The organism is Microcystis aeruginosa NIES-2549, assembly GCF_000981785.2.
Taxonomy (GTDB): Bacteria; Cyanobacteriota; Cyanobacteriia; order Cyanobacteriales; family Microcystaceae; genus Microcystis; species Microcystis aeruginosa_C.
In genome coordinates, this window is sequence record NZ_CP011304.1 from 809,900 (window position 1) to 867,570 (window position 57,671).

Consider the following 57,671-nt stretch of genomic DNA (forward strand, 5'->3'; position numbering starts at 1 on the left):
TGGACTCAGTTTTCCTCGCATTGATGCGCTGAAATTCGCCGAAGGTCTTTTGAGTCTTAATGGCATTACCCCCGATCCCAATGCTGGCAGTTCAGGCAGCAATACGGGCGGCAATTCTGCCACGTCTCCCAATACTGTCAGTCTGGTTCACACAGTTAATTTGGCGGCGGGTCAGGTAGCGACAGGGATTGACTTTGGTAATGAGACTGTTAACGTCGGCCCTACTGATTTAGCCTTAAGTGCGACAACAGTAAATGAAAATGTTGCCCCCAATACAGTGATTGGAACATTTTCTAGCACAGACCCCGATACTGGCAATACCTTTACCTATAGTTTAATAGCAGGAACAGGAGATACAGATAATACTGCCTTCTCGATTGTAGGGAATCAATTACAGATTAATAATTCCCCGGATTTTGAAACCAAAAATAGTTACAGTATTCGGGTAAAAACCACAGACCAAGGGGGACTAAGTTTTGAGAAAACCTTGACAATTACTGTCAATGATGTTAATGAAAATCCTAGTAATCAAGCTCCGACGGATTTAGCATTAAGTGCCACTACAGTAGATGAAAATGTTCCTGTTAACACAGTGATTGGAACATTTTCCAGCACAGACCCCGATACTGGCAATACCTTTACCTATAGTTTAATAGCAGGAACAGGAGATACAGATAATACTGCCTTCTCGATTGTAGGGAATCAATTACAGATTAATAATTCCCCGGATTTTGAAACCAAAAATAGTTACAGTATTCGGGTAAAAACCACAGACCAAGGGGGACTAAGTTTTGAGAAAACCTTGACAATTACTGTCAATGATGTTAATGAAAATCCTAGTAATCAAGCTCCGACGGATTTAGCATTAAGTGCCACTACAGTAGATGAAAATGTTCCTGTTAACACAGTGATTGGAACATTTTCCAGCACAGACCCCGATACTGGTAATAGCTTTACCTATAGTTTGATAGCAGGAACAGGAGATACAGATAACTCAGCATTCTCGATTGTGGGGAATCAATTACAGATTAATAATTCCCCCGATTTTGAAACCAAAAATAGTTACAGTATTCGGGTAAAAACCACAGACCAAGGGGGACTAAGTTTTGAGAAAACCTTGACAATTACTGTCAATGATGTTAATGAAAATCCTAGTAATCAAGCTCCGACGGATTTAGCATTAAGTGCCACTACAGTAGATGAAAATGTTCCTGTTAACACAGTGATTGGAACATTTTCCAGTACAGACCCCGATACTGGTAATAGCTTTACCTATAGTTTGATAGCAGGAACAGGAGATACAGATAACTCAGCATTCTCGATTGTGGGGAATCAATTACAGATTAATAATTCCCCAGATTTTGAAACCAAAAATAGTTACAGTATTCGGGTAAAAACCACAGACCAAGGGGGACTCAGTTTTGAGAAAACCTTGACAATTACTGTCAATGATGTTAATGAAAATCCTAGTAATCAAGCTCCGACGGATTTAGCATTAAGTGCCACTACAGTAGATGAAAATGTTCCTGTTAACACAGTAATTGGAACATTTTCTACCACAGACCCCGATACTGGTAATAGCTTTACCTATAGTTTAATAGCAGGAACAGGAGATACAGATAATACTGCCTTCTCGATTGTAGGGAATCAATTACAGATTAATAATTCCCCCGATTTTGAAACCAAGAATAGTTACAGTATTCGGGTAAAAACCACAGACCAAGGGGGACTCAGTTTTGAGAAAACCTTGACAATTACTGTCAATGATGTTAATGAAAATCCTAGTAATCAAGCTCCGACGGATTTAGCATTAAGTGCCACTACAGTAGATGAAAATGTTCCTGTTAACACAGTGATTGGAACATTTTCTACCACAGACCCCGATACTGGTAATAGCTTTACCTATAGTTTAATAGCAGGAACAGGAGATACAGATAATACTGCCTTCTCGATTGTGGGGAATCAATTACAGATTAATAATTCCCCCGATTTTGAAACCAAAAATAGTTACAGTATTCGGGTAAAAACCACAGACCAAGGGGGACTAAGTTTTGAGAAAACCTTGACAATTACTGTCAATGATGTTAACGAAACACCAACAGATTTACTTTTAAGTGCCACTACCGTAAATGAAAATGTTGCCCCCAATACAGTGATTGGAACATTTTCCAGTACAGACCCCGATACTGGTAATAGCTTTACCTATAGTTTGATAGCAGGAACAGGAGATACAGATAACTCAGCATTCTCGATTGTGGGGAATCAATTACAGATTAATAATTCCCCCGATTTTGAAACCAAAAATAGTTACAGTATTCGGGTAAAAACCACAGACCAAGGGGGACTAAGTTTTGAGAAAACCTTGACAATTACTGTCAATGATGTTAATGAAAATCCTAGTAATCAAGCTCCGACGGATTTAGCATTAAGTGCCACTACAGTAGATGAAAATGTTCCTGTTAACACAGTGATTGGAACATTTTCCAGCACAGACCCCGATACTGGTAATAGCTTTACCTATAGTTTAATAGCAGGAACAGGAGATACAGATAATACTGCCTTCTCGATTGTGGGGAATCAATTACAGATTAATAATTCCCCCGATTTTGAAACCAAAAATAGTTACAGTATTCGGGTAAAAACCACAGACCAAGGGGGACTAAGTGTTGAGAAAACCTTGACAATTACTGTCAATGATGTTAACGAAACACCAACAGATTTACTTTTAAGTGCCACTACCGTAAATGAAAATGTTGCCCCCAATACAGTGATTGGAACATTTTCCAGTACAGACCCCGATACTGGTAATAGCTTTACCTATAGTTTGATAGCAGGAACAGGAGATACAGATAACTCAGCATTCTCGATTGTGGGGAATCAATTACAGATTAATAATTCCCCCGATTTTGAAACCAAAAATAGTTACAGTATTCGGGTAAAAACCACAGACCAAGGGGGACTAAGTTTTGAGAAAACCTTGACAATTACTGTCAATGATGTTAATGAAAATCCTAGTAATCAAGCTCCGACGGATTTAGCATTAAGTGCCACTACAGTAGATGAAAATGTTCCTGTTAACACAGTGATTGGAACATTTTCCAGCACAGACCCCGATACTGGTAATAACTTTACCTATAGTTTGATAGCAGGAACAGGAGATACAGATAACTCAGCATTCTCGATTGTGGGGAATCAATTACAGATTAATAATTCCCCCGATTTTGAAACCAAAAATAGTTACAGTATTCGGGTAAAAACCACAGACCAAGGGGGACTAAGTTTTGAGAAAACCTTGACAATTACTGTCAATGATGTTAATGAAACTCCCGGTAATCAAGCTCCAACAAATTTAGCATTAAGTGCCACTACAGTAAATGAAAATGTCCCTGTTAACACAGTAATTGGAACATTTTCTAGCACAGACCCCGATACTGGTAATAACTTTACCTATAGTTTAATAGCAGGAACAGGAGATACAGATAATACTGCCTTCTCGATTGTAGGGAATCAATTACAGATTAATAATTCCCCCGATTTTGAAACCAAGAATAGTTACAGTATTCGGGTAAAAACCACCGATCAAGGGGGACTAAGTTTTGAGAAAACCTTGACAATTACTGTCAATGATGTTAATGAAACTCCCGGTAATCAAGCTCCCACAGCCCTAATTTTCCAAAATGCTGTCACCGAGTTAGCTGAAAATGTCGATGTCACACCAGAATTTAAAGTCGCCGATCTCCTGATTGAAGATGATGGTTTAGGAACCAATAATCTCTTCCTCACGGGACGGGATAGGGAGCGCTTCTTAATTCAGAATTCGGCTCTTTTCTATGTCGGTTTTACTCCTAATTTTGAAGCTCAAAACAGTTACGAAGTCACCGTCAATGTCGATGATACAACCGTTGGTGTCACCCCCGATCTCACCCAAACCTTAACTTTAAACATCACCGATGTCAACGAAGCTCCCACAGCCCTAATTCTTGCTAATAGCACCAATACGATCGCTGAAAATACCGATACCAGTCAAGGTGTCAAAGTTGCCGATATTCAGATCAGCGATGATGCCTTGGGGACCAATAGCCTTTCTTTGTTGGGCAGTGATCAGAGCAGTTTCCAGATTCGTGGCCGGGAATTATTCTTCATCGGTAAGGCTGATTTTGAAGCCCAATCCCTCTATAATCTGACGGTGGCGGTAACGGATACCACCCTCAACCCGGCTCCCAATGCCACGCCAGACGCAACGGTTAATTTCACCCTAGAAATTACCAATCTACCCGACCAAGACGTTAATCCCCAGGCCCTTGAATTTAAAAATACGGGCAATGGACAGGTTTCTCTGGTTTTCAACTTCAGTAACTTGCCCAGTAGCATACAGGTCACAGCCATTGAGGAGGGACTCCAACAGACGGGAGCCTTCTTCAATAACGTTGTCGGTCTCTATCCAGTGGCGGATGACAACGGAGCCGTTTTTGACAGCCTCGATTTAGATGGAGATGGCAACGTGACAGAGTTAATTCAACCCGGTCAAGCGGGTTATGCGCGTAGTGCCTTAAGTCAAGCAGTGAATAACTTCATTTTGCGGGCCAGTGGAGAAGGGGCAAACCAAAGCACCACCGCCGCTGAATTTAACGAAGGGGATGTGTTGTTGGAAGGAGGGCGACGCTACGCACCCTTTGTGATTGCCAATGGCGGCAATCTGGGAGAAAGTCTGCAAGGGAGTATTCAGGCATTTTTGACCAAGAATCCCGATAATGTGGCGGCTACCCTAGAAAACTATATGAGTCATGAGGTGGCCTATTTCTCCTTTGGCTCGGCAAATCCCGATGGGGCGGAACATTTACGGTCAAGGGGGAATAATATCTTTGGCTTTGAGGATTTACCGGGGAACTTACCCAATATCAGCGATAACGATTTTAATGATGGGATTTTGGCGTTTAATTTTATTGCTTAATCATCCCTTGCTGGTTTGACAAACCATTTCCTCTGGGAGTTGGCGGCGATCGCCTTTTTCTAACTGCGAATCACCGTCATTTGTCGCGCCACAGGCCTCATTGCCGTTTCTGATTAATGATAGCACGGCTGGCTTCCAATCCAGCAATGATTTATATAGCGTTTTTCAGTCTGCTGAGGTACAAAAGTTATGGGTTTTAGGCAAAAGGCAAGATGCAAAACGCAAAAGGGAAGAAAATAGGTGTACCTCACTAGCTTGGGAAACGCTATAGTTATTTCAAATAAGAACGAGACACTAGCCTGAATTATTCACCAATTGCCGACCGTTTTTTAGCCAGAGGACTGAATGACCTTTCTAGCAAGACTTTTGAGTATTCTCCCAAATCTTCATCAATAATCGGGGCTAAGTAAATAAATTTTCACAACTCGATCGCTACAACTATCCCGCCAAGAACTACAATAACCCTAGGCATTTGTGTGAAAAAAAGACCCATCTATGCAACTTTCGCCCCAAGAAAAAGATAAATTACTCATTTTCACGGCGGCACTGCTCGCCGAAAGACGCAAAAATCGCGGTATCAAGTTAAATTATCCCGAAGCGATCGCCTATATTAGCGCCGCCATCCTCGAAGGTGCTAGGGAAGGTCGTAGCGTGGCTGAATTGATGAGTTACGGCACCACTTTATTAACTCGCGAGGAGGTAATGGAAGGCATCCCAGAAATGATCACGGAAGTGCAGATCGAAGCGACTTTTCCCGATGGTACTAAATTAGTTACCGTTCACAATCCCATTCATTAACAGGAGATTTTTAGCAGTTATGATTCCGGGAGAAATTATCACACCATCCGGGGCAATCGAGATTAATGTCGGTCGCGACACCCTGCGTATTTCTGTGGCTAATACAGGCGATCGACCGATTCAAGTGGGTTCCCACTATCATTTTTATGAAGTTAACGAGGCCCTGGAGTTCCAGCGCGAATTAACCAAAGGAACCCATCTCAATATTCCCGCCGGGACATCAGTTCGATTTGAACCGGGAGACACGAAAGAGGTGGAGTTAGTTGCCATCGCGGGAACTGAAGAAATTTATGGCTTTAATGGTTTAATTAATGGTTCCCTCAAGGGCAAAAAAAAGAAAAAGTAGGGTCTTGACAGAAAAATTATCACAGTTCGATCGCTCAATTGTGGTAACATCAAGGCAACGATAACTAATTCTTTCCAAGACTATGACGACGGTAAAAATTGGCATCATTGGCGGCAGTGGTTTGTATAAAATGGATGCCCTCAAGGATGTGCGGGAAGTATCCCTCGATACTCCTTTTGGTTCTCCTTCCGATGCTTTAATTCTCGGGACTTTAGAGGGAACAGAAGTGGCCTTTTTAGCGCGTCATGGCAGAAGTCACCATTTTTTACCGACCGAATTACCCTTTCGAGCTAATATTCACGCTCTCAAACAATTAGGGGTTGAATATATTATTTCCGCTTCGGCCGTTGGTTCCCTAAAAGCGGAAGTTAAACCCCTAGATTTAGTCATTCCCGATCAATTTATTGACAGAACTAAAGAGAGAATAGCGACTTTTTTTGGGGAAGGAATTGTTGCCCACGTCGCCTTTGGTGATCCCATTTGTCCGCAATTAGCCCAAATTTTAGGGGATGCCGTCGCTAGTTTAAACCTGCCGGAAGTTACCTTACATCGGGGCGGTACATATCTCTGTATGGAGGGACCAGCTTTTTCTACTAAAGCGGAATCAAATCTCTATAGAAGTTGGGGGGCAACCGTGATCGGTATGACCAATTTAACCGAGGCAAAATTAGCCCGAGAAGCGGAAATTGCCTACGCTACCTTAGCCCTAGTTACCGATTACGATTGTTGGCATCCCGATCACGATCATGTCACGGTAGAAATGGTGATCGAAAATCTACACCATAACGCTATTAATGCCCAAAAAGTTATCCAAGAAACGGTGCGCCGTCTGGCAGCTAATCCTCCCGTTTCCGTCGCTCATTCTGCCCTTAAATACGCTATTCTTACCCGTCTAGATTCTGTTCCCGTCGCCACTAAAGAAAAATTAGCTCTCCTGTTGAAAAAATATCTTGAAGAAGTAGAGAAATAGCCGAGAAAAGTCGCCCATGAATTTAGAAATAGGTCATTTTTCTCGCTGTGATCCAGACGATCAATTTGACCCAAATTCTAGGTTATCTGTGGCTTAACTAGCTAGATATTCTCTGATGTTAGCTCGGCGTTTTCTCAATTTGGCGATCGCTTCTCGTTCGATCTGACGGACGCGTTCACGACTGATATTGAGTCGAACGCCAATTTTCGCTAAGGTGAGGGGCTGCCCATTATCTAAACCAAAACGCAGACAAATCACTTCTTTTTGTTGAGGGGTGAGGTCTGCCATCAGTTTTTCCAAATCCACTTGCAGGGAAGAATAGGCAGTGTAATCTTCGGGGGAAAGTCCCGTATCTTCCAAGAGTTCCCCTAATTCCGTGTCTTGATTGTCCCCCACCTTTAAGTCAAGGGAAAGGGGTTGACGGGACCTTTCCAAGTAGTCTCGCACCTGTTTGGGAGTTAGCTCTAATTCCTCGGCTAATTCGGCAATGGTGGCAGCGCGACCTTTATCTTGAGCTAGTTGACGCTGGGCCTTTTTGATTTTATTCAGTTTTTCGGTGATGTGGATGGGCAGACGGATGGTGCGACTTTTTTCTGCGATCGCCCGGGTGATGGCTTGGCGAATCCACCAATAAGCATAGGTGGAGAAGCGATAGCCTTTGGTGGGATCGAATTTTTCCACACCTCTTTGCATCCCAATCGTTCCCTCTTGGATGAGGTCCAATAAATCTAGATTGCGTTTTAGGTATTTTTTAGCGACGGAAACCACTAGACGCAGGTTCGCTTCTACCATCTTGCGTTTGGCGAAATCCCCTGCCCCCAATTCTCGACGTAGTTGTTCTTCGCTAATTTCTGCCGCTTCTGACCACTGGCGATCGCTGGGGTCGCTGCCGAGTTTCGCCTTTAGGGATTCTTTGATTTTTTCCAGAAAAATTAATCTTTGTACCTGTTTCGCGTAGAGAATTTCTTCTTCATGGGTGAGAAGGGGAACTCGGCCAATTTCTCTGAGATAGGCGCGAACTGGATCGGTAAGGTTTTTCGAGGTTTTCATGAGTGCGCGTCGATTGAGGGTTGATATTCAGGAATTGATGGCGTTTTTAAGATCGCTTCCCCAGGGGCGGTTAAGGAGATGCTATCAGAGTTTTTTCTCGTTTTGTAAAGAGATTGGTAAGTGATTACTCAACTATAGAGAGAAATCTCATTGACTATTTAATTGCCTCTATAGTCCTTTTTTGGCTAGATATAGAGTTTTTGGGCATAAATGGCAAGTAGTAAGAACATTGGTTATTTAACCAATATTACAACAATTATTAAATATTGTAAAGTTTATGAGAGAAAAAAAATTATCCCTCTCAGGAAAGCAGCAATGAAGAGGAGGTTTGAGTATCTCTACTCATATATTACCCAGAGGTTTCCCATCGGGATGCAATCTAGATGACAAAATGAGCAATTTTCTCATTTAGCGATCGCAGAGTGAGCGGTGAGGGAAGTGGGGTGTGGGGTGTGGGGTGTGGGGTGTGGGGAGAATAAATAAAAATAATCTCCTGAATACTGACTCCCGGCTCCTGAATACTGAATACTGACTCCCGTCTATTGACCTTGCCTAGCGGTTCAGGGGGGATTGTGTAAAAATAAGAGAAGATCGGTTTTTTTTTACTAAACCTATGGCCACTTCTTCCATTGCCGTTAGAGAATTACCTCTCTTTCCCCTACCCGAAGTTGTTTTATTCCCGGGTCGTCCCCTGCCCCTGCACATCTTCGAGTTTCGCTATCGGATTATGATGAATACGATATTGGAAGAAGATCGCCGTTTTGGGGTCTTAATGGTAGATCCTGCCACCGGAGAAATCGCTAAAGTGGGCAGTTGTGCGGAAGTTGTCCGTTGTCAACGTCTTCCAGATGATCGCTTAAAAATTCTCACCATCGGTCAACAGCGCTTCCGTGTCCTAGAATACGTCCGGGAAAAACCCTATCGCGTCGGTTTAGTGGAGTGGATTGAAGATGTTCCCACCACCCAAGATCTGCGACCTCTGGCCAAAGAAGTAGACCAACTGCTGCGGGATGTGGTTCATCTCTCAGCCAAATTAACCGCTCAAAAAATTGAACTCCCCGACGATTTGCCCAGTCTTCCCCTCGAATTATCCTACTGGGTGGCGGGTAATCTCTACGGTGTGGCTGGGGAACAACAAGCTTTATTGGAAATGCTCGATACAGTCAGTCGTCTGCAACGAGAATCGGAAATTCTCACCTCGACTCGCAATCATCTGGCCGCTCGCACGGCTCTTAAAGATGCTTTAAATTAATGATCTTGAGGTTTTTCAGCTGCGGGAGAAGGAAATGGGGAAGTTATTTCAGTGAACAGTAATCAGTAATCAGTGAACTGATAACTCATACTAAATCCGTTGAGTATAGGCTACATATCAGGACAGGCAAAAGGCAATAGGCTTCGGCCGTGAGCTCAGCCGAACGGCAATAGGCAAAAGGAGCAATAGATAATCAGTTTTTAATAACCAGATTTAGTATCACATCTGAAAACTGATGACTTACCCACTGATAACTGATAACTGATAACTGTTAATCTGGGGATTACCTAATGTTTACCTTGATACAGTAAAGTGGGGTTAAAATTGTTGGCCCCTCACCCAGGAGAACTTCGATCATGTTGCTGACCTATAATCCCAACGTCTCACCCTTCCGAGAAGACTATAGCGAGAGTCGTCGGCTCCATTTTTATGATCGCGGGGAAAATATTCCTCTGGTGGTTGATGGAGTCTGGCAAGTTTATCGGGGTATGGCGCAACTAAGTCAAATATCTGAGAGTGGAGAGGAAATTTTACTAGGCTGGGTTCATTCATCCCACTTTTTTGGCTTAAATTTGACCCATCTGGAATCCTATCACGCCAGAGCCTTGTCGGAATTGTACCTAAAATGGTACACGATCGCCGAAGTGGAAAATTCGGTGGAATTAACTAGGATGATGTTAAATCAAATGATCCGTCGTCAACAACAAACGGAATCCCTACTGGCAATCGCAGGAATCAAACGAGTGGAGGAACGTCTTCAGCAGTTACTACAGTTATTAAAGCGGGAAATGGGAGAACCAATCGCCCAAGGCAGTCGTTTAAAGATACGTTTAACCCATCAAAATCTCGCCAATGCTATCGGTACCACGAGAGTAACGGTGACGCGTTTATTAGGCGAATTTCAGCGTCAGGGAGCGGTGAGTATCGATTGCGATCGCCATTTAATTATTCACGATTAAGTCAGACAATTTTAATCAGATCCCGCCCACTAATTGCCAAGCTAATTTAGCAGCCCCCACCATCCCAGCGCGATTACCTAACTCGGCCGTTAACACCTCTAATCCTTCTCTGGAACTAGGTAACACCCGTCTTTCGATTTCTGTGAGCAGAGAGGGAAAGAAAAACCTAGCACTGGCACTAATGCCGCCGCCGATAATTACCGCCTCTGGGGTGAGAACATAGAGTAAACTGGCGATACCAGCCCCCAGTAAACAACCGTAACCCTGCCAGAATTCTAAAGCCTCTCGATCGCCTTTTTCGGCCAATTCCGCCAATTGCTTCGGTTCTTTGCCAGTCATCCGGCGAATAGCTTGCAGGGAAGCGTACTGTTCCAAGGAACCCTGATTACCGCTATTGCACAATGGACCGTCAAAATTGAGGGTTATTAAGCCTAATTCTGCGGCTGTTCCCTTGCTGCCGACAAATAAGTGACCATCGAGGATAATTGCCCCTCCTACTCCCGTTCCCAAGGTCAACAGGATCAAGTTTTGAAACCGTTTGCCCGCTCCTAACCAAGCTTCCCCTAAACCGGCACAATTGGCATCATTGGCTAAAATTGTCGGCATTCCCGTGCTTTCTTCTAACCAATCGGCCAGGGGAATATCCCGCCATCCTGCCAAATTAATCGCTATTTTGGCAATTCTTCCCTGAGCATCCGTCGGCCCTGGCGTTCCCACACCGATGGCTTGACAACTTTTATCTAAATTTACTTGACAAATGCCTTGATGTATGGTATGGGCGACTTCTTTGGGTGTAGCGGGTTGGGGAGTGGGCAAGGTGAGAGATTCGAGACAATTGCCCTCTTGGTCAAATTTACCAATTTTAATAGCGGTTCCACCTAAATCGACACCTATTACTGTTTTCACCATCGGGCTTTCCTTGTTACTCTGGGAGTAGCTAGGTTTATTATCACTCTTTTTGGCGGTTTTTTCGCAGTTAGATCTGATTGAGAGGATAATTCGGCTAAACTGGCAAAACTAGCTGATTGATTAGCCCCAAATTTCTTCTATAGTTTAGATACCTGCAGCTTAAGTAGGTGGGTGGAATTAAATATAAAATGAACGTAGGTTGGGCTGAAGCATGAAACCCAACTCCCGCATGGGTTACGCTACCGCTAACCCATCCTACAAATAATTGTGCCTACCTACTTAACTCCTGATTTTTACCGATTTTAAAAATGATGAATATTACCATCCCCACTCTCTACGATAGCGATTATCAACTTTGGTTAGAAAACACTATCAACCAATTGCGTCAAGGCGATTTTCAAGGGGTAGATTGGCAGAATTTATTAGAGGAGTTGGCAGATTTGGGGAAAAGTGAACGAAGAGCATTAGCCAGTTTATTAACTCGACTTTTAGAACATTTACTGAAGTTAACTTACTGGCAATCCCAACGGGATTATAATCAAGCAGGATGGAAAGGGGAAATTAGAACCTTTCGGAAACAAATCAAGAAAATACTGAGAGATAGTCCCAGTCTCAAACCCTATTTATGCGAGATACTTGAGGAATGTTACAGCGATGCTCGGGAGATAATTATTGATATAACCCAATTAGATGCCAGTATTTTCCCTGGGGAAGTGTCAGCTAGTCTAGAGGAGATTCTCGATGAAAATTGGCTGCCGGATTGGGAAGCTATCAGCAAGGATTCTGAAAAGTGCAATTAAGGAGTAAAAAATCATGAATATTACCATCCCAAATCTTTACGATAGCGATTATCAACTTTGGTTAGAGTCCACTATCAACCAATTGCGTCGGGGGGATTTTCAAGCGGTAGATTGGCAGAATTTATTAGAGGAGTTGGCAGATTTGGGAAAAAATAATCGACGAGCGCTTAAGAGTCTCTTAACTCGACTTCTAGAACATTTACTGAAGTTAACCTACTGGCAATCCCAACGAGATTACAACCAAGCGGGATGGAAAAAAGAAATCAGGAATTTTCGCCTACAAATTGCTGATCTTTTAGCAGATAGTCCCAGTTTAAAGTCCTATTTAAGGGAAATTTTAGCAAAATGTTATCTCGATGCTCGCAATCTGCTTATTGACGAAACCCAATTAGATGCCAGTATTTTCCCCGGGGAAGTGTTAGCTAATCTAGAGGAGATTCTCGATGAAAATTGGTTGCCGGATTGGGAAGATATAAACAGGGATAAATCTTCCGAGGTGAACTAAAGATTAGCTTCACCTACCCGGTTTACAGACATTATAGTCCTCGTGAGAGATCACCGCCTCCGGGACGAGGAGATTGCCGTAGTCGCGACAGATGAGGCGATAATTGCGGGTAACGGGGATACTGATAATAAAGCGATCGTGTCGCAATCGTTTCCCGTGGAAATCTCGATAATTGCGGTGATCTTGCAATCCTTGCAGGATTTCCCTAGCTTTAAGTACCACATTTTTCGGTAATTCCCGCAGATCGATCGGATCTTCGGAAAAAGTGGCTTCCCAGGCATTTTTTTGACGTTTTCTTTCTTCCCAAGCGGCGTCCCGTTGAGCGCAATGATGGCAGACTTGGCCATAGCCCTTGTGACCACAGGGAAACTTCTTCTTTCTTCTGGACATAATACCATCTGTCTGTAAGGCTGTGAGAGAGCATTCAAAAGCGGTAAAGCTTGCTTCATTTTTGGCAGATGGAGAAGAAAGTCTTTACCTAGTGATTATCTATACTTACCAGCATACAGTGATCGATACCTCGTTTGGCCATTGACCAGGAAGAAAGTTGATCTTGGTTAGTGAGGGTCTGCTGTCACCAACAGGATTAAGGCTGCTTAGAATAATTCCCATTCTTGGGTTCTTAAACGTTTGAGAATGGCCAAACGGCTACTAAAATAATTAGCACAGAGACGACTATAATCAGTTAAACGCAGGTTATTTAAGCTAATTGACCAAGACCAAATATAGGCCGCTTGGGTGAGATACTGAAGACAAGATAATTCACCATCGGTTAAAGGTACTGTTTTATCGTAACCTTGAATAAAACCGTGGCGAACCTGGCGATTTAAGCCAGATTGTAGGGAAACTTGCAGAAATTTAGCGATATCAAAAACTCGCCAACCATAACCACACTGATCGAAATCAAATAGGGTCATCTGATTATCAGGGGTGATATGCACATTACCACTATGAGGATCGCCCCAACAAATGCCCCAATAGGGAGATTCTGTCGGTAATTTAGCGGTTTTTTCTTCTATTTCCCCAATGGTTTCTAAAACAAAGTCTAGGTCCCTCGGTCGTTGGTGCAGAAAAGGTGCGATAATTTGCAGGGAATCCTCGAGAAGATATTTGAGGTTGAGGGGATGACGATAGGCTAGGGGTTGAAAATCTGCTGTCACCCGATGTAAATTAGCCACGATTGCCCCTAAGTGATAGGCTTGTTGTATATCTATATCCCCAATAGCAATTCCCCCAGGGGCATAGGGAAAGAGGACGGCGTAACGTTTCCCTTCTGGGGCATTAATTTCTAGGGATAAATCACCGTTTTTTGTGCGAATTGGGGCGGCGACGGGAACCTGAGAGCGATCGAGATAATCTAATAATTCTAACTCGAAGTCGATTTCCATTTTGCTGCGCCAATGGCAGTGAGATACGCGCAAAATGTAGGGAGTTGTCAGGGTTTCGAGGAGATAGACATCACTTAAACCCCGATGCCAAAATTGACAATTTTTCGGTACATCAATCTCGTAACGAGAAAAAACTAAATCTGCTAGGGCAGCGGGAGCAAGAGTGGAGTAGAGTGTGGGAAAAGTCCATTCTCCGGTCTGAAAATTAGTAGCAGGAGAACTAGAAGGCAGTAAATTGAGCGAAGCCAGAAAAGTCGTCACGGTTCCCTCCCGATGCAAGTATGGACAACGCTCGCATCATCCTATTTTATAGGCCACATATATTACAAATTGGTTCGATCGCTCCGTATATTTCGCTACATTCCTCTGTTAATCAGTCTTTAAGTAGTCAGGCAAAATTAATTACCGACCACAGAGGGCTGAAAGCCTTGCTAGACAAGGATCGCTATGGGTAAATAATTTTACCCAGATACTTGATATCCCCTACTGCCCGCTCTCGACGATTATTTTAAATGCCTAAAAGTTGAGCCTGAAAAAATATTGCTTATCTTGATTCTTCCTGACTGAGATGACGTAGTTTATCTCGAAAATAGCCAAAGCTGGGCGATCGATTAATATCCACATTCATCTGAGGAGAAATATTTTCTGCCCAGACTGTTTTCTCTTGACCCACAGAAGCTCCACCTAACTTAGATAATTGTTTCGCTCCACCTCTGTATATAGCATCTGCCAGTTTTTCCCAAGTACCACAGATACTATCATTAATATAGGAATCCAAGATAGCACTTTTGGCCTGGGGATAAGCAATTTTTATGGCATTAATATCACCTAAATACCAAGCTTCTCCTTCTTCAATAGCAATACAGAAGTAAATTTGGGATTGGATAGCAGATTTTTCCAGACAATTGCTTAATTCCTCTCGAAATTCCCGAAAACATCGATTATCCAGATCGCAAACCACGATCAGTACAGCAGCATAATTATCAGGGTAACTAGAAAAAGTTTTATCATATCCTTGAATCAGTTTAGGTAGTCGCTCAAGAAGAATCCGTTTGCTCGGATCGGAAACAGACTGTAAGTCTCTGGGAAGATGACCACTGCCTTTATAGGAATGAACCCTAAATGTATGACCTGCATTCATGTCAATAATCCTAGGAATTAGAATATCAAGTGCTTTTTTTCCCGACAAATCCTCAACCAAAATTTCAAAGTGCATGACCTTATCTCTCATCTAAGTAATCACTATACCAAAGACTACCAAGGGGCAATCCTTCTGAGACGAGATTCTTGATTAAGGGATTGTCACTGGCCCGTTTAATCCGAGAAAAACCATCATCACCTTTTTCCAGAATCCAAACTTCTTCCGGCTGGAGAGCATCAACAAAATAAGGTTGATGAGTGGTGATAAAAATTTGAGAACGTCCTCTCTGTCCTGTGGCGTGTTTTCTAAATTCTTGAGCCAAGGTTTCTAATAGTTTATGGTATAAGCCGTTTTCTGGCTCTTCAATACAGATAAATGGCGGTGGAGAAGGGTCTTCTAACAGTAAGAGATAGGCGAATACTTTTAAAGTACCATCGGACATTTGCTGTACATAAAATGGGTCTTGGAATCCCCGATCATTAAATTTTAATAGTAGTCGATTATCGGGACTTTTTTCGGTGCTAATTTTTTCTATACCCGGTATCTTACGAGAAATACTATTAAGTATATTCTGAAATTTCTTGGAATGCTCTCTTTCCATAAACTGCACCACATTACCGAGATTATCTCCATGGATATTGAGATGTTTCTGGGGTCCTGCTAGGGGCAAACTTCTGGCCGCATCGGGAGTAAAATAGCTGAGATACCATCCCTCAATAAATCTCCGAAATAGGGAAATTCTCGGATGCTGTTTGAGAGAACCTAACGTAGCAATTCCTAGTTTGCGCTTATCATTCAGTTCCACTAACTCGGTTTCCTTGCTTTCCTCATCAGCTTCTCGTTGAATTTTTTCTATTAACTTAAATAAATCAAAATGGTCTTGACCTTCTTCTACTTGTTTCCCTTCTTCTTCTCCTTTCCAAACGATTCCTTTCCCTTCATCGAGGATTAAAAATGAACAAGGCCATCCGGTCTTTTGACCTTTTCTTCTCTGTCTGAGTCTTTCTTTTTTTACATAAGGTCTATTATCCGTATCTAGATCAATAGCTAATTCATAGGTAATTGGTCGGGAATTGTAATCTTCTTTGTAATAAATCTGAAATTCAATGCTTCCTTCCTGACCCTGGGAACGAAGACGATCAAACCCACCCCGACCTCGCGCATCACAAGCTTCTTCTACTCCTCCTTTAAGACAATCAGATAAAAAACCGAACGCATCAAAAAGTGTGCTTTTTCCCACACCATTTTTGCCGATAACGGCCGTCATCGGTGTCAGAGAATCTCGATTTTGAGTGTTCCATAACTTGCCCAGGGTTATATCCTTGAGCGCTCGATAATTTTTAATCCTCAATCCCTCAATTCCGGCCATTATTTAGTCCCGTTTCTCATTACTAAAGTAATTTGAGCAATTTCTTGATAGATTGATTCTAGACCAGTTATCAATTACTGACCCGATTCGATCGCTCCTTCGGCCTCATGGACAATTGCCCTCAATCGATCTAAAGTTTTCTGGTCCACCTGGGTCCATAATCCCCGTTGTTGAGCCTCTAATAATCTTTCGGCCATATCTCGCAATGCCCAGGGGTTTTTCTCCTGAATAAATTGTTGTACCTTGTCGTCAAATAAATAAGCTTCGGCTACTCCCTGATAGATAAAATCCTCCACTAGGTGAGTAGTGGCAGAGTAGGCAAAAATATAATCTACGGTCGCAGCCATCTCGAAAGCGCCTTTATAGCCGTGTCGCATCACTCCCGCTATCCATTTGGGATTAACCACTCGCGAGCGGTAAACGCGGCGAATTTCTTCCTCTAGGGTTCTGATGCGGGGATTTTCCGGACGGGAATGATCACCAAAATAGGTGACGGGATTTTTGCCGGTTAATGCCCGGACACTGGCAGTTAAGCCGCCTTGAAATTGATAGTAGTCATCGGAGTCGAAAATATCGTGTTCTCGATTGTCCTGATTGTGCAGCACTATCTCTAATTCTTGCAGTCTATTTCTCAATACTTCCGGTAAAGAATGGGCAGTTCCTTGGCTATTATATGCATAACAACTCCAGTTAATATAAGCATTAGCTAAGTCTTGATCATTTTGCCAGTTTTGTGACTCGATTAACCCCTGTAAACCGGCCCCGTAAGCACCCGGTTTGCAGCCAAAGATTCTGGCAGTAGCTCTCAGTTTCGCCTCTTTTTCTCCTAAGCCCTGACTTAGCCAAAACTCCCTCTCTGTCTTGACTTTCGCCGCTAAAGGATTAATTTTTTCCTCTTCCTCTTGACAAGCTACCGCATTTATGCCAGAATTAAGAAGATGTAGTATGCTGGGGAAACTGTCCCTAAAAAAGCCCGATACCCGAACAGTCACATCAATACGAGGACGGCCTAAGCTAGACGGGGTAAGGATTTCAAACCCGACCACCCGACGGAAAAAACCATCCCAAAGGGGACGAATTCCCAGTAAAGCCATGGCTTCGGCCACATCTTCGCCACTATTTCTCATCGTCGAAGTTCCCCAGATAGAAATCGCCAAAGTGCGGGGATATTCGCCATTTTCTTGGGTATAACGTTCAATTAGTGCCTCTGCGGCCTTTCTTCCCACTTCCCATGCGGTTTCTGTGGGGATTGCGCGGGTATCGACAGAATAGAAATTTCTGCCGGTGGGGAGAACATCGGGACGGCCGCGGGTAGGAGCGCCAGAAGCACCACTGGGGACGTATTCGCCAGCGAGACCTTTTAAGAGATAGGTAAGTTCATCGGGAGTTTGTTTTAAAGCAGGAATTAACTGATTTTCTAGCCAAACTAATTCTTTTGCCGTATTTTCGCCTACAGGTTCAATTTTCCGGCTAATTAAATCCTGAGCGAGACCTTCCAGATAAGTAGTAGTATCGTTATATTCCGTCAGGGGGTCGCAGTCGAGATGGAGGTCAAGGGCAAGGGAACGGGTTAAACCGGGGCGGTCGGGACTGGGAGAACGAGCAATCGATTGGATTAAATCAATTAACTGCTGACCCTGGGGACATTGACCGAAGATATGTAAACCGTCGCGGATTTGTGCTTCCTTGAGTTCACAGAGATAACCATCCACGACGGTGAGAAATTGACCAAAGGAAGCGCTGGTCGCAACGCGCTCGCTACGCGAGATCGTGCCTAGCTCTCGATCGAGATTAGTTTTCGCCACCAGATCGTTAATCCGCTCGCGAATCAGAGCTAAACGAGAAGGATCAAGAGATTCTGCCTGATAATATTCATCGATGAGGGACTCTAACTTTTCCCAATCTCCATACAATTCCGCTCGCGTCATTGGGGGGGTGAGATGGTCGATGATAACAGCTTGGGAACGTCTTTTAGCGCTGGACCCTTCTCCGGGGTCATTGACAATAAACGGATAAAAATTCGGCAGCGACGAGAAAGCAATTTCGGGATAACAATGGGGAGAAAGAGCGAGACTCTTCCCGGGTAGCCATTCTAAATTGCCGTGTTTACCGAGATTAATCACAGCAGTGACTTGGAATTCCTGTCGTAACCAATGGTAAAAAGCGAGATAGCTGTGGGTAGGTTCCAGGTCGGGGGAATGATAATTAAGAGTCGGGTCAAGGTCATAACCGCGAGAAGGTTGAATACCGATAAAGACATTACCTAACTGGATGCCGGGGATAGGAAAATCCTTGTCTGGATATCCCCAACGGTCAAGCAGAGCGCTTTGATTATCGGGGGGAAGGGAGGAGAAATAATCTAGATATGCTTCTAGGGAGAGAGATTGATAGATAGGTTTTAATTCCCTTGTCTCCAGGTCATTAGTGATACCGGAAATCAGCAATCGCATTAATTCATCGCTATGGTCGGGGAGGTCGGTGAGGGTATAACCTTGGGTTTGTAGTGCGCGAAGAATTTCCAAACCACTAGCGGGAGTATCTAAACCAACTCCGTTAGCGATACGACCATCCTTATTGGGATAGTTGGGGAAAATGAGAGCAATTTTTTTCTGGGAGTTGGGAAGGGAGGAGAGTTGACAATAGTTTGCGGTTAAATCAGCGACAAAATCAACCCGGTGGGGGAGGGGTTGATAGATAACTATTTCCGTTTCTAGTTTGGGATGTCGGGTGAGGACAGATTTAAAGGAAATAGCACGGGTGATAATTTTGCCATCCATTTCCGGTAAAGCGATATTCATGGCCACATCCCGGGGGGAAAGACCTTGATAACCCTGTTGATAAGCTTCTAAACTGCTGCTGCTGAGGATTACTTGGAAGATGGGTTTATTGAGGGACTGCCAGAAGTGATGATTTTGTTTGTCTTCCGGTCGCTGGATAGAGAAGCTAGTGGTGTCGAGAATTAAGTCTGGGGGATGGTGGGAAAAGAGGGTTAATAGTTCCTCTTGCACTTCAATTTCCCGGAGAGAGGAGAGAAAGATAGGGACAGTTTCAATGTTTCTTTGGGTGAAAGCACTGATTAAAGCATCGATAGCTTTGGTGTTACCCGCGAGATAATGGGAACGATAGAAAAGTATCCAAGTCCGTGCTTGGGGTTGGGATAGGGTTGTCTGGGAATAGATTCCCAACCTAGGGACAACCTGAGGAGGAGAGGGAGGATAGTCGAAATGGAGACAGGTATGCGCGATAAATTTAGCAGCATTAATCCAGTTATCTATCCCTGCTTCCGTGAAATAGCACCATAACTGGTTAACAGTAGTCAGGGAAGCAGTGGAATGACTCATCAACTCTAAATCCGGTTTATCCTCTCCCGGGAGGACAAATAAAGTCGCACCGGTTTCCTCGACAATTTCCTTAACTACTTCCAACCCGTAGGACCAACTCCCCCGTCCCCCCAATAAGCGAAGAATAATCACCCTTGCTTGGGATAGTACCTTGTCCCCATAGTTATCGATACTGTATTGCTGTTGTAACTGGGATAAATTGAGGGCGCGAATTGCGGGAAAATTATCCGGTAGATGGTCGATAGCTGCCGCTAGAGTTTGAATATCGGTATCAGCCATGGTGAGGAGGACAATCGGGGCCGGATTTTGGTCAATAATAATCACCCCTTCGGTATCTGCTGTCCAACCACCCGCTTGGGGAGCAATTCGGTGCATAAGTTTTGAGAGTCAGGTTAAATAATGATTAGGTTTTGAGAATCAGGGTCTCGATCGAGGGATCATTGTTGGGTAGATAGAGATGATTATATCTGTCTGCGGCAATTTATAGCAGTTATCTTAATGGTGAGGTGCGAAGTTTTCGTTTTGGGGAGCCAGTGGTCGGTCGTCAGGAGTTGATATCAAATTAGGTTACATTTCCCACTTATGAGAAACACTGTTAAGAATAGGGATTGGGGAATAGTAGGGGATAGGGACTAAGAAAACTTGACCAAACCCCAGTCCCCAGTCCCCCCATCACCTTACTGATAACTGATAACTGATAACTGATAACTGATAACTGATAACTGATAACTGATAACTGATAACTGATAACTGATAACTGATAACTGATGACTGATGACTGATGACTGATAACTGATAACTGATAAATGATAAATGAATGCTTCTCCCGCTTATGTTTGCTGTCAAGTGTTATCATCTACTCACCTCGAACAAATTCGTTCTTGGTGGGGACAGTTGACGCTACAGGTGACAGCACCGAGGATTAGTCTCAGTGAAAGAGAGCTGCCCCTAAAGACGGGGGAAATCTATCAACTCTTGCTTTCCACCGACCTACAAGTTTTATTGTTAGCCAGTCCCCAAGCACATAACTTTGATTACGAAGTCCGCATTAGTTTTGAAGCGAACACGATTAAAAACTTTCTGCAAGGACTGTCCGTCAAGTCTCTCCACCACCCGAAAATTCAGCAGGGTTATCAAATTTTAAATCTGCCTCTATCCAATAATGTCAGCAGTTTTCAAAATAAAATTTTAGTCAAAATTCTCTCGATAATTTCTTCTCCGTCTGCTGAGGGGGGTTGTCCCCGCATCTTCTCCGTTTGTCAACCGGTAGAAGCGGCCCTATCCCAACAAATCGAACAGGAAAGATTATTAAACCAAGTCATCACCCAAATGCGTCAGAGTCTGGAGTTACCGGTGATTCTGGAAACCGTGGTCAGGGAAGCGCGGGAATTTCTGCAAGTGGACCGATTGTTAATTTATCAATTTTTCCCCGGTATCGGTGAGGGAAAGGGAAAAATAACTTCCGAGTCGCGCGTTTCTGACCAGATAAATTCCGTGTTAAATTTAACCCCCGAAGACGATTGTTTTTCCTATATTCCTCAATACAAGGAAAAGTATCGTCAAGGATTAATTCTGGCCGTGGATGATGTGGATGTTAACTATTCTTCTTCCTTCTGTTTGTCCGAATTTTTGCGACAACACCAAGTGCGATCAAAATTAATCGCCCCGATTGTGGTACAAGAAGAATTGTGGGGTTTATTGATTGCCCATCAATGTGGAGAAAAACGCCGATGGTTGCCGCAGGAAAAGAAATTTTTAGGTCAGATTGGTGAACATCTCGCTATCGCTATCTACCAAGCGCAATTATATTCTCAAGTCCAGGAACAAAAAGATATTTTTGAACGCCGGGTAATAGAAAGAACCCAAGAATTACAAGATACTTTAATGGCCGCCGAAGCTGCTAACCTCTGCAAAAGTGAATTTTTAAATAATATGAGTCATGAGTTATTAACTCCCCTAACTTGTATTATCGGTTTGTCCAGTACCCTGCAAAAATGCTCGGCAACCAGTAATTTTTTACCTCCCGACAAACAAAAAAACTATCTAAAAGTTATTCAGGATAACGGCAATAAACTATTAGAATTAATCAATGATTTGCTTAATTTCTCGCAAATTTCGGCAGGGAAAGCTGTTTTAGATATTAAACAATTTTCGCTAAAATATCTCTGTAATCATGTTTTAGAAATCATTAAAACAGAGGCAGAAACTAAAGAAATTAATCTGATGTTAGAGATGAAAATCACCGAAAAAGAGCATTATTTTTACGCCGATTATGATCGAGTTCAGCAGATACTTTTGTACTTGTTAAAAAATGCCCTGAAATTTACCCCCGAACAGGGTGCTGTCACCCTGAGACTGTGGAAAGAAGGCAGTCAGGTCATTTTTCAGGTAGAGGACACGGGCATCGGCATTCCTGCTCAAAAAATACCGCTTCTGTTTGAAAAATTTACCCAATTGGATGGCTCTCGCAAACGTCGTTATGGTGGTATAGGATTAGGATTGGCTTTAACTAAACAATTAGTGGAACTGCATCGCGGCACGATCGAGGTAGAATCTTGCTTAGATAAAGGTTCCATCTTTACCGTCCGTTTACCTCAACAACAGCCCCCTAAATCCCAACCCCAACCCTCGGATCATAATCCCCATTTTAATCACCACCATCCCACTGTAGTTTTGATTGAAAGTGACGAAGAAATTGCCAATCTTATTTGTGAGTTATTGATGGTGGCACATTATCAAGTTATTTGGTTAATCGATAGTGTCTCCGCTATCAAAAAAATTGAGATCGTGCAGCCAAGTATTATAATTGTCGATCGGAAAATGCCCGATATATATCATCTCTGTCATCTCTTAAAAAAATCCAGCCAAACTCAGGCCAGTAAAGTGCTAATCTTGAATGATACCCCCGAAATCAGCGTTAATTTCCTCGGTCGTCATGGCATTGATGACTATCTGCTCAAACCGATTCAACCCTCCCTATTGTTGGAAAAAATCCGCTATCTAACCGCTTTATAAGTAGGGTTTGCGGCAAAAAGTTTTTTGTGGGGGTAGGGGTGCATCTCATTTTCATCTGGTCAATATTTTTCTTTTTTCCTCAGAAAATAGGGCTTGAAAACTAACTATTAAATAGCTAATTTTCAAGCCCTTAATTGTAGGAATCCTAGGCTAAATTAGGATTCACTTTCGATATAGATAAATAACAAACCCATGACCACGGCTGGCATTAACCAACAGACGATCGGGATTAAAATCCAAGGCAGATAAGAAGCTGCGTAGTCACCAGTCATGTCAAATGCTCCTAGTAAAAAAATAAGGAAATGATAATCAGGTAGAAAAAGGGTTAATTATTGATTAAAAACCCCGCGCATGATGCCATCAACGACACCAAGATTTTCTAGGAGGAAATAGGCCACAAAAGCGCCACCCATACCACCAATAAAGAAACCAGCGGCGAATTGACTCCAACCCTCGGAGGATTGCAGAGGATCACCAGTAGCGGCCTTACCTTGGAAAGAGACAAGACCATAACTAGCTAAACAACCCGTAGCCAAGAGAACCATGGCCAAAGCGGGGATTAAGCCGCCGAGATTAGCGTATTCCGAGTCTCTCAGGGGACCCAGGACAACCCAGGGACCACCGAGGAAATAACCGTGGGCCATACCCACTTCTAGACCGCGCAGAATCGGAGCTAGACCGGGACGATAGGCAGGTAAGTTACCAATAAAAGCTTTGGTAAAACCAGAAGCGGAAATGGGGGTAGCTAGATGACCAATGAACGGATCATCATTGTAGGGTGTCACCACCTGTTTGTATCCAGTTTCAGCCATTGTGTTTGAGTTCTCCTTTTTCCGATCAACAGGAAAATTGATCATAAAACTTTAAGATTACACTTTAGGCCTAAGAATTACTTCAAGCAACCCCATAGATCGAGTTTTCAAGGGTTGACGGCTGAAACTCTCACAATTCGTTACATTTCTCTCAGGAGACAGGAGTGGGGAGCTTTGTTTCAGTGTTGCCAAAGGCACGGCGTAGCCGTCCAGTAAACAGTAAACAGTAATCAGTGAACTGATAACTGCTCACTGATAACTGCTCACTGATAACTGCTCACTGATTAAGGGATAATCAACACAGGACAGGGGGCAAGGTTGATAACTTTGGTGGTGACGCTTTCGGACACCCCTTCGCTGGTTAAACCTAAACCGCGACAACCCATAACGATCAGGTCGGCATTAACTTCATCGGCCACATCACAGATGATAAAAGAAGGCATTCCCTCCCTTTCAATCATTTCCGCCTTGATGCCAGCTTGGGCGAAAATCGCTTGCGCCGATTGTAATAATTTATCCACCGCTTCGATCGAACTCATCCTATCGTCGGGGGTAATTTCTCCGGTGGGTGTCGTTTCCACCACCGACAACAGCACCAAACGACTGTCAAAAATTTTGACTAATTCGATCACACTACTGGTAGCGTCACGACTTTCGCGGCTGTGGTCGATGGGAAATAAAATCGTCTCAAACATAATTAGCAAGTCTCTCCAATCAAATTTTTCTGGGCAAATCAGTCTTGGAACTGCAACACTGATCCCCAAATCTGAAATAATCTTTGTCAAAGTAATTGCCGCAAGTAGCGATACCCTGATTTAATCTTTATTGTACGGTAAGCAATCTAGGAGGTTATGGGCTGTGCCAAAAAAAACAATAGCCAATTTAACAGAAGCTGATTTAGCGGGCAAACGGGTCTTAGTCCGGGTCGATTTTAACGTTCCCATGGACAAAGCCACCGGGGCAATCAGCGATGATACCCGCATTCGGGCAGCACTACCAACTATTGAGGATTTAATCAAAAAAGGGGCTAAGGTTATTTTATGCAGCCACATGGGTCGCCCCGACGGTCAAGTTAAAGAAAATTTGCGTCTGACCCCTGTAGCTAAACGTCTCTCGGAATTATTGGGCCAGGAAGTAGTCATGTGTCCCGATTCTATTGGTGAGGGAGTTACGGCAGCGATTAGCCAAATGTCTAACGGTCAAGTGGCCCTTTTAGAAAATCTGCGTTTCCACGGTGAAGAGGAGGCAAATGATCCCGATTTTGCCAAGCAATTAGCCGCTAATGCCGATTTATACGTTAATGATGCTTTTGGTACCGCCCACCGCGCCCACGCTTCTACGGAAGGCGTTACCCACTATCTCAGCCCCTCGGTGGCGGGTTATTTGATTGAAAAAGAGTTAAACTACCTACAAGCAGCTATTGAAACTCCCCAACGTCCCCTAGCGGCGATTATCGGCGGTTCTAAGGTTTCTAGTAAAATTGGCGTGATCGAAACTCTATTAGAAAAGTGCGATAAACTGCTCATCGGTGGCGGTATGATCTTTACTTTCTACAAGGCCCGCGGTTTAAGTGTTGGTAAGTCTTTGGTGGAAGAGGACAAACTGGAATTAGCCAAATCCCTGGAAGCGAAAGCTAAAGAAAAAGGGGTGGAATTTCTCCTTCCTACTGATGTGGTGTTAGCGGATAAATTCGATAAAGATGCCGAGTCCCAAATCGTCAAGGTCGAAAATATTCCCGATGGTTGGATGGGATTGGATATTGGACCTGAATCAGTTAAAGTTTTCCAAGAAGCTTTATCTAGCTGTAAATCTGTCCTCTGGAATGGCCCCATGGGGGTGTTCGAGTTCGATAAATTTGCGGCGGGTACAGATGCGATCGCTCACACTTTAGCCGATTTAACTGCTACGGGTACAACTACCATTATCGGTGGTGGTGACTCGGTAGCGGCGGTAGAAAAAGTGGGAGTGGCGGAAAAAATGAGCCATATTTCCACCGGTGGTGGCGCTAGTTTGGAATTACTCGAAGGGAAGGTTTTACCCGGTATTGCCGCTCTCGATGAGGCCTAATTATCTCTAATATCTAAGGTTTAAACAAGGTGGGTCCTGGCCTGCCTTTTTTTTATAAATTATGAATTGGGAATTAGGTTTTTAAAGTTGGATTGGGAGTTGATCATATAAAGACTTTTGCGGCAAAAATAGTTGAGTCATTAGGATACTTCAATCGCGGTAAAATCGACACGCTGATATAAATCTGTCAGGGATATTTGAAAATCTAGAGAAAACAGAGTTAAAATCGCTTCTTGGCTGTGATAATCCCGGAATGCCCAATGATCGCCTCTTTTATGAAATTGTTCTATATAATAACCATATTGATCGATTAAAATATATTCTTCAAAACTATTAAGAGAGCGATAAAATTTAAACTTATCACCCCGATTATAGTCTTGAGTAGATTTTGATAAAACCTCGATAATAACCTGTGGATTGGTAATCGTATCGGTGCGTCCTCTTTCAAGAATTGGTTCCCCCTTAACGATCATAATATCGGGATAGGTGTACATATTATAGGCGGGTATTGCCAAGCGTAGATCGTTGATAAATATATCATAGGCTTGATTCTGGATAGTTAAGGGAAATTTTCTACAGAAATTCAAGGCAATGCGATTATGGTTAGGAGTTCCCCCAGTCATAATAATAATTTCTCCATCTCGATACTCGTGTCTGTCGGTGGCAGCTTCCTCTAGTTGAAAGTATTCTGCGACTGTGTAGCGTTTCTCAGTGGTTGCGACCATATTGACCCCTTGAAAGCAAAGCTCTGTCTTTATAATAACCTGTTTTCTGAAAAGCTACAATTATCGGTTTTAATCAGGTGCTGACTGCCAGATAAATATTGAGAGACCTTGTTAACAAGGTCTCTTGAAAGTGGGTGGGATTATTGTCGCTAATTTGTTAATCTGGTTGGGATAATTTGAGGATAGCGCCGGTGACTTTCATGCTTTCTTGATAAAGCACGTCCTGGCCCCAACGCTGTAACTGTTTACCTAGCAGAGTTTCTGTTTTTTGGTCTTCCAGATGGGACACTTGTTCAATGCGGCAAGATTGGGCCCCTCCCGAAGCTTCCATCCGCATACAGCCTGTAGTTCCCGAACAAATTACCGTGCAACAATCAGCCTGAAGATTAGTAGAACTGAGTTTAATACTAATCAGATCCCCTTGTACCTCACCCCAATCGGCCACGGGAACACCGGCTAATTCTGCCTCAATTAAACGCTGGTCCTGACCGAGGAAGCTAATCCGATGAATAGCATAATCTCCCGACCGGTGACTATATCCCACCGGTCGCCATTGTAACCGGCTGGCCATCCAACCGAGGAACATAAAAGCTTGGCAAGGATTGCCCTTTTCGTAATCAATAGTGATGCGATCGACTTCCAGAATAGCATCCCGGCGCTCCGGTGGATCGAAAGCCTCGGCGGTTAGTTCTTGCCAGGGGGCGAGACGACTCCAGTTCAGGTCAGCTAATGGTACATCTGTTGCTAATAAATCCCCCACTTGCAGCAGTTCCTTTTCCGGTTCCCGAAAAGTGCTGGAATCGACGATAATCGTATCACATTGACTGGCCAAACGTTTAAATAGTCCATATTCGCCATCGGGACTGGCTTTCCACCAGAGAAATTTGGGCAAACTGGGAATAGTTAACTCGGAAATAATGCCGCCAATTCGTTCCAAAGCTTCCGCCGTACCGCTTAAAGTGACGTATTCACAGCAAACTAAAGTGTTCTGACTACGTTTGTTAACGGGACAATAGGCAGAAACAGAGGCTTTTACCCCTTCATCGGCCTCGGCGGTGGGACAGAGGGTAATAATGCGACAGGGATTGGAGGCAGCGATCGCATCTGCGACCCCGATAGCATCCAAATCGGCGGCGTATTGACGATGATTAGCCCCATCCTCGGCGTTTTTTTCCGCTTCCCAGGCCGCCCTTAACCTGGCGACAAATTCATCGCTAGAATGTCCGGTTACTTCTAGTTCTAGGTCCTTCTGGGCGACTTTGATGGCGGCGTGGGTCCGCGGACCTGCAATACCATCAATCGGGCCGGTGTAATAGCCGAGAAGGGTTAACAATTCCTGTACTGCGTCGGGTTCGTAGACAATAAAGCTAAAGGTGGTGGCCCGGGTGGCGGCCATCCCATCCTCATTATTATTATAGGATTGCCAGATATCGCGCAGTTCCTGCTCGATCACATCGATGGAAACATCTTTTGGTGCTTGCAGGGAGACAATGGGGGGGCTTTGGGTGGTCATGTCAGTTATCAGTTATCAGTTATCAGTTATCAGTTATCAGTTATCAGTTATCAGTTATCAGATGTGAGTTTTTAGTTTACTGTTTACTGATTACTGATTACTGGTCACTGTTTTAGAGTCGTCGCCAACGACGGCCATCGCGGTTAAGGAGAAATTCCGCTTCTGTGGGTTCCCAGGTACCCGCTTCGTATTGGGGTACGGAGGCGGGATCGGAGGGAGCGTCCCAAGCGGCGAGAGCGGGAGTAACGATGCGCCATGCTTCTTCTACCTCGTCAGAACGGGTAAATAGGGTTTGATCTCCTAGCATAGCGTCTAAAAGTAGGCGATTATAGGCATCGGCGCTGGTGACACCGAAGGAGGAACCATAACTAAAGTCCATTTCTACCGTGCGCGTGCGTAATTCCGACCCCGGCATTTTTGCCTCAAAACGGAGGGCAATGCCTTCGTTAGGCTGAATCCGCATACTCAGTACATTTGCATTAGTTTGTTGAGCTGCCGATTGGAAGATTAATAACGGCACATGGCGGAATTGGATGGCAATCTCGGAAACTTTTTTGGGCAGACGTTTACCGGTACGCAGATAGAAGGGGACACCCTGCCAACGCCAGTTATCGACGATTAATTTCATGGCGACGTAGGTGGGAGTGGTCGATTCTGGATTAACCCCCGGTTCTTCCCGATAGCCCGGAATGGGTTTTCCTTTCATCCAACCGGCTTTATACTGGCCGCGGATGGCGGATTTTTCCAGGTTATTAATATCGGCCAGGTGAGTCGCTTGTAGGACTTTGACTTTTTCGCCGCGGACACTATCAGCGTTGATAGCGTTGGGTGCTTCCATCGCCGTCAAGCAGAATAACTGCATCAGGTGATTTTGCACCATATCGCGCAAAGCTCCCGATTTTTCGTAATATCCGGCCCGCTCCTCCACTCCCACGGTTTCGGCCACGGTAATCTGGACGTGATCGATAAATTGACGATTCCAGAGGGGTTCAAAGATAGCGTTAGCAAATCGGAACACCAATAAGTTTTGGACGGTTTCCTTGCCTAAATAGTGGTCAATGCGATAAACTTGGTTCTCCTGACAAACCTCTTGTACGACTCGATTGAGAACTTGGGCAGAACTGAGGTCTTTGCCAAAGGGTTTTTCGATCACTAAGCGGTGTTTAATTGGATCTTTCAGCATTCCGGCCGCCCCGAGGTTTTTAAGACCGGGGGGAAAGAAATTAGGAGAAACCGCTAGATAAAAGACTCGATTGCCGCGGGTTCCCCGGATTCCGTCTAGTTCTTCCAGAAAGACTTTCATTTTGGCGTAACTTTCTGGGTCGTCCATGTTGCCGGGGAAATAGTACAACCCTTGGGCGAAGTCTTGCCAATATTCCTCACTGCCAATCCCGTCGGAAAATTCTTCGATGCCTTGGCGCATCTGTTGGCGAAAATAATCATGACTCCACTCTCGGCGCGCTGTACCGACGATGGTTAATTCGGCCGGTAGTCGTCTTTCCCGTTTCAGTTGATAGAGAGCAGGAACCAGTTTTCTTTGGGTTAAGTCTCCCGATGCCCCAAAAATGACTAAGATTAGGGGTTCTGGGGTTCTTTCTTGTCGCAATCCCACTCGGAGAGGATTTTCGAGCAGCTTTACCATAGGATTTTGTCTAGCCGAGGTGCATTATTTTCCAGTCTAGCGAGAATACTCGACGGCATACCTAAAGTAAAAATTAATAACCACAATCAGTGATCAGTGATCAGTAATCAGTGATCACTGATCATACTAAATCTGGTTATTAAAGACTGATTATTTATTCGTCCTTTTGCATGAGTGCCTAGGCCTTTTTGAAATCAAACAGTGCCAGGCATGGGAGTGAGCGGGGGGAAAATTGGGGGACTTTTTCCCTGAAAATTAGGTAATTGACCTCCTAAAAATGGCTGAAACCCCACAACCTACCCCTAGGAAAAACTTTTTGCCGCAAACCCTACTTATTTTTTGGCGGTTTTAACACAATCGAGGGTACGGACGATGGCGGCTGCTGCGTAGTTACGACGGGCGGGATCGTTTGGTACAAAAGCACTACCCTGCTCGTTCAAGGGAGAGGCCACAGCGCAAAATCCCGACATCTGGGTAATTAAACCAGCGGCCCAATGACCGGAAGTATCGGAAAAATTGACGGGGGTTTTAGTTTGGGCTAAATCGGGGGCCTGTTTTTGCTGGGTTTTCAGGTAGGTGGCGGCCTGTTTGAGAATCGCCATCAATTCGGCCCTAGTGATGGGGTCGGTGGGACGGAATTCGCCGTTAGCTCTGCCGGCAACAATACCATTAGCCCGGGCCCATTGGATTTTTTTGGCACTCCAGCGCGTCGCTTCTACGTCGTTAAAACTGCCGCTGCCGGGGGGAATATCTTCTAGGTTAATTTTGGTGACAGTTCCCATCCCCTCAATAATCATCGAGACGAATTGTTCCCTGGTGACGGGATTTTCGGGGCGGAAGGTGTTATCTTCTTTGAAACCGGCCACCACCCCAAGGGCGATCGCTTTTTCGATCTCAGTTTTATAGATATCGCCGCTAATATCCCGGAAACTGGCCCCAGAACTGGGGGGGGGAGTGGTTTCGTTGATGGGCGGTCTGCCGGCGGCCGCGAGAACTTCCGTTTCTTTGCCGCTAAAGTAGAAGTGGCCTAAACTTTTGCCCTGGAAAGTACGACGGCTAAATCTCCAACCCGGTTCGAGGATAATTTTCATAAATCCTGTTTGCATTCCTCGGGTTCTTCCCACCACTAATTCCGGTCTGCGAGCATCCCGGGGAGTTCCCACTAAGTATAATTCGCCATTGCGTTCCACAATACGCAGGATGTAATCTAGCCCAAAATCCCGGCCATCGAGACGGATAGAATAACCATTACTATCGGTGGCGCGGCGACAAATGCCGGTAAAGTCAAAGTTGAGGAGCAGCGGGTCGATCATGACCGGATTTGAGCCGCTTTCGCTCCAACACTTCTGTTTTCCCTGGATTTGTTCCAATACTAGCAGGTCAAATTTATTGCCTCCGTAGGGACGAGCGATCGCTACTATCTGGCTCTGCTCGATCTCCTGTTCATCAAAGTTGGCCGCTGGTGTGGCAGTTATGCCCAAGGTCATTAGGGCGGTTAGGGCGATCGATAATCTGGCTTTCATAATCTTTATCTGTAAGACGATTTTTGCAGTAAAAATAATAGACGTGCTAATCCCAATATTCTAAGACTGAATACTTCCAGTTGTTGTTCCAGACTGCGCCGGATTGTTGTCTGTCTGCACAAGTTTTCTCTCAATCTTCAATTTCCGAACCTATTTATCCTGGCAATATTCTGATTAAACTGGTGGGTTGATCAATATTAATTCGGTTAGCTGTTGAAACTGGGGAGATTTTGGCAGATTGTCGAAAATTTTAGCCAGCCATTTGAGTCTTAGGCTAAGATGGGGAGAGAGGCTTTTAATTGGCCGCAGCCCTTGACTTCCTCACAGGATTTAAGCCCAGTAATTGCCTAAATAATTGCAATTAATCGATTGAGGGCTATCAGTGCCGCGGTGAATTATCATAGTTCATTAGCTCTGGTGAGCCATTGCCCTTTCTTTGGTGTGTGTGTGAGGTAAACAATTATGAGTAACTCCCCCGGTGATCCTTCTCCTCGTCCTCATCTTTTTCTGAGTATCGGTCGATTTTTACGCCGGCCTTCTACTTTAATTGTCGGGGGAATTACTCTCCTAGGAATTACCTCCCTTGGCTATTTTACGACTCGTTATTTAGTTTATGAACGTCTCACCCCAATTTTAGATAATATCTTCAGTGAAATGCTGCACAGACCCGTCAGGGTAGGTAAGATAGAGGGCTTTTATTTTAATCGCATTCGTATGGGTAAATCGGAAATTCCAGCTACGGCCAATTCTGCCGATAGTTTATCTATTGATGCGATCGAATTGGAATTAAATCCGCTGCCCTTACTTTTAGGTCTGCCGCTGCCAGTTGATGTCAAGTTAATTAATCCCAGTATTTATCTGGATCAGGATAGAAATGGTCAATGGCTCGATAATTTAGAAAAAATAGCTAGTAACTTAGATCGGGAGGCACCTATTAAGTTAAATCTGGGGTTTCAGGTGGAGAAGGGAGCTATTACTATCCAACCCTATGCCCTGAAAAAACCGATAGAAATTAAGGCCGATGGTCAAGGAAGATTTATTGATAATCAAGAGCAGCCTCTCAGTTACGATTTTAGCGCAGAAATCCTCAAAAGTCAAGTAAAAATACAAGGAGAAACGGCGTTAAAAACGGGTGAAAGTCAAACTAATTTTCAGATCGATAGTTTAAACTTAAGTGAACTATTAACTTTAATTCCTGAGGGCAATTTCCGATTAAATCAAGGTCAAGTAAATGCTAATATTGCTCTCAATATTCCCAGTTGGGCAAAGCTAAATCAAAGTCAAGGTAATGGCAATTTTCAGGTGAGGGAAGTAGGGGGAAAATTCCAACCTTTCCAGTATCCAATTAAGCTAACAACTAAGTTAAATTTACAGGGAGATAAAGTATTAGTTGAACAAGCGATCGCCAGTATTGGCAAGATTAAAACTGAGGTAAAGGGAGAAGTAAATTGGCAAACTGGTTATCATCTCAAGGTCGCTCTAGAATCGGTGGATTTACAACAGCTTTTAAGAATTATTTATCTGCAATCACCTCTAGATTTACGGGGAGAGGCAAAATCTACTTTTCAAGTGACGGGAAAATTAGATCAACCTCTAATTAAAGGAACCGTTAGCAACAGCAAACCGATTATTTTTGAGAAAATTACTATTCAATCAATAACCAGTAATTTTCAAACAAATCTCAATAGTCTTAATTTAGATAAAATTCAAATTAAACCCGTCGCAGGTGGAGAAATTAAAGGAGAAGGAAAATTACAGTTAAATATTCTGCAATCCTTGCAAAAAAATCAACCTCTTGACGGAACAAAAATGCCGATTAATTTAAATTTAAAAGCGCATTTTCCCACGAAAAAAATTATATCTCAATTGGCAACAATTCCCGCTCAAATTAATATAAGCGATCTGCAAGCTAACATCAAAGCTAGAGGTAGTTTAGGACTGCCTCAATTATTAATTAATTGGCAAATACCCAGGGTTAATCAGTCAGGATTAGTCAATGTTGCTGGGGAGGGCAAAGTATTTTTAGGTGGCAACAAAATAAATTTAACCGATACGGTAATTAAAACAAATGGCGGCAGAATACAGATTAATGGTAATGGTGATTTTACTAGCAAATTAGTCCAGGCAAAAATCACGGGTAATAATTTTTTATTGACTCCTTTTCTGCCTATCGTTTGTCAATATGTAGATAGTATTTGCCCCTACCTAGAAACCTTAGAGCCGTTAAATTTAGAGACAGCTAATATTCAATTTAGTGGCAAAATTGACCAACTTAATGTTAATAGTTTAAACGGAATTGCTAACTTAGAAATTAGCGGTAAACAAGGCACAATTTTAGTCAATAGTCAAGTATTGCAAGGAAATCTTCAGGCTAACGCTTTCTTAGCGGGATTGCCGATTAATTCCCTATTGCCTAACTTACCAACTCAGGTTAAACTATTGCGATCGCAGATTAATTTACAAGGTTATTTAGGGGAATTACTGAATAATAAAAATAATATTTTCAGCAGTTGGCAAGGTCAAGGTAATATACAGTTATTAGTAGATAATAATCCTTTAATTGCCACAGCCAAACTGAATCGAGGTTTTCTGACAGGAACAGTCAACACCGGGGGGATTAGTCTCAATCCTCTAGTGGAAAATTTAACAGTTCCCGTCAGTTTAGGCAGGACAAAAATTAACTTTACTGGTAGAATAAATTCTCTGATTAGTGGTACTTTAACAGATTTACAAACTTGGCGCGGAGAGGGAGATATACAGTTATTTGTCAATAGTCAATCCCTAAGAACGATAGCCCAACTGGAACAAGGTATTTTAAGCGGTATAGTTAATACGGCTGGGATTAACTTAAATCCGTTTTTACCCAAGATAAATATTCCTATTAGTCTAGGAAAAACCCAAGTCAATTTCACGGGTGCAATCAATAATTTACTAGCGGGAAAAATCCCTAATTTTTCCACCGTCAATGCTAGGGTAAATACTCGCTTAATAGTAGATAATAATCCGATCAATACTGCTATTCAATTAAACAACGGAATTTTTAATATTTTCAGTAGCTTAGAGAGTTTTCAGACTAATATTCCCCTAGCGTTGAATATTGATCAAGGGAGTTTTCAAGCAGCGGGAAATGCCCAAACTATTTTCGACTCCCTGCTAGAAAAACGACTCAACTTAAGCAGTGTCAAAGCAGTTTTCAACTCTCGTATTAATGTAGCTAAAGGAGAAATTAAAGCTAAGGCACAACTGAATAATAATTTATGGCAAAGTGATATTATTGCCGCTAATCTCGATCCCGCTGCCGTACTAGGGCAATTACCAGGAATAAAATCAATCTCGATTCCTAACTTAGATTTTAGGGCCAATTTAGCGGGAAACATTCAAGAAATTTGGCAGGGAGTAACACCAATTCAAGTTAATAATCTTTCGGCACAGTGGGGAGAAAATAACTTTGATGTGCGAGGAAATATTCTTTTAGCTAATCTTATCAGTCAACCCGATATCGCTGAGGTTAACTTAAATCTACAGGCAAAAACTGACTTTTCTACTGTACCGCTAACGCAGATTATATCGCTTTTACCGATTGATTCTAACCTAAAACCCAGAGAATCGACACTGACAGGGATCGGAGAATTTCAAGGAAAAATCACAGGAAAAAATCTCTTAACTGCGTGGCAAAAAGTGGGAAATATAGAAATCAAAGGAGATATAAATTTAGCTAACTTTAGCATTAATGATCGACCCTTTGAACCTATCTTAAAAGGAAGTATGCAAGCAGGAATCGGTCAAAATATTAGTTTAAATCTGCGGGGAAATCAGGACATTATTGACCTAACTTTCGATCCTTGTCAACAAAAGAATTGTCTGCTGCCCTATCTTCCCTTAGCGATAAATATTCGCCAAGCTTTCGGAAATAAAACTCCTTTTCTAGCAACAGCTAAACGAAGCGGAGAAAATTTAAATGTTCAGATTGCCGATTTTCCCCTAGAAATCCTGAAAATATCTGCCGCGGCAGCCTACAATGTTCCGGGGATTATTGCTGGACAAGTGAATGCTAATCTAGACATCAATTTATTTAACTTACAGGGACAGGGACAACTAGAGATTAATCAACCTAGTTTAGGTAACTTAATCGGGAAAAAATTAACGGCAAAGTTGCTTTATCGGGATTCCATAGTTCAACTGCAAGCGGGGAGTTTACAAGCGGGTGCAAGTCAATATAATCTGCAAGGTTTATTTAATTGGCAAACCCAAGCAATAGAAGCTAAACTGAGGGTAGATCAAGGTTATATTCAAGATTTATTATCGGTTGCTAGTATCTATGATTTAACCAGTTTAATCAACCTTTTCTCCTCCGAGAATAACCAGACTATTCAACTTAGTCCCCTAGAAGTAGGTAATCCCGAAGCTTCCCTAGCACAACAGGTAAATTTGCGGGCAAAAATTGAAGAAATAATCCAGCAATTAGCACAGGAAAGAGGGGTAGTCGGGATACCTTCCGAACTAGATTTTCGCGGCCGTTATCAAGCAAATATAGCCTTAACTGGGACTTTAAAAAATCCCGATCTTAGCGTACAATTTCAGGGCAATCGATGGGAATGGCGACCCCAAAGACCGACAGTAAATATTGTTAACCCTCTGGGAATTGTCACCACCGATACCCAGTTAATTCCGATTGATGAAGTAACAATTAATCTTACCTTAAATCGTCAGTTGCTCAGGATAGAACCGATTAGATTAAAGTCACGAGATTCTTCCGTATTCTTAGCGGGTGATTTTTCCCTAAACAAAGTAGAGGGAACTTTTGCCGTGGAAAATCTTTCTCTCGATCTCTTGAGAAATTTTGTGCAGTTTCCCTTGGATGTATCCGGTAGTCTAAAAACTCAAGGACAAATTACAGGAACTTTATTAAATCCTCGTCTTCAGGGTAACTTTGCCTTTATTGATGGTGCAATTAATGCCCAAAATATTAATCAAGATATAATTGGTTTATTTACCTATAATCAGTATCGTTTTGATTTGCGGACAACCTCCTCCGAATCAATCCAACTCTATGCCAGCATTCCCTATCCTCCCTTACCCGGTGATGATCAATTAAAAATCCAAGCAAAATTGGGAACCGATGCACTCAAATTAATTGAAGCTATCAGTCAAAACACCATCGAATGGGTTAACGGTGAGGGAGAGGTAGTTCTTTCAGCGACGGGAAGATTAGATATAAAAGAGGGTTTAAAAATCAAAGATTTAGAAGCAAATGGTATAGTTACTCTCGATAATGCCGCTATCCGTAGTGTTACTTTTCCAGAGATTTTAACCGTAAATGGCCGCATTGGGTTAACCCCTGAAAGCTTAACAGTACAGGAATTAGAAGGCTCGATCGCTGACAGACAAATTTCTGTAGTGGGAGTTTTACCTTTCTTTCAAGCCATCAAAAATAATCCTCATCCCTTAACAGTTAATATTCAAGAGGGAGATATAGCAATTAATGGTCTTTATCGGGGATTAATTGCTGGGAATGCCATGGTAACGGGAACAATTCAGCAACCAATTATCGGGGGAAATTTGCGTCTTTCTCGCGGTAAAGTTTTTCTTCCTCGCACAGCAGAAGTTAATCAAGAAACGGATAAACCAGTGAGTCGCTGGCTGCAGCCTCTCAACATTCCTCAGACGACTAATATTACTCCGGTTTTAAATAATTTTCAAGTGTCTTTAGCGGGATTATCAATCGAACAAGAACCTTTGTATCAATTTGATTTTAGTGGTGCTTTAACCTTGAACGGTTCCCTCACACCACTGGAGAAATTACAAACTAATGGAGTAATTAATCTCGATCGAGGACGGGTTAGTTACATCGATACTCGTTTTCTTCTTAACCGACGTAATCAAAATGTTATTGTTTTCGATTCTAGTCGTGGGTTGGGACTTTTTAATCCCTTTGTTGATATTCAACTGCGAACAATTCTCAGCGAATTTTCTCAATCTCGTGATTTTGCAATCTCCCGTCCGGGGGGGGATTTTCCTAGTAATGAAATTCCCGATGATAGCCTCAATCGCATTCAAAGGATCGATGTCACTCTCAGCGTTGAAGGGGAATTAAACCGCTTGCTACCAAATTTAGGTCGTAATATCAATGAAGTGTGCCAAATTCGTCCCGATAGTCCACCTTTTCCCCTAGAGGAAAACTATACAGATGCAGAATTACAAAAAGCCGCTAATTGTCTACAAGCATTGGCTTTTGCTGGGGGTAAAGATGAGGGATTGCTTAATACTCCCCTAGTTAAATTAACCAGCACTCCCCCCCGCAGCCAAGGAGAAATTGTTCGACTTTTGGGGGAACAATTGCTGTCGGTTTTTAATGGTTTACAGGGGAAAAATACGGAACAATTAATTCAGTTTGGAGTGGTTCAGTTGGCGATTCCCCTCTTAGCCCAAGGATTCGTGTATGATGTGGAGAATGCGGTTAGTAATGCGATCGGGGCAACGGATTTTAATATTCTTCCCAATTTGGAAACCGTCTATCGAGTTAATTCCCAGTCTTTTATCCGCTTCTCCTACGATTATAATTTGAATGAGTTTACCGTCCGCTATCAAACTCAATTTTAAAGTCAGATGGCTGGATAAAGAGGTAAAATCGGGTTATACTTAATTACTAGGAGAAACCCTATAGCTAGATCTAGCAGTTATTTTAATGGTGAGGTATGAGATTTTCGGTTTGGGGAGATGGGAGACAGGAAACGATGCCCTATTAGGTTACACTTCATCTTGACCAGAAACGCTGTAGGAAATAAAAAATAGTCTTTTGTTACTTTTTACTTGATCTTCCATGATTATTCGCGAGGCTAAAGAGACAGATTTACCAACAATTATCGATATCTATAATGCTGCTGTTCCCACTCGCAAGGCAACCGCAGATTTAAAGCCTATTTCCCTCGAAAGTCGGCGAGAATGGTTTAAAAAGCACGATCCTGAACAGTATCCCATCTGGGTAATAGCACTCGAAGGTCGGGTGGTGGGTTGGCTGAGTTTACAGATGTTTTATGGTCGTGTCGCTTACCAAAAAACGGCAGAGGTTAGTTTATATATTGCCCCCGATTATCAAGGTCGTGGCATCGGTAAATTATTAGTAGAATATGCTCTGAATTGCTGTCCAAAATTGGGTATATCTAATCTTATCTGTATTATTTTTGCCCACAATCAAGCCAGTATTCGTCTCTTTGAAAAATTCGGCTTTCAACGATGGGGTTATTTACCTCAAATTGCCGAACTAGACGATTTTCTGGCTGATGTGGTCATTTTAGGGAAAAAAATCGCTTAAATAGGCAATTCTCCCCATAGCTAGACTAAATTCTAGACTTAATTGAATATCAATATTTTCCGGTTCCCCTAGAGATGATTTCTGGGTGAGAGAAAAGAGATAGTCTTTATGGATATTCCTTACTCTTTATGCTAAATTAACACACAAAATGCCAAGACAACATACTTCTAATACTAAATCTTGTTTAAAAGGTTTAGGGGAGTAGCGGAGCATCGAAGTAGATAAATCGATTAGGTTAAGCTTTGTATCGAGGGCATTCCAGATATACTATACTCATTTTACAGCGTTTCTCATCAAGATGAAGTGTAACCTAATTTGGTATCGACCACCGACTCCCTAAAACGACAACTTCCTACCTCATCATTAAGATAACTGCTATAACCATGAATAATTTTAAAATACTGCTCATCGGTTACGGTAATACTTTAAGAAATGATGACGGAGTGGGAGTGAGAATAGCCGAAATTATCGCCGAGGAGAATTTGCCTAATGTGCAAGTCATCGCTACCCATCAATTGACTCCTGAGTTAGCAGCCGATATAGCTGATGCTTCCCTAGTTATTTTTGTTGATGCAGTATTATCTAATCAAACCGATATCCAGATAGAAAATTTAGCGGCAGTTACGGAATGGAATAATTTAGGTCATTCAGAAAGTCCCGCTTCTTTATTAGCATTAACTCAAGCAATTTATCAACAAACTCCCAGCGCCTGGGGAATATTTATTCCTGCTATTAACTGTGAATTTGGTGAAGAATTATCAACAATAACTCAAAAGGGCTTGACAAATGCGATTAAAGCTATTAAGAAAATTATCACTTCTGAGGATTTGACTGAATACCAAAAGCAGGACTTTGATAATCTTCCGGCAGATAATTTTCAGGAATAGTGCTGTGATTGCCATCCCGGAGAGCCTTGTAGTGAGGAGACATAATTTCGATACCGACTTCGTTACATTTATCCTGAATATTTTGATGTAATTCAGAATAAATATACACCATTTTGCTAGGATGATCAGTGTAGGCATTTAGCTGATAGCTGACATAAAAATCATCGAGACTGGTTTGCAAGACAAAAGGAGCAGGTTCTGAGACAATAAATTTAGTTGCTAAGGCTGCTTCTTTCAGGGTTGCGTGAACCTTACGCCAAGGTAAATCATAACCGAGAGTGACTGTGGTTTGCAAAATTAAAGGCTGTTTGAATTCCCGTTGAGAGACGCTAAAGTTAATCACATTGGTGTTTAACAGCGATGAATTAGGAATCGTGATAATTTTATTAGCCGGTGTGCGAATACGGGTGACTAATAATCCTTTTTCAATCACATCTCCAATAACATCACCAATAGAAATTTTATCTCCTAGTTGAAAAGAGCGGGTATAGATGAGGATAATTCCTCCCACCACGTTAGCGATAGCAGAGGTGGAACCCAAGGAAAATAGTACCCCTAAAAATACCGACACCCCCTGAAAAGCAGGAGAATTAAATCCGGGTAGATAGGGAAAAGCTATGACTATAGCTAAGGCAATTATCAGCAGTGACAGTAAATTATAGGTTGGTTTTGCCCAATCGGGATAGAAACCATGTATTACTAAATTTTCTCTTTCCAATGCAGTGAAAAATGGTTTAATTGCTCTCAACAGATAGTGAGTTATAAAAACAATTATCAGTATAATAAAAATATTGGGTAAATATTTTGCTATCTCTTGGGAAATAACTTCCAAAGCACTAAAAAAGTATTGCAGAAAACCATCACCAAATTTTCTAGTCCAGGGAAAAAGACGAAGGACAAAAGTTAAATAAAAATAGAGAATAGTTAAAATAATCAGAGTGCGGATAAATTGCAAAACTCTTAGGGAAAAAATTCCTATTGTCTGGGAACTAATAATTTCAAAATTTTGGAATACGACCCCAGGAACTAGGGAGGTGATTAATCTCTGACTCTGGGGAAAAACCCGCGAAGATATAAAAATTATTACCCAGAAAATTAAGACCGTGGCTAAGGTAGCACTTACTGTCAAAACTGCATCTTTGAAGAGGTTATCTGGTTGACGTTCTTGACGATAACGGACAATGGCCGCTTTAATCTTTGCTAAGGCTCGTTCGGCCAATACTTCTTGACTTACCGCGTGTAATTTGGCATCTTTAGAAGTAATAGTAGCAATAACCGTATCTCCCAAAATAATCGAAGGGTTTTTGTCTTCAGGATCGATTTTTATAGTTAAATCTTCAGGAGAAAGAGCATCGTCATCGGCAATTTTTTCAATTCTGGCTGTAATCGATTTCGCTCTTTCTTGCGCTGAAAAAGAACCTATTCCCTGCCGAATAGTAAAAAGTTCTTGATTATCAAGCATGACGGGAAAAACTTCTCCCAAAGTTTCCAGGGGTGTTTCCTGTCCCTGTTTAGCAGGATTATTCTGGGCTGCTATTATGAAGATGGGGGATAAAGTCAGTAACAAAACTAAACAAAACAGCCCTAAGTAACGCCAGATTTTTTTCATCTTCTAAGCCACAATTGCACAGGAGCGATCGAGTTTAATACCTCTTTTTTTCATCGTAGCATGGAATAGTTCTGTGGATAACACCTGTTCCACGGGATAAATCCCGGCTTTTTCGAGTTTTGCCGCTAAGATTAATTCTGCCACGCTGCCAGTTCCCCAGCCAGCTGCTTGAGCAGTGTTTTCGTGGACCATAGTTGCTTGATAAACTGCTTTTTGCTGCCCTTGCCATCCGGTCACTTTTGCTAACATTGCTACCCCAATTCCCGAAAATTTATCGGTTACTTCTGTCATGCGATAACTAACTTGGGAAAAAAACTCGATTCCCCGAGAACTTTCTACCCAAGCATCGGGGAAAATATGGGCAGTAATCCAAGTTAAATGATTATAAAAATCGGGAATAGAACCAAATTTTGTGATCACATTTTGCACTTGAAAAGATTCAGCAAAAGTATAGGTTTCTGGCATATCAAACCAATAAACACCAGTTTTACCTAAAGGAGCGGGAAAGTCAATTACTTCTCTAGCAGTATAGGGTTTAATCTCTTGCCATTGTCCCTCAATCCAAGCTAAAAAAGGCTTTTTTAAGCCGAGAAAAGTAGTCCGCATTACGGTTAATCCCGCACCTCCTGAACCGGCTACGGCATAATTTAAACGGATCGTTTCTACCCTATCTAACTGTTCGACTCCCTCCCGCACTATACTATTAGAAATACCTGGAAAAATTCCCGTATTAACCACGGCAGTTATTCCCGCTTTTATCGCTAATTCTCGATAGGGGATTAACTTTTGATAAAAAGAACGATGATCACTAACATCAATATAATTGACTTTTTCTTCGATGCAAATTTTTACTACCCTGCCATCGCGATAGTGAAATGGACCGGCACAATGGATGACTAAATCACTATTTTTAATCGCCTGTCTAAGCTTGTCTATTTCTTCTAAATCTAAAGCCAAAAACTGCATTCTTGGCAGTAATTTAATGGCTTTTTCCTTGCGTCCGGTGATAATAATTTTAGCTGAAGTATGATTAATAATATCTAGGGCAACACTTTGACCAATGCGACCAGTGCCACCTAAAATTAAAACAGTTTTTTCCATGGCAACTATCAATAATATTTGCCCTACTATAGCATCTTCTTGGCAATTTTGGCTATTTTCCAAGATGAAAATTTTAGCATAATCCCAACTTATTTAATGCGTCCGAGGGGCAAGAAAATGGTTAAAATCTCACCTTCTTCGGGTTTTTCGCGCACAATAAATTTACCTCCCAAAGCTTGAAAAAGGTTTTTAGTTACCTTCATATTCAGACTTAAACTACCCGTTTCTGGTTGAAACATTAAGACTTTTCCCAAAGCTTTGAGAGTAAGATTAGGCGATCTTACCTGAGTTTGGAACTGCATTTTTAATTGATTTCCTGCCGTTGATATATGTACTTGTAACAGGCCACCACTAGCCATACTGCGAGTACATTTTTCCACGACTCCATTTAACATTTGATCCAATAAATTCGGGTCGCTAATTACCGAAGGCAATTTTTTGGGTACATTAACTTCTAAATTGACATTGCGCCGTTTAGCTTGTTTTTGCCACCGGGGAATACTATCTTGAAAGACTTTTTCTAGAGCAATTGGGATTAATTGAATCGGTTTATCTCCCAGAGGATTAATCCCCAATTCTGCCGCTCGGAAAATTAATTCCATGCGCTGAATTTGTTCACTACATTCTAAATCGATTGTTTCTAAATATTTTCCCACATCTTCCGTTACTTTTGCCCGTTTTAATAATAATCGGGTAATGGTGCGAATGGTGGTTAAAGGGGTGCGAATTTCGTGGGTTAAAGCTCGCAATAATTCCAAATCACAACCCGATTCTAAATTAGAATTATCTTCCTCTGGGGGAGTGATTTCGCTATTGATAGACGATTTCGTTTTTTTCGGGTCTAAATTAGACTGGTTGGGTAAATTTTGCAGTAATTGGCGGCTAAATTGGCTAACTAGACGGTAATCCGGCGAGGGACTGCCATTAGCCTCGATAATTGCCTCTAAAGTCTCGATTTGCGGATAACGCAGATTAACTAATCGTTGCCGCAACTGCTGCCAAGCTTGCTGAGTGAGGACGGGATCAAAGGAAAATTGAAAAGAGGACAAACCCCACTGATCCTCGCCTAAAACCAGCAAAAGAGCGAAACTTTTGCTAAAAACCAGACAAAATCTTTCATTAGCAATCGGATCCGTTGGCAAGACGGGCAATTCATGGATCTCTGTTGGGGAAACATCGGCGGCGGATTTTTCCTGAGAAGGCAGTTGCAAACCCAGCCATTGTAAATGTTTTAAAGCTTTAACGGTGAAAACACCAAATTCAAAACCCGTTAAAGCCTTGCTTTCTCTAACTAAAGCCGTCGGACCGGAGAGAATTAAACCCCGACCGGCGGCAGCATTATTTTGGTTTTGTAATAAGATATTTTCTAAAGCGGCGATCGCTGCGAACCACTCACTTTCCGCTTTCAGTTGCGAGCGCTTGAGCCATTCTGATAAATTAGGATAAAAAGCATTGGGGGTGAAAGTTTCCCGGTCCTGATGGTCAGTCGGCGGGAAAATATCGCTTAATTTCGGTAAAGACCCCTTTAACATCGTCTTCATCACTGACTAGATACAAATTCCTTACCTAGAATAGTACCCCTGTTAATGCTCATTCCATAACGGTAAAACCGAACTCTATTGGCAGTGATATCCGCGTTTTGATGGTAGTTATCTTAATGGTGAGGTACAAAGTTTTCGCTTTGGGGAGTCGGTCGTCGATACCAGGTTAGGTTATACTTCATCTTTAGTTGATCACCTATGCCGGTTGTGGGGTTCGTGTCTCAATTCAACCTCGATAAGTCTGATATTTAATTACACTTCCCCACCTATGTATTTTTTTGTTACATTTAAGTATTTTTTTTGCTTATCTATAGTTATCATTGAATAACTTAAAAGTGTTACCCAATTATTTCCCTAACTAACCAATCTTTGATCCCAAACCCTTTTGCCTTGACATTACGTCAATGGGAGGAACCATCGGCCCTTGGTTTGCCTATTTAAGTGCTGCTTTCAAGCTAGGTAAACAGTTGAGTGGCGGTAACTGTCGAGCAATAGTTGGGGTCGGTTATTGACTGTATTTTGCCGTGAGCAAATTCTGAGAATTAAGAGGTAAATTAAATATGGAAATTTCGCAAATCTGTCTTGACTTAATTAAAAAATGGGAAGGATTTCGTGCCAATGCTTACTTAGATCCAGTGGGAATACCTACTATTGGTTATGGAACGATTCGTTATCCCAATGGGCAACCTGTGGAGTTACGAGATATTGTCACCGAAGCAGAAGCGGAGGACTTATTAAAATTAGAAGCTGACGATTTTGCTGAGTTAGTTACCAAAAAAGTAACAGTAGGACTCAATCAGAATCAATTCGATGCTCTAGTTTCTTTTTGCTACAACGTCGGTGGTGGGGCGTTTCAAGGAAGTACCCTACTGAAAAAACTTAATAGTGGTGATTTTACTGGAGCGGCAGAACAATTTTTAGTTTGGAATAAAGCAACACAAAACGGAGTGAAAATTGTTTTAGAAGGTTTAACTAATCGTCGCCGTGAGGAAAAGGCTTTATTTGAAAAATCTGGAAGTGAAGGAAAACCTTTAGACAAGCCTGAACCCTCCTTACAAGCTCAAGTTGATTGGTTAGAGGGCTATCGAGACAGAAATAATGATGATACGATTATTGTGGCTCGAAAAGGCTCTGATGTTATAGAAATTTTGACTGTAGAAAGCCCAGATAAAGAGGACTTAATTACCGTCATACGTCAATATCCTAATGCTAAAAATTTCCTCATTGCCCCCCAGGAAAAACAAGTACCTGCGGGGGAAAGAATCTTAATTCAAAAAAGGGAATTGGCGACAATCACAAAAGTTGATGCCCCCCCCTCATTGGATAATCAACTTTTAATAATTGGAATGGGAGCAGACGAAGATACTCCCGCCAGTTTAAAGCAAGATATTGAGGAATTGCAGGTACGTTTGCGAGATTTGGGCTACTATCAAGGGGAAATTGACGGCAACTTTGGTTCAGGAACGGATCAAGCTGTTAAAGCTTTCCAAGCCAAATTTTTTGGAGCTAATGAAGCAGATGGCAAAGTCGGCCCCCTGACTTGGAAAAAACTGTGGGAAGGAAATCCAGTTCCTGTAACTCCTCCTGTCGGCGTATCCAGTCCGGGTAAAAATTATCTTAAATTAACCAAAACCAACAAAAAAGATGAATTTGGTTGTTTCGTTTTAAAAATGGAATACTTTAAAGATGGACAACTGAAAGACAGTCTTAATGTCTGTTCTGGTACGCCATCGAGACAGATTTTTAAGACGGCTACCGCTAGTGTACCTAAATCATTTGAGCCGCTACCAGAAGGGTTATGGCGAATTGAGAATATTAAATGGGCAGGGGGTCCTGCACACAAAGATGATTACTCTGGAAAATTTGTATTTCCTGATTCTGGAGTTGGTCCAGTGTCAACGCCTTTAACTTATCAAAAGCCCAATTCAACCCGTAGAAGTGCTATTGAAATTCACATCGACTGGAATCGCCGCAAGAAGTCTCCTGGTACCGCAGGATGTGTGGGAATTTATACGATTGGCGATTATCAACGTTTTGTTCGTTGGCTTCGGGAAACTGACCCACGAGACTTTTTTGTGGATTGGGGTTTAGGAACTTGTCCCCAACCCTAGCCTATCTTTAACAAGGGGCAATTGAATTGTTTAATGATGATTCAATTGTCTCTAGTAATTATTGGTACATTGAAAACTTTTCTAACCATAAATGTTAGGCACAATTACCATTTTTTTCTTATCTTTATTGCTAACAGGTAACTCAATTGTTAGCGCAGAATCTTGTCAAAAATTTTTTGTTACCGCCCGCGATGGTTATGTGAATATCCGTTCCTCTCCTCAAATACAAGGAAATAACGTTATTGCCACTTTACCTAGCGGCAGTTCTGTACAATTAAGTGAGCGTTATCAAAAATGGCTGAAAATTAAATTACCTCTTGCCGGTTGGTTAGCTGGTAGTCAAATTTCTCGAATTTCTTGTGATCAAGGTCGTGATTTACTTATAGAATTGGGACTGCCGACTATAATTAAACTTGGAAAAAAAGCAGCAATTGGTTATCAAAAAGATGCAGAAACTTTGGTTAAAATGTCTCCGTATATAGATGGAATAGTTGAAGAAAATTATGCTGGAGTTATTGTACAATGGGCTAATCAAAATCCGAAATTTTTAGTTGCCATTCTCGATCGTCAAAGTCCAACTATTCGCCGAGCAGTTTTATCTTCTCTCGATTTTGGATTAGGTACTAACACAAATGAGCGTCAAAACTTGGAAAAATTTATGCAAAATATTTCTCCCAAAAGTTCAACTTACGTTGATTGGTATAGGCGTAATCCTGTTTATCCTTAGTAGCAAATACAAGATCAATATTATTCTTTTAATTCATTAAGGAGGCTCTTACTTGAAAACTAAGTAGTCATCAGAATATCAATTATAACTGTCATAAAAACTATTTTAGTTGCCTGTGGAGCTTCCCTTGAAGTGAACAAGAAGATGGCAGTTATTCGGTTAAATATCGTTAGTATCGACAATAAAAAATGCGACATTAACTGTGGAATTAGATTATTAATATAGTTTAAAATTATCAAAAAATCTAACAAATTAGGAGAAGAAAAAGTTAAAAATATCGAAACCAAGAGTCAGGAACATCCGAGTTAAAAAAATTCAAGTTCAAGCGCTCGCCATTCCGATTAACCCGAAATCGGGTTAATCGGAGTTATCCTTTTTTTGTCAAACTAGAAGGCTCTCTTGGTCTTTTTTTATTTTTTTTAACTCAATTCAGTCTGCCGTGGGGACATCACACCCTGATCTCCTCAACATCGTTATCCCCTCAATGACCGCGGCCGCATCTTAGCACTCAAGCCCTAAGAGTGCTAAATTAACTAAAGGAGTCCTATCACAACAGCGATACCATGTCCAAAATCATTGCCTTTAAAGATGAATCCCGTCGCGCCCTAGAAAAAGGTGTCAACGCCTTGGCCGATGCGGTAAAAATCACCCTCGGTCCGAAAGGACGCAATGTCTTGTTAGAAAAGAAATACGGCGCCCCCCAGATCGTTAATGACGGCATCACCGTCGCCAAAGAAATCGAATTGTCCGATCCCCTCGAAAACACCGGGGCGAGATTAATTCAGGAAGTAGCGGCAAAAACCAAAGATTTAGCGGGAGATGGCACCACCACCGCCACCATCATCGCCCAAGCTTTAATTAAAGAAGGTCTGAAAAACGTTACCGCCGGGGCCAATCCCGTCGCTTTAAGACGCGGACTAGACAAAACCATCGCCTATCTGGTGGAAGAAATCGCCGCCGTCGCTAAACCGATCGCTGGAGATGCGATCGCTCAAGTGGCCACCGTTTCTTCCGGCAACGATGAAGAAGTGGGACAAATGATCGCCACCGCCATGGAAAAAGTCACCACCGATGGCGTAATCACCGTGGAAGAATCGAAATCCCTAACCACCGAATTAGAAGTAGTGGAAGGGATGCAGATTGATCGCGGTTATATCTCTCCCTATTTCATCACCGATCAAGAAAGACAGATCGTCGAGTACGACAACCCCCTGATCCTGATTACCGATAAAAAAATCAGTGCGATCGCAGAATTAGTCCCCGTCCTCGAAGCCGTTGCCCGTCAAGGTCGTCCCCTATTAATTATCGCCGAAGATGTGGACGGCGAAGCCTTAGCCACTCTAGTGGTCAACAAGGCCCGGGGTGTCTTAAATGTCGTCGCTATCAAAGCCCCCAGTTTTGGGGAACGTCGCAAGGCGGTTTTACAAGATATCGCCATCCTCACCGGCGGTCGTCTGATTTCCGAAGAAGTGGGCTTGAGTCTTGACACGGTTAGCCTCGATCTGCTAGGGCAAGCAGCAAAAATCACCCTAGAAAAAGACAATACAATTATTGTCGCCTCCGGGGACAGCCGCAATAAGGCCGATGTGCAGAAACGTCTCGCCCAACTGAAAAAACAGTTAGAAGAAACCGATTCCGAATTCGATAAGGAAAAATTACAGGAACGCATCGCTAAATTAGCCGGCGGTGTGGCCGTGATTAAAGTCGGGGCAGCCACAGAAACCGAACTCAAGGATCGCAAACTCCGCATCGAAGATGCCCTCAATGCCACCAAAGCCGCCGTGGAAGAAGGTATCGTCCCGGGCGGTGGTACAACCTTGATTCATCTGGCTTCTAAGGTGAAGGCTTTCAAAGCTTCTCTCACTAACGATGAGGAAAAAGTCGCCGCCGATATCGTCGCTAAAGCCCTAGAAGCCCCCCTGCGTCAGTTAGCCAATAACGCCGGCGTGGAAGGGGATGTGATCGTGGAAGGTGTGCGCGAGACCGCTTTTAGCGTCGGTTACAATGTCCTCACCGGCAAGTACGAAGACTTAATCGCCGCCGGAATTATCGATCCGGCTAAAGTGGTACGGTCAGCCGTTCAAAACGCCGCTTCTATCGCCGGCATGGTCCTAACTACCGAAGCCCTCGTGGTCGAAAAACCCGTTAAAGAAGCCGCAGCCCCCGATATGGGCGGCATGGGCGGCATGGGCGGCATGGGTGGCATGGGCGGCATGGGTGGCATGGGCGGCATGGGTATGATGTAATTCCTGATGCCGTCTGGCCCTTGAAAATAATCTCATGCAATTGAGCCAATCTGTCCCTTTTCTGGTTATCGTCGGCATTAGGGACAGGTTTTTTTTCCTCGGGAAAAACTTTTTCAGCAGAACCTGCTTAATCTATCCTTTGCATTAGTCCAGACACTACACTAGAAAAGAAGGATTATTCCCAGAAATCATGACACTGCTGACGGTTCGATCGCTCAAAAAAGACTTCGGTATCAAGGAAATTCTCAAAGATGCGAGTTTTAGTCTCGATGATCGCGATAAAGTCGGCCTGATCGGTACGAATGGATCGGGAAAATCGACCCTATTGAAAATGATCGCCGGTTTAGAATCGATCGATGGTGGCGAAATTCAAATCAATTCGGGGATGAAAATCGTCTATTTACCCCAGCAACCCGATCTAGACGACGATAAAACGGTTTTAGAGCAGGTTTTCGCCGATAGTGGCGAAAGCATGACTTTAATCAAGGAATACGAGGAATTGTCCGATCGCCTTGTCCATGAGCCAGAAAATCTGGATACTATTATGGAACGTTTGTCAAGGGTTTCGCAACAAATTGATAAACTTGCCGCCTGGGATTTAGAAACCAATGCTAAAGTTATTTTAAGTAAACTGGGTATCGATAATTTTAATGCTCGCGTGGGAGATTTATCGGGGGGATATCGCAAAAGAATCGCCATCGCTACCGCACTTTTAGCCGATCCTGACTGTTTATTGATGGATGAACCCACCAACCATTTAGACGCGCTTTCCGTGGAGTGGTTACAGAGTTATTTGTCCCGTTTTCGGGGAGGATTATTATTAATTACTCATGATCGCTATTTTCTCGATCGAGTGACTAATCGCATCATTGAAATCGATCGGGGAGACTTATCTACTTATTCCGGTAATTATGCCTATTATCTAGAAAAAAAAGCCTTAGCGGAAGAATCGATCGCCAGTAGTCAACGCAAACACGCGGGAGTTTTACGACGGGAATTAGAATGGTTATCCCGGGGACCAAAAGCGCGCAGTACCAAACAAAAAGCGCGGATCGATCGCATTCAAGCAATGGGTAATAAGGAATTTAAACAGGTGGAGGGAAAAGTCGATATTGCCACCGCAGGAAGACGCATCGGCAAAAAAGTTATTGAAGTAGAAAAAATCTCGAAAGCTTACGGAGATCGCACTTTAATTAAAGATTTTACCTATATTTTTACCCCCGAAGATCGCATCGGTATTATTGGCAGTAATGGGGTAGGAAAATCTACTCTCATGGATATTATTACCGGGAAAACTCTCCCCGATTCAGGCACAGTTGACATCGGTTCCACTATTCATATTGGTTACTTCGATCAACAATCCGATGATCTCAATATCAACGAAAATCAAAGAGTAATCGAATATCTGAAAAGTGTGGCCGAATTAGTCAAAACCCTAGACGGCATCGTCATCACCGCTTCCCAGATGTTAGAAAAATTTCTCTTTCCTCCCGATCAACAGTATGCACCAATTTATAAACTTTCTGGAGGGGAAAGAAGACGCTTATTTTTACTACGAGTTTTGATGAGTGCGCCTAATGTTTTAATCTTAGATGAACCCACCAATGATCTCGATGTGCAGACTTTAGCAATTTTAGAAGAATATTTAGAGGACTTTAACGGTTGTGTGATTGTTGTTTCCCATGATCGCTATTTTCTCGATCGAGTAGTTGATACTATTTTTTCCTTTGAAACTGGGGGTAATATCCGTCAATATCCGGGTAATTATTCCCTTTATCTCGATCAGAAAAAAGAGGAGGAGGAACCAAAAGAAAAAAAAGTCACCCCAAAAACTGTTAAAGCTTCTCCCTCACCCGTCAATAAAAAAATCTCTTTTAAAGAGAAAAAAGAATACGAAGACATCGAAAAACAAATACCAATTTTAGAAGCAAAAAAAGCTGAAATTGAACAGGTACTTTATGGAGAACCCCTAGAAGATTTTACCAAAATAACCGCGCTGACCGAAGAATTAGCTCAATTGAGTCAAAAAATTGATACTTTAACCGATCGCTGGTTAGAATTAGCGGAAAAATTAGGCTAGGATGATCCCTATTATCCCGATCGATTTAGTCAAAACTGAGTGATAATTTCTGGTGAATCATCCTCATCCATGATCAGATCTACCGACTCCACCCGCAAGAGTGCCAAATTATCGTTAACCACCCCTTGAAGATAGATTTCCCCCATCCCTTCACCCCCAAGATCGATCGAGCCAAAAACTTGACCGGTTTTTGTATTAAAATTAAACTGAAAATAATTAGCTGAGGAAATTCCCTCGCTGACATTATCGTATTTAGCGATCTCTTGACCACTGTTATCATAAAAAGATACCTGAAAATCTTCTAAAACTTGCATTTTTCCCGAACCTTTTTCTGAAAAGATAGTCGGGGCCGTTTTTTCATCATAACTAAAAGAACCTTTAGCTGTATAACCCTGATTTCCCAACCATTGAAAATCGATCGTCACTGCTAAAACCCCTTGGCTATTCATGTTAGCAACTAAAAGCAAAGCTAATAGTAAAGTCAATATCCTCTTTTTCATGGTCAATCCGAATATCATTAGTCGGTTATTTCAGTTATCAGTGATCAATCACTACAACTGGTCTTCGGGGGAGAGTCAAGAGGGACTCTTTCTACCCCTATAAACCTTAAGAAAACTTCAATTACATGGGTACAAGAAAAGGAAACCCGAATGATCTTTTGTCGGGGGGGTAACTTCCGTTTGCTGATATTACCCGATTTTAAGACAAAAATCGTCAAAAACCGCCATAACGTTCCTCTAACCAGGGATCACCTCGTCGATGGTAGCCATTAAGTTCCCAGAAACCCAATTGCTCTCGATCGAGAAATTCTAAGCCATTAATCCATTTAGAACTTTTCCAAGCGTAGAGATGGGGAACAACTAAGCGCAGCGGACCACCGTGGTCGGGGGTTAAAGGTTGACCAAACAGTTGAAAAGCGAAAAAATTATCTTCGTGCAGGAATTCCTCTAGGGTGAGGTTAGTGGTATAACCCCCATAACAGTGTTGCATGACGTGGGTAGCTTCCGGCAACAGGTCAATTAAGGCCATAAAATCCGATACCTTAATTCCCGTCCAAGTCACATCTAATTTTGACCAACGGGTGACACAGTGAAAATCCTTAGTAAATTCCGACTGCGGTAGGGCCATAAAATCCGACCAGTTAAAAATTTTAGTCGTGGCCACCTTTCCCCAAACCTTGAATAACCATTCCTCGGTCTTGATTTGGGGAGTATCTCCGTAGGTAAGCACAGGAAAACCACTAGCGAGATATTGGCCCGGAGGAACTCGGTCTTGATCGGGAGATTCTGGTTTTTTAAAGAATTTGCCTAACATTAGTTGAGACTCACAACGAAAACCCTAAACAAATCTTAAAATATTAGGGAGCGAAAAGGTTTTCTATACCTCACTCCCCACCATCAAGTCATTAAACCGTCCTAATTTTTCGGGTAACTGAAGACCGATAGGAATATTATTCCTCGTCTCCCCCTTCTTCTTCCTCTTTAGTGGGATAGACAAAGCTGTTAGAACGACCAGAAAGAACAGATTTACCCAAAGATAAGGCTTTTTGCGCTTCCCGAGCCGCTTGCTTTCTCCAGTGCGCTCTCCGTTGGTCGCGCTTGGCATTTGAGGTTTTCTTCTTGGGACAAGCCATAGTATTTTAACGATAGTTATAGACTCACAACCTTTCTATTCTACTCCCTATTTCCCTAATCGGCTCGCCAACTTGTCTTTATCCCCTACTCACTACTGCCCAAAATATTGATAAAACTTAATAATTATCATTGGCTTACCTATTTATGTTTAAAATCTTATATAGCTATGTAGTCAAGTAATTTCCATCATGGTCACTACCGTCGAACCTCCCTCCCAGAAAAAAGCTGTTCTGCGCGAAACTATCCTCACCCCTCGTTTTTATACCACCGATTTTGAGGCTGCCGCTAATTTTGACCTTTCTTTGCAAGAAACCGAAATCAAAGCGATGTTAGAGGAGATGCGAACCGATTATAACCGGCATCACTTTGAACGTCAGCAAGAATTTGAGAACTATCAAGATAATCTCGATGAAAAAACGAGAAATGCTTTTATAGATTACCTAGAACGCTCCTGTATCTCCGAATTTTCCGGCTTTTTGTTATTTAAGGAACTGTCACGACAACTAAAAAGCCGTAATCCCTTGTTAGGGGAGATATTTCATCTTATGGCTAGAGACGAGGCGCGTCATGCAGGATTTCTCAATAAAGCCATGGCTGACTTTAATATTTCCCTCGATCTAGCCAAAATTACCAAAACCCGTACCTACACCTTTTTCCCCCTTGAATGGGTTTTATATACGGTCTATCTCTCCGAAAAAATCGGTTATTGGCGTTATATCCTCATTTATCGTCATTTACAAGAACATCCCCAGTATAAATTTAATCCTCTCTTTAATTACTTCGAGAGTTGGTGTCAGGACGAAAATCGCCACGGAGATATCTTTAAAACCTTACTGCGAGCTAAACCACAATTGTGGAATAATTGGCGATCGAGATTATGGAGTCGTTTTTTTCTGCTTTCCGTCTTTGCTACCCATAGTTTAACTGTACGCGAACGCTCAGACTTTTATGATGCTTTGGGAATGGATGCGATCGCTTTTGATCAAGAGGTAATTCGCCAGACTAATAATACCTCCGCTCGCGCTTTTCCCACCATTTTAAATGTGGACCATCCCCAATTTTTCCCCCGTTTAAACCGTTGTGCCGAACGTAATTTACAATTAAAAGCGATCGATGAAAGTAGCGCTCCTCAATGGCTAAAAACAGTCCGTAAGTTACCCTTACAGCTAGGTATCGTCGGGGATCTATTGCGATTGTATCTAATTAAACCCATAGATGCAGAAGCCACCAGAGAAATGGTACTTTAATCAGTTATCAGTTATCAGTTATCAGTTATCAGTTATCAGTTCACAGCAAAAAACTCCCCAATTTCCAATTCATAATTCATAATTCCCACACCCCACACCCCACACCCCACACCCTACACCCCACACCCCACACCCCACACCCTACACCCCACACCCTACACCCTACACCCTACACCCTACACCCTACCCCAACGAAAAACTTTTTCAGCAGACCCTAAGTAGTCGTGCCAAATTAATTTCCTCAACCTTGACGAGAAATTCTGTAAACTTTGCTCAAAAGCTGCGTAAATTCTGTATTTTCTCTGGAAGTCTTAGATATAGCCTTTAGAATCGTGATCATAGCACTAGGCTAATTCAGATCAATTAAACTTCTTCCTCACTCCCGACTTTGTTAGTATCATGAAACCTAACTCTGGCCGTAAACGTTTATTATCCCTGATATCTGCTGTTTCTTGTAGTTCCCTGTTGATTTTATCCCCTCTAGCCCAGAGAGCGCAAGCAGACGATATTACGGATGCCTTAGAAGCGGTAATTGAATATACGGCTCAATTACACCAGATCAATTTTAAGTATTTGTTAAGCAATGGCCCGATAACCACTCCCTGCGGCGTAATTTCCCTAGCGGCTTTCTGCACTGTAGATAATACAGTCTATGTCAATCTCAAGCAAGTTACTCGCATTAGTGATAATCCCCTATTTCCCCTTTACGCCGTCGCTCACGAGGCTGCTCACGCTGTTCAGTGGAATCGGGGTATCGGTGGCATCGATGAAGGTGGAATGAGCATCGGCATTGAATTACAGGCCGATTGTCTAGCAGGAGATACCCTTTCCTGGTTATTTACCGAAGCGAGAGGTTTATCCAAACAGGATTATATAATAGCGGGAAAACTTCTAGCGGAAGCGGCCTCGGAAGTGGGCGATTTTGAGGCCCCCAATCGCTCCCACGGGACACCACAACAGCGAGGTGATTCGGTCTTACAAGGATTCTACGGGGAAAATCATGAAACTTGTATGCGTTAGCTAACAATCAAGGCTGTATTTCCCCTAGAATGCCTAAAAAAGCCTAAAAAACTACTGTAACCCTAACCAAGATAACAGACCTTGGCCAGTGAGATACTCGATCAACAGGGTGATCACAAAACCAATCATAGCAGCCCTACCGTTGAGGCGCTCGGCATAGTCATTAAAGCCAAATTTGGGGTCTTCTAATTTGGGGGTTTGAGTCGGTTGTGGTTCAGTCATGATCTTTACAGGCCGTTTACATTTCTTTACTATTCTAGCGGAGTTAGAAGTTAGGTTGTAACTAATTTCTAACTCCTCCCTATTTGCCCTAATCCCGACCGTTAAGAGCGATTAAAAGGCGCAGAATAAAGATAAATAGGTTGATATAGGTCAAATACATCGATAAAGCAGCACTGAGATACTGTTCATCTCTGTAGGTACGGGGCAAGATGTAAAAGTCCACCACTGCGGAGCCTGCAAACAAGAAAACCCCGATGCCAGAAATAGCGATTTCTAACCAGGTGGGAGTACCGCCACCAAAGATAGAGAAAATTAGCTGACCAATGAGAACAATAAAAAGAGCGAGAATACCGATGCTCACGGTTTGAGTCAGGGCTAAACCATCTTTTTCCGACAGATTCGAGCCGATATTCCGTCCCAACACAAAAGCGAGGCCGCAACCGAGGGCAGCAATTGCTACACCTCGCAAACCGACACCGGAAGTACCTAGGGCCACATAGACGATTCCACTGAGAGTATAGCCAGAAAGAAGGCTATAGAGAGTCAGCAGGGGCAGAGCAGTGCCTGTATTGCCGCTTTCCGCACTATTACGCGCGACAAAAAATAAAATAATCTCGGCAACTATGGCGACAAAGAAAGTCGGGAAGAAAATCTGGGGATAGGATTGGATCACACCTAAACCGCCATAGGTTCCCACCGCAGTCAAAATTAGACCGCCACCGAGATAGGGCAAGGCCTTGGGGATAACATTAGGGCCGATAAGTGCTTGGCTTTTAGCCTCGCGTAAAGCTTGACGAAAATTACTGGTATTACTCATGGTGACTAGGTTCGAGATACTTGTCTCAATCAATCTTGTTAAACAGAAACTATTCTTGATTAGTTCGTCAAGAATGCTGAATCGCAGGGAAGAAAAAAAAGTAATCTTCTCCCCCGCATCGATTCCCTCTTGATTGTAACGAAAAGACTAGGGATCGAGCTAGAAGCCACTGTTTTCTCCCCTCTTGACTGATCAAGTTACCTTAAACCGAAGACCGATTCAAGGCGATCCTCGCCCGTCAACTGGATATTTCCTGTTTTTATTAATTACAATCTTCTAGAGTATCCCCTGACCTAAAGCCAAACCTGTCACCAACATTCCTAACACTAGAAAAGGCTGGGCGCTGGCTTGATATTTGACATCATTTTTGAGCGGATCCCGCAGAAAATACATATCTTGGAAAGTGATCTGAGGGATAATTAATAACAGTAAAATAGCGGCATAAAGATTCTGATGAATACTAATCAGATAACCCGCAATTCCTGCTTGAAAAACATCGATCATAATCACACAAATCCAAGCAGCGGTCGTAATTCCAAACATGACTGGCAAGGATTTTAAGCCTAATTTTTCGTCACCTTCCACACTTTTAAAGTCGTTAACTACAGCAATGCCTAACCCCGCTAGACTATAGATGAGGGTTAGGATCATAATTGTCCCATTTAACTGACCAAAAAGGGCGTGACCTGCCCACCAAGGTAATGCTATATAACTAGCACCGAGGGCATAATTACCCAGCCAACCATTTTGTTTTAATTTTAAAGGTGGCGCTGAATAAATATAGGCAATAAAAGAACCAAATAGGGTTAAACAGAGCATGATCGGGAAATCATGACCGGCCCAGCGATCGAGAAGATAAGATATTCCTAACCCAGCCGCTAATAAAACCAAAATCTGGCCGACTACTTGCCGAATAGAAATCACCCCCGAAGGAATCGGACGATAGGGTTCATTAATTGCATCGATTTCTCGATCGTAAAAATCATTTAAAGTTTGGGTATAACCGGTCATCAACGGACCGGAAAGTAACATACAGGTGGCTGCTTTTAAGACATCTTCTAAAGACCAAGTATAATTACCCGATGAAGCAGCCCCACAGACAACCCCCCAAATCAGGGGAATCCAAGTGATCGGCTTCATCAATTGTAAGCGGATTTTCCAGAGGGAGGTTTCTGCCGATGAGGCCCCTTTCATGCCCAATAATTGGCGAGTTTTGGCCCCTCGCTCGTCCTTGTTTTCTATCTCTGTGTTCGACATAATCCCTTAAAAAGAAATAATTAAGTAACCGTCTTGGAATTTGGCCCCTTTTACCCCTCGTCCGGTTAGAGGCGGTGGTACATCAATATTACGCCGTTGATCCCCGGCTTCGATGGTTAATTCTGGACCGGATTGCGTCAGTTTTACCTGTTTTTTCTCGAATCCGGGTAAATAAACCTTGACCTGAGCGGCTGCCGTATCGATTATTAACGGTTTGGGCGGCTGCACCGTGAGAAAGTTGGGTAAATCGGCGATTAACTCCTGCCAATCTTCTCCTTGACGGTCCGGTAAAATCGCCGCCGGCAGCGGGGCAAAATCCTCCGTAGCACTCTGACAGCGATTAAAAATCACTCCCCCCACATTTAAACCGATTTGCTGGGCCGCACCCCAAAGATATTTGGCCTCTGCGATCGCAATTGGATCATCATTGGTGACTAGATAGGCTAAAACTCGCCGAGGATCGGCTAAAGCGGAGCGCCCCTCGTCTAAAATGTTATTATCGCCCTTCTGACCTAAACCGTCGGGATTAAAGGAGAAATTCAGCACGGCAGCGGCAATCGGTTGGAAAAAGGGGGAAAGGGTGCGACCGATCTCGGAATCGCTGAAAACCTGCCGAAAACGCCGTGAATACCAGCTACCCACCTCGGGAATCCCCAACATTCGCAGACTGTTGATATCTCCGCTGCCGTCGTAGATGATGACATCGTAATTTCCGCTTTTATGCTGTTCCCGCAGGAAATTTAAAGCTAGAGCTTGATCCATTCCGGGTAAAATGCCCAACTCT

44 protein-coding genes (2 of these 44 running past the window's edge) are annotated in these 57,671 nt (G+C 42.7%); 19 read left to right on the forward strand and 25 right to left on the reverse strand.

Going from position 1 to position 57,671, the window contains the following annotated elements:
• Window positions 1-4,951, forward strand: the final stretch of a protein-coding gene (locus myaer_RS21860; protein ID WP_046661019.1) for a Calx-beta domain-containing protein. Its footprint begins 12,944 nt before the window's first position; 4,951 of the gene's 17,895 nt are visible here — the last part of the coding sequence; its start codon lies off the left edge, out of view; the stop codon is at window positions 4,949-4,951.
• Here myaer_RS21860 and myaer_RS22280 read toward each other — a convergent pair whose 3' ends face one another.
• Window positions 4,952-5,077 (reverse strand): hypothetical protein, encoded by a 126-nt coding sequence (locus myaer_RS22280; RefSeq protein ID WP_268807313.1) that lies wholly within the window; start codon window positions 5,075-5,077, stop codon window positions 4,952-4,954.
• 369 nt (window positions 5,078-5,446) lie between these two features.
• On the opposite strand from myaer_RS22280, the gene ureA reads away from it, so the two are divergent.
• The 3 genes from ureA to myaer_RS03875 all read left to right on the forward strand — a co-directional run bounded on the left by ureA (window position 5,447) and on the right by myaer_RS03875 (window position 7,065).
• Window positions 5,447-5,749 (forward strand): urease subunit gamma, encoded by a 303-nt coding sequence (ureA, locus tag myaer_RS03865; protein ID WP_002738360.1) that lies wholly within the window; start codon window positions 5,447-5,449, stop codon window positions 5,747-5,749.
• 19 nt (window positions 5,750-5,768) lie between these two features.
• Window positions 5,769-6,095 (forward strand): urease subunit beta, encoded by a 327-nt coding sequence (gene ureB / locus myaer_RS03870; RefSeq protein ID WP_045356217.1) that lies wholly within the window; start codon window positions 5,769-5,771, stop codon window positions 6,093-6,095.
• 82 nt (window positions 6,096-6,177) lie between these two features.
• Window positions 6,178-7,065, forward strand: coding sequence for an S-methyl-5'-thioadenosine phosphorylase (locus tag myaer_RS03875; protein WP_046661020.1), 888 nt, complete (start codon window positions 6,178-6,180; stop codon window positions 7,063-7,065).
• Window positions 7,066-7,158: 93 nt separating this feature from the next.
• Here the strand turns inward: myaer_RS03875 and myaer_RS03880 are convergent, their stop codons facing one another.
• Window positions 7,159-8,115 carry an RNA polymerase sigma factor, RpoD/SigA family gene (locus myaer_RS03880; protein ID WP_046661021.1) on the reverse strand — a complete coding sequence of 319 codons (957 nt, stop codon included), beginning with the start codon at window positions 8,113-8,115 and terminating at the stop codon, window positions 7,159-7,161.
• 613 nt (window positions 8,116-8,728) lie between these two features.
• Between myaer_RS03880 and myaer_RS03885 the strand changes: the two genes are divergently transcribed.
• Both myaer_RS03885 and myaer_RS03890 read left to right on the forward strand, forming a co-directional pair.
• Window positions 8,729-9,367: an LON peptidase substrate-binding domain-containing protein gene (locus tag myaer_RS03885; protein ID WP_046661022.1), complete on the forward strand. Its 639-nt coding sequence runs from the start codon at window positions 8,729-8,731 to the stop codon at window positions 9,365-9,367.
• Window positions 9,368-9,723: 356 nt separating this feature from the next.
• On the forward strand, window positions 9,724-10,326 hold the full coding sequence (locus myaer_RS03890; RefSeq protein WP_046661023.1) for a Crp/Fnr family transcriptional regulator: 603 nt from the start codon (window positions 9,724-9,726) through the stop codon (window positions 10,324-10,326).
• A 15-nt stretch (window positions 10,327-10,341) separates the two neighbouring features.
• Here the strand turns inward: myaer_RS03890 and myaer_RS03895 are convergent, their stop codons facing one another.
• The gene (locus tag myaer_RS03895) at window positions 10,342-11,235 is read right to left on the reverse strand and encodes an ROK family protein (RefSeq protein WP_046661024.1); all 894 of its coding nucleotides are present in this window, start codon (window positions 11,233-11,235) and stop codon (window positions 10,342-10,344) included.
• Window positions 11,236-11,543: 308 nt separating this feature from the next.
• On the opposite strand from myaer_RS03895, the gene myaer_RS03900 reads away from it, so the two are divergent.
• Together myaer_RS03900 and myaer_RS03905 are read left to right on the forward strand one after the other, a co-directional pair.
• Window positions 11,544-12,035, forward strand: a complete 492-nt coding sequence (locus myaer_RS03900) for a DUF29 domain-containing protein (RefSeq protein ID WP_046661025.1) — start codon at window positions 11,544-11,546, stop codon at window positions 12,033-12,035.
• 13 nt (window positions 12,036-12,048) lie between these two features.
• Complete coding sequence (locus myaer_RS03905; RefSeq protein ID WP_046661026.1) at window positions 12,049-12,540, forward strand: DUF29 domain-containing protein; 492 nt, start codon at window positions 12,049-12,051, stop codon at window positions 12,538-12,540.
• A 9-nt stretch (window positions 12,541-12,549) separates the two neighbouring features.
• On the opposite strand, the gene myaer_RS03910 is transcribed toward myaer_RS03905, so the two are convergent.
• From myaer_RS03910 to cobN, 5 genes are all read right to left on the reverse strand, one after another.
• Window positions 12,550-12,930 (reverse strand): DUF7682 family zinc-binding protein, encoded by a 381-nt coding sequence (locus myaer_RS03910; protein WP_046661028.1) that lies wholly within the window; start codon window positions 12,928-12,930, stop codon window positions 12,550-12,552.
• A gap of 206 nt (window positions 12,931-13,136) precedes the next feature.
• Window positions 13,137-14,189 (reverse strand): phosphotransferase enzyme family protein, encoded by a 1,053-nt coding sequence (locus myaer_RS03915; RefSeq protein WP_052734159.1) that lies wholly within the window; start codon window positions 14,187-14,189, stop codon window positions 13,137-13,139.
• Between the two features lie 283 nt (window positions 14,190-14,472).
• On the reverse strand, window positions 14,473-15,144 hold the full coding sequence (locus myaer_RS03920; RefSeq protein ID WP_080949711.1) for a DUF4276 family protein: 672 nt from the start codon (window positions 15,142-15,144) through the stop codon (window positions 14,473-14,475).
• 4 nt (window positions 15,145-15,148) lie between these two features.
• A complete protein-coding gene (locus myaer_RS03925; protein ID WP_071846415.1) occupies window positions 15,149-16,438 on the reverse strand; it encodes an AAA family ATPase in 1,290 nt (429 codons plus the stop codon).
• A 74-nt stretch (window positions 16,439-16,512) separates the two neighbouring features.
• Window positions 16,513-20,154 (reverse strand): cobaltochelatase subunit CobN, encoded by a 3,642-nt coding sequence (gene cobN, locus myaer_RS03930; protein WP_046661032.1) that lies wholly within the window; start codon window positions 20,152-20,154, stop codon window positions 16,513-16,515.
• 438 nt (window positions 20,155-20,592) lie between these two features.
• Here cobN and myaer_RS03935 point away from each other — a divergent pair, with 438 nt between their 5' ends.
• The gene (locus myaer_RS03935) at window positions 20,593-22,794 is read left to right on the forward strand and encodes an ATP-binding protein (RefSeq protein ID WP_046661034.1); all 2,202 of its coding nucleotides are present in this window, start codon (window positions 20,593-20,595) and stop codon (window positions 22,792-22,794) included.
• 155 nt (window positions 22,795-22,949) lie between these two features.
• On the opposite strand, the gene myaer_RS03940 is transcribed toward myaer_RS03935, so the two are convergent.
• From myaer_RS03940 to myaer_RS03950, 3 genes are all read right to left on the reverse strand, one after another.
• Window positions 22,950-23,066 (reverse strand): photosystem I reaction center subunit VIII, encoded by a 117-nt coding sequence (locus tag myaer_RS03940; protein ID WP_004162778.1) that lies wholly within the window; start codon window positions 23,064-23,066, stop codon window positions 22,950-22,952.
• 57 nt (window positions 23,067-23,123) lie between these two features.
• On the reverse strand, window positions 23,124-23,606 hold the full coding sequence (locus tag myaer_RS03945; protein WP_046661036.1) for a photosystem I reaction center protein subunit XI: 483 nt from the start codon (window positions 23,604-23,606) through the stop codon (window positions 23,124-23,126).
• Window positions 23,607-23,890: 284 nt separating this feature from the next.
• Window positions 23,891-24,301, reverse strand: coding sequence for a universal stress protein (locus tag myaer_RS03950; protein WP_046661037.1), 411 nt, complete (start codon window positions 24,299-24,301; stop codon window positions 23,891-23,893).
• Between the two features lie 163 nt (window positions 24,302-24,464).
• Here myaer_RS03950 and myaer_RS03955 point away from each other — a divergent pair, with 163 nt between their 5' ends.
• Window positions 24,465-25,673 carry a phosphoglycerate kinase gene (locus myaer_RS03955; protein ID WP_046661038.1) on the forward strand — a complete coding sequence of 403 codons (1,209 nt, stop codon included), beginning with the start codon at window positions 24,465-24,467 and terminating at the stop codon, window positions 25,671-25,673.
• Between the two features lie 140 nt (window positions 25,674-25,813).
• Here the strand turns inward: myaer_RS03955 and myaer_RS03960 are convergent, their stop codons facing one another.
• From myaer_RS03960 to myaer_RS03975, 4 genes are all read right to left on the reverse strand, one after another.
• Entirely contained in the window at window positions 25,814-26,398 is a 585-nt protein-coding gene (locus myaer_RS03960; protein WP_046661039.1) for a Uma2 family endonuclease, read from the reverse strand.
• A 157-nt stretch (window positions 26,399-26,555) separates the two neighbouring features.
• On the reverse strand, window positions 26,556-27,911 hold the full coding sequence (opcA, locus tag myaer_RS03965) for a glucose-6-phosphate dehydrogenase assembly protein OpcA (protein WP_046661040.1): 1,356 nt from the start codon (window positions 27,909-27,911) through the stop codon (window positions 26,556-26,558).
• Between the two features lie 112 nt (window positions 27,912-28,023).
• Window positions 28,024-29,553 (reverse strand): glucose-6-phosphate dehydrogenase, encoded by a 1,530-nt coding sequence (gene zwf, locus myaer_RS03970; protein WP_046661041.1) that lies wholly within the window; start codon window positions 29,551-29,553, stop codon window positions 28,024-28,026.
• Between the two features lie 332 nt (window positions 29,554-29,885).
• Window positions 29,886-31,076 (reverse strand): DUF3747 domain-containing protein, encoded by a 1,191-nt coding sequence (locus tag myaer_RS03975; protein WP_046661042.1) that lies wholly within the window; start codon window positions 31,074-31,076, stop codon window positions 29,886-29,888.
• 462 nt (window positions 31,077-31,538) lie between these two features.
• Between myaer_RS03975 and myaer_RS03980 the strand changes: the two genes are divergently transcribed.
• From myaer_RS03980 to myaer_RS03990, 3 genes are all read left to right on the forward strand, one after another.
• Window positions 31,539-37,676: a translocation/assembly module TamB domain-containing protein gene (locus myaer_RS03980; RefSeq protein WP_046661043.1), complete on the forward strand. Its 6,138-nt coding sequence runs from the start codon at window positions 31,539-31,541 to the stop codon at window positions 37,674-37,676.
• 220 nt (window positions 37,677-37,896) lie between these two features.
• Window positions 37,897-38,388 carry a GNAT family N-acetyltransferase gene (locus myaer_RS03985; RefSeq protein ID WP_046661044.1) on the forward strand — a complete coding sequence of 164 codons (492 nt, stop codon included), beginning with the start codon at window positions 37,897-37,899 and terminating at the stop codon, window positions 38,386-38,388.
• 383 nt (window positions 38,389-38,771) lie between these two features.
• On the forward strand, window positions 38,772-39,275 hold the full coding sequence (locus myaer_RS03990) for a hydrogenase maturation protease (protein ID WP_046661045.1): 504 nt from the start codon (window positions 38,772-38,774) through the stop codon (window positions 39,273-39,275).
• On the opposite strand, the gene myaer_RS03995 is transcribed toward myaer_RS03990, so the two are convergent.
• The 3 genes from myaer_RS03995 to myaer_RS04005 all read right to left on the reverse strand — a co-directional run bounded on the left by myaer_RS03995 (window position 39,202) and on the right by myaer_RS04005 (window position 43,517).
• Entirely contained in the window at window positions 39,202-40,884 is a 1,683-nt protein-coding gene (locus myaer_RS03995) for a mechanosensitive ion channel family protein (RefSeq protein WP_046661046.1), read from the reverse strand. The two genes, myaer_RS03990 and myaer_RS03995, sit on opposite strands and share 74 nt — an antisense overlap.
• 3 nt (window positions 40,885-40,887) lie before the next feature.
• Window positions 40,888-41,985 carry a saccharopine dehydrogenase family protein gene (locus tag myaer_RS04000; protein WP_046661047.1) on the reverse strand — a complete coding sequence of 366 codons (1,098 nt, stop codon included), beginning with the start codon at window positions 41,983-41,985 and terminating at the stop codon, window positions 40,888-40,890.
• A gap of 89 nt (window positions 41,986-42,074) precedes the next feature.
• Window positions 42,075-43,517 (reverse strand): sensor histidine kinase, encoded by a 1,443-nt coding sequence (locus tag myaer_RS04005; RefSeq protein WP_046661048.1) that lies wholly within the window; start codon window positions 43,515-43,517, stop codon window positions 42,075-42,077.
• Between the two features lie 569 nt (window positions 43,518-44,086).
• Between myaer_RS04005 and myaer_RS22430 the strand changes: the two genes are divergently transcribed.
• The 4 genes from myaer_RS22430 to myaer_RS04025 all read left to right on the forward strand — a co-directional run bounded on the left by myaer_RS22430 (window position 44,087) and on the right by myaer_RS04025 (window position 50,690).
• Complete coding sequence (locus tag myaer_RS22430) at window positions 44,087-45,637, forward strand: glycoside hydrolase family protein (RefSeq protein ID WP_046661049.1); 1,551 nt, start codon at window positions 44,087-44,089, stop codon at window positions 45,635-45,637.
• Between the two features lie 91 nt (window positions 45,638-45,728).
• Entirely contained in the window at window positions 45,729-46,364 is a 636-nt protein-coding gene (locus myaer_RS21875; RefSeq protein ID WP_235614801.1) for an SH3 domain-containing protein, read from the forward strand.
• 563 nt (window positions 46,365-46,927) lie between these two features.
• Window positions 46,928-48,610, forward strand: coding sequence for a chaperonin GroEL (groL, locus tag myaer_RS04020; RefSeq protein WP_046661050.1), 1,683 nt, complete (start codon window positions 46,928-46,930; stop codon window positions 48,608-48,610).
• Between the two features lie 190 nt (window positions 48,611-48,800).
• Window positions 48,801-50,690 (forward strand): ABC-F family ATP-binding cassette domain-containing protein, encoded by a 1,890-nt coding sequence (locus myaer_RS04025; protein WP_046661051.1) that lies wholly within the window; start codon window positions 48,801-48,803, stop codon window positions 50,688-50,690.
• Window positions 50,691-50,719: 29 nt separating this feature from the next.
• Here the strand turns inward: myaer_RS04025 and myaer_RS04030 are convergent, their stop codons facing one another.
• The 3 genes from myaer_RS04030 to rpmF all read right to left on the reverse strand — a co-directional run bounded on the left by myaer_RS04030 (window position 50,720) and on the right by rpmF (window position 52,323).
• A complete protein-coding gene (locus tag myaer_RS04030; RefSeq protein ID WP_046661052.1) occupies window positions 50,720-51,190 on the reverse strand; it encodes a hypothetical protein in 471 nt (156 codons plus the stop codon).
• Between the two features lie 214 nt (window positions 51,191-51,404).
• Window positions 51,405-52,004 carry a sulfite oxidase-like oxidoreductase gene (locus myaer_RS04035; protein ID WP_046661054.1) on the reverse strand — a complete coding sequence of 200 codons (600 nt, stop codon included), beginning with the start codon at window positions 52,002-52,004 and terminating at the stop codon, window positions 51,405-51,407.
• 136 nt (window positions 52,005-52,140) lie between these two features.
• The gene (rpmF, locus tag myaer_RS04040; protein WP_002737202.1) at window positions 52,141-52,323 is read right to left on the reverse strand and encodes a 50S ribosomal protein L32; all 183 of its coding nucleotides are present in this window, start codon (window positions 52,321-52,323) and stop codon (window positions 52,141-52,143) included.
• A gap of 189 nt (window positions 52,324-52,512) precedes the next feature.
• Between rpmF and acsF the strand changes: the two genes are divergently transcribed.
• Together acsF and myaer_RS04050 are read left to right on the forward strand one after the other, a co-directional pair.
• Window positions 52,513-53,571, forward strand: coding sequence for a magnesium-protoporphyrin IX monomethyl ester (oxidative) cyclase (gene acsF, locus myaer_RS04045; RefSeq protein ID WP_002776164.1), 1,059 nt, complete (start codon window positions 52,513-52,515; stop codon window positions 53,569-53,571).
• A gap of 399 nt (window positions 53,572-53,970) precedes the next feature.
• Window positions 53,971-54,591 carry a metalloprotease gene (locus myaer_RS04050; protein WP_046661056.1) on the forward strand — a complete coding sequence of 207 codons (621 nt, stop codon included), beginning with the start codon at window positions 53,971-53,973 and terminating at the stop codon, window positions 54,589-54,591.
• Window positions 54,592-54,642: 51 nt separating this feature from the next.
• Here the strand turns inward: myaer_RS04050 and myaer_RS21520 are convergent, their stop codons facing one another.
• From myaer_RS21520 to myaer_RS04065, 4 genes are all read right to left on the reverse strand, one after another.
• Window positions 54,643-54,813, reverse strand: coding sequence for a high light inducible protein (locus myaer_RS21520; RefSeq protein WP_002742489.1), 171 nt, complete (start codon window positions 54,811-54,813; stop codon window positions 54,643-54,645).
• An 88-nt stretch (window positions 54,814-54,901) separates the two neighbouring features.
• Complete coding sequence (locus myaer_RS04055) at window positions 54,902-55,630, reverse strand: Bax inhibitor-1 family protein (RefSeq protein WP_046661057.1); 729 nt, start codon at window positions 55,628-55,630, stop codon at window positions 54,902-54,904.
• A gap of 276 nt (window positions 55,631-55,906) precedes the next feature.
• Window positions 55,907-56,887 carry a chlorophyll synthase ChlG gene (chlG, locus tag myaer_RS04060; RefSeq protein ID WP_046661058.1) on the reverse strand — a complete coding sequence of 327 codons (981 nt, stop codon included), beginning with the start codon at window positions 56,885-56,887 and terminating at the stop codon, window positions 55,907-55,909.
• 6 nt (window positions 56,888-56,893) lie between these two features.
• Window positions 56,894-57,671, reverse strand: partial view of an ArsA family ATPase gene (locus myaer_RS04065; protein WP_046661059.1) — the 3' portion only. It continues 299 nt past the right edge of the window; the window shows 778 of its 1,077 coding nt (coding positions 300-1,077); the start codon falls outside the window, past its right edge; its stop codon occupies window positions 56,894-56,896.

Coding starts and splice junctions, on each gene's coding strand:
- ureA (WP_002738360.1), top strand. CDS start 5,447: ATGCAACTTTCGCCCCAAGAAAAAGATAAATTACTCATTTTCACGGCG.
- ureB (WP_045356217.1), top strand. CDS start 5,769: ATGATTCCGGGAGAAATTATCACACCATCCGGGGCAATCGAGATTAAT.
- myaer_RS03875 (WP_046661020.1), top strand. CDS start 6,178: ATGACGACGGTAAAAATTGGCATCATTGGCGGCAGTGGTTTGTATAAA.
- myaer_RS03880 (WP_046661021.1), bottom strand. CDS start 8,115: ATGAAAACCTCGAAAAACCTTACCGATCCAGTTCGCGCCTATCTCAGA.
- myaer_RS03885 (WP_046661022.1), top strand. CDS start 8,729: ATGGCCACTTCTTCCATTGCCGTTAGAGAATTACCTCTCTTTCCCCTA.
- myaer_RS03890 (WP_046661023.1), top strand. CDS start 9,724: ATGTTGCTGACCTATAATCCCAACGTCTCACCCTTCCGAGAAGACTAT.
- myaer_RS03895 (WP_046661024.1), bottom strand. CDS start 11,235: ATGGTGAAAACAGTAATAGGTGTCGATTTAGGTGGAACCGCTATTAAA.
- myaer_RS03900 (WP_046661025.1), top strand. CDS start 11,544: ATGATGAATATTACCATCCCCACTCTCTACGATAGCGATTATCAACTT.
- myaer_RS03905 (WP_046661026.1), top strand. CDS start 12,049: ATGAATATTACCATCCCAAATCTTTACGATAGCGATTATCAACTTTGG.
- myaer_RS03910 (WP_046661028.1), bottom strand. CDS start 12,930: ATGTCCAGAAGAAAGAAGAAGTTTCCCTGTGGTCACAAGGGCTATGGC.
- myaer_RS03920 (WP_080949711.1), bottom strand. CDS start 15,144: ATGCACTTTGAAATTTTGGTTGAGGATTTGTCGGGAAAAAAAGCACTT.
- myaer_RS03925 (WP_071846415.1), bottom strand. CDS start 16,438: ATGGCCGGAATTGAGGGATTGAGGATTAAAAATTATCGAGCGCTCAAG.
- cobN (WP_046661032.1), bottom strand. CDS start 20,154: ATGCACCGAATTGCTCCCCAAGCGGGTGGTTGGACAGCAGATACCGAA.
- myaer_RS03935 (WP_046661034.1), top strand. CDS start 20,593: ATGAATGCTTCTCCCGCTTATGTTTGCTGTCAAGTGTTATCATCTACT.
- myaer_RS03940 (WP_004162778.1), bottom strand. CDS start 23,066: ATGACTGGTGACTACGCAGCTTCTTATCTGCCTTGGATTTTAATCCCG.
- myaer_RS03945 (WP_046661036.1), bottom strand. CDS start 23,606: ATGGCTGAAACTGGATACAAACAGGTGGTGACACCCTACAATGATGAT.
- myaer_RS03950 (WP_046661037.1), bottom strand. CDS start 24,301: ATGTTTGAGACGATTTTATTTCCCATCGACCACAGCCGCGAAAGTCGT.
- myaer_RS03960 (WP_046661039.1), bottom strand. CDS start 26,398: ATGGTCGCAACCACTGAGAAACGCTACACAGTCGCAGAATACTTTCAA.
- opcA (WP_046661040.1), bottom strand. CDS start 27,911: ATGACCACCCAAAGCCCCCCCATTGTCTCCCTGCAAGCACCAAAAGAT.
- zwf (WP_046661041.1), bottom strand. CDS start 29,553: ATGGTAAAGCTGCTCGAAAATCCTCTCCGAGTGGGATTGCGACAAGAA.
- myaer_RS03975 (WP_046661042.1), bottom strand. CDS start 31,076: ATGAAAGCCAGATTATCGATCGCCCTAACCGCCCTAATGACCTTGGGC.
- myaer_RS03980 (WP_046661043.1), top strand. CDS start 31,539: ATGAGTAACTCCCCCGGTGATCCTTCTCCTCGTCCTCATCTTTTTCTG.
- myaer_RS03985 (WP_046661044.1), top strand. CDS start 37,897: ATGATTATTCGCGAGGCTAAAGAGACAGATTTACCAACAATTATCGAT.
- myaer_RS03990 (WP_046661045.1), top strand. CDS start 38,772: ATGAATAATTTTAAAATACTGCTCATCGGTTACGGTAATACTTTAAGA.
- myaer_RS03995 (WP_046661046.1), bottom strand. CDS start 40,884: ATGAAAAAAATCTGGCGTTACTTAGGGCTGTTTTGTTTAGTTTTGTTA.
- myaer_RS04000 (WP_046661047.1), bottom strand. CDS start 41,985: ATGGAAAAAACTGTTTTAATTTTAGGTGGCACTGGTCGCATTGGTCAA.
- myaer_RS04005 (WP_046661048.1), bottom strand. CDS start 43,517: ATGTTAAAGGGGTCTTTACCGAAATTAAGCGATATTTTCCCGCCGACT.
- myaer_RS22430 (WP_046661049.1), top strand. CDS start 44,087: ATGGAAATTTCGCAAATCTGTCTTGACTTAATTAAAAAATGGGAAGGA.
- myaer_RS21875 (WP_235614801.1), top strand. CDS start 45,729: ATGTTAGGCACAATTACCATTTTTTTCTTATCTTTATTGCTAACAGGT.
- groL (WP_046661050.1), top strand. CDS start 46,928: ATGTCCAAAATCATTGCCTTTAAAGATGAATCCCGTCGCGCCCTAGAA.
- myaer_RS04025 (WP_046661051.1), top strand. CDS start 48,801: ATGACACTGCTGACGGTTCGATCGCTCAAAAAAGACTTCGGTATCAAG.
- myaer_RS04030 (WP_046661052.1), bottom strand. CDS start 51,190: ATGAAAAAGAGGATATTGACTTTACTATTAGCTTTGCTTTTAGTTGCT.
- myaer_RS04035 (WP_046661054.1), bottom strand. CDS start 52,004: ATGTTAGGCAAATTCTTTAAAAAACCAGAATCTCCCGATCAAGACCGA.
- rpmF (WP_002737202.1), bottom strand. CDS start 52,323: ATGGCTTGTCCCAAGAAGAAAACCTCAAATGCCAAGCGCGACCAACGG.
- acsF (WP_002776164.1), top strand. CDS start 52,513: ATGGTCACTACCGTCGAACCTCCCTCCCAGAAAAAAGCTGTTCTGCGC.
- myaer_RS04050 (WP_046661056.1), top strand. CDS start 53,971: ATGAAACCTAACTCTGGCCGTAAACGTTTATTATCCCTGATATCTGCT.
- myaer_RS21520 (WP_002742489.1), bottom strand. CDS start 54,813: ATGACTGAACCACAACCGACTCAAACCCCCAAATTAGAAGACCCCAAA.
- myaer_RS04055 (WP_046661057.1), bottom strand. CDS start 55,630: ATGAGTAATACCAGTAATTTTCGTCAAGCTTTACGCGAGGCTAAAAGC.
- chlG (WP_046661058.1), bottom strand. CDS start 56,887: ATGTCGAACACAGAGATAGAAAACAAGGACGAGCGAGGGGCCAAAACT.